Annotated in this window: 47 protein-coding genes and 1 pseudogene (1 of these 48 running past the window's edge); 26 read left to right on the top strand and 22 right to left on the bottom strand. The window is 73.2% G+C overall.

Features of this window, described 5'->3' with window-relative positions; genetic code table 11:
* Window positions 1-794 carry the beginning of an aminopeptidase N gene (pepN, locus tag SNE206_RS27885; protein WP_407916260.1) on the bottom strand. It extends 1,789 nt beyond the left edge of the window, so only the first 794 of its 2,583 coding nucleotides appear in the window; it begins with the start codon at window positions 792-794; the stop codon falls past the left edge of the window.
* A 334-nt stretch (window positions 795-1,128) separates the two neighbouring features.
* On the opposite strand from pepN, the gene SNE206_RS27880 reads away from it, so the two are divergent.
* The 6 genes from SNE206_RS27880 to SNE206_RS27855 all read left to right on the top strand — a co-directional run bounded on the left by SNE206_RS27880 (window position 1,129) and on the right by SNE206_RS27855 (window position 9,612).
* Entirely contained in the window at window positions 1,129-2,325 is a 1,197-nt protein-coding gene (locus SNE206_RS27880; protein WP_407916276.1) for an ROK family protein, read from the top strand.
* Between the two features lie 178 nt (window positions 2,326-2,503).
* Window positions 2,504-3,598 carry a sugar ABC transporter substrate-binding protein gene (locus SNE206_RS27875; RefSeq protein WP_407916259.1) on the top strand — a complete coding sequence of 365 codons (1,095 nt, stop codon included), beginning with the start codon at window positions 2,504-2,506 and terminating at the stop codon, window positions 3,596-3,598.
* 170 nt (window positions 3,599-3,768) lie between these two features.
* Window positions 3,769-4,557 carry an ATP-binding cassette domain-containing protein gene (locus tag SNE206_RS27870; RefSeq protein WP_407916258.1) on the top strand — a complete coding sequence of 263 codons (789 nt, stop codon included), beginning with the start codon at window positions 3,769-3,771 and terminating at the stop codon, window positions 4,555-4,557.
* A complete protein-coding gene (locus SNE206_RS27865) occupies window positions 4,554-5,831 on the top strand; it encodes a sugar ABC transporter permease (RefSeq protein ID WP_407916257.1) in 1,278 nt (425 codons plus the stop codon). The genes SNE206_RS27870 and SNE206_RS27865 overlap by 4 nt, the downstream gene beginning before the upstream one ends.
* Window positions 5,832-6,049: 218 nt before the next feature.
* On the top strand, window positions 6,050-7,960 hold the full coding sequence (dxs, locus tag SNE206_RS27860) for a 1-deoxy-D-xylulose-5-phosphate synthase (RefSeq protein ID WP_407916256.1): 1,911 nt from the start codon (window positions 6,050-6,052) through the stop codon (window positions 7,958-7,960).
* A 140-nt stretch (window positions 7,961-8,100) separates the two neighbouring features.
* The gene (locus SNE206_RS27855; protein WP_407916255.1) at window positions 8,101-9,612 is read left to right on the top strand and encodes an ArnT family glycosyltransferase; all 1,512 of its coding nucleotides are present in this window, start codon (window positions 8,101-8,103) and stop codon (window positions 9,610-9,612) included.
* A 267-nt stretch (window positions 9,613-9,879) separates the two neighbouring features.
* On the opposite strand, the gene SNE206_RS27850 is transcribed toward SNE206_RS27855, so the two are convergent.
* The 5 genes from SNE206_RS27850 to SNE206_RS27830 all read right to left on the bottom strand — a co-directional run bounded on the left by SNE206_RS27850 (window position 9,880) and on the right by SNE206_RS27830 (window position 16,815).
* Window positions 9,880-12,006, bottom strand: a complete 2,127-nt coding sequence (locus tag SNE206_RS27850; protein ID WP_407916254.1) for a 3-hydroxyacyl-CoA dehydrogenase NAD-binding domain-containing protein — start codon at window positions 12,004-12,006, stop codon at window positions 9,880-9,882.
* A gap of 2 nt (window positions 12,007-12,008) precedes the next feature.
* Window positions 12,009-13,226: a thiolase family protein gene (locus tag SNE206_RS27845; protein ID WP_407916253.1), complete on the bottom strand. Its 1,218-nt coding sequence runs from the start codon at window positions 13,224-13,226 to the stop codon at window positions 12,009-12,011.
* Between the two features lie 218 nt (window positions 13,227-13,444).
* On the bottom strand, window positions 13,445-14,734 hold the full coding sequence (locus SNE206_RS27840) for an HRDC domain-containing protein (RefSeq protein WP_407916252.1): 1,290 nt from the start codon (window positions 14,732-14,734) through the stop codon (window positions 13,445-13,447).
* 209 nt (window positions 14,735-14,943) lie between these two features.
* Window positions 14,944-15,678, bottom strand: a complete 735-nt coding sequence (locus SNE206_RS27835) for a LuxR C-terminal-related transcriptional regulator (RefSeq protein ID WP_407916251.1) — start codon at window positions 15,676-15,678, stop codon at window positions 14,944-14,946.
* Between the two features lie 486 nt (window positions 15,679-16,164).
* Complete coding sequence (locus SNE206_RS27830; RefSeq protein ID WP_407916250.1) at window positions 16,165-16,815, bottom strand: DUF3000 domain-containing protein; 651 nt, start codon at window positions 16,813-16,815, stop codon at window positions 16,165-16,167.
* Between the two features lie 232 nt (window positions 16,816-17,047).
* Here SNE206_RS27830 and hemE point away from each other — a divergent pair, with 232 nt between their 5' ends.
* Entirely contained in the window at window positions 17,048-18,061 is a 1,014-nt protein-coding gene (gene hemE / locus SNE206_RS27825; RefSeq protein WP_407916275.1) for a uroporphyrinogen decarboxylase, read from the top strand.
* Between the two features lie 58 nt (window positions 18,062-18,119).
* Here the strand turns inward: hemE and SNE206_RS27820 are convergent, their stop codons facing one another.
* On the bottom strand, window positions 18,120-19,184 hold the full coding sequence (locus tag SNE206_RS27820; RefSeq protein ID WP_407916249.1) for a DUF4349 domain-containing protein: 1,065 nt from the start codon (window positions 19,182-19,184) through the stop codon (window positions 18,120-18,122).
* A gap of 230 nt (window positions 19,185-19,414) precedes the next feature.
* On the opposite strand from SNE206_RS27820, the gene hemG reads away from it, so the two are divergent.
* Together hemG and hemQ are read left to right on the top strand one after the other, a co-directional pair.
* Complete coding sequence (hemG, locus tag SNE206_RS27815) at window positions 19,415-20,821, top strand: protoporphyrinogen oxidase (protein ID WP_407916248.1); 1,407 nt, start codon at window positions 19,415-19,417, stop codon at window positions 20,819-20,821.
* A complete protein-coding gene (hemQ, locus tag SNE206_RS27810; protein ID WP_407916247.1) occupies window positions 20,818-21,531 on the top strand; it encodes a hydrogen peroxide-dependent heme synthase in 714 nt (237 codons plus the stop codon). The genes hemG and hemQ overlap by 4 nt, the downstream gene beginning before the upstream one ends.
* Window positions 21,532-21,633: 102 nt before the next feature.
* On the opposite strand, the gene SNE206_RS27805 is transcribed toward hemQ, so the two are convergent.
* From SNE206_RS27805 to SNE206_RS27795, 3 genes and pseudogenes are all read right to left on the bottom strand, one after another.
* Entirely contained in the window at window positions 21,634-22,407 is a 774-nt protein-coding gene (locus tag SNE206_RS27805) for a TIGR04222 domain-containing membrane protein (protein ID WP_407916246.1), read from the bottom strand.
* A gap of 79 nt (window positions 22,408-22,486) precedes the next feature.
* Window positions 22,487-23,512: a TIGR04222 domain-containing membrane protein gene (locus SNE206_RS27800; RefSeq protein ID WP_407916245.1), complete on the bottom strand. Its 1,026-nt coding sequence runs from the start codon at window positions 23,510-23,512 to the stop codon at window positions 22,487-22,489.
* 2 nt (window positions 23,513-23,514) lie between these two features.
* Window positions 23,515-24,901 (bottom strand): annotated as a pseudogene (locus SNE206_RS27795) (DUF692 domain-containing protein).
* A 176-nt stretch (window positions 24,902-25,077) separates the two neighbouring features.
* On the opposite strand from SNE206_RS27795, the gene SNE206_RS27790 reads away from it, so the two are divergent.
* Entirely contained in the window at window positions 25,078-26,013 is a 936-nt protein-coding gene (locus SNE206_RS27790; RefSeq protein WP_407916244.1) for a GNAT family N-acetyltransferase, read from the top strand.
* A 104-nt stretch (window positions 26,014-26,117) separates the two neighbouring features.
* Here the strand turns inward: SNE206_RS27790 and SNE206_RS27785 are convergent, their stop codons facing one another.
* The 5 genes from SNE206_RS27785 to SNE206_RS27765 form a co-directional block, all read right to left on the bottom strand.
* Window positions 26,118-28,295: a restriction endonuclease gene (locus SNE206_RS27785; RefSeq protein WP_407916243.1), complete on the bottom strand. Its 2,178-nt coding sequence runs from the start codon at window positions 28,293-28,295 to the stop codon at window positions 26,118-26,120.
* Between the two features lie 91 nt (window positions 28,296-28,386).
* Window positions 28,387-28,812, bottom strand: coding sequence for a peptide-methionine (R)-S-oxide reductase MsrB (msrB, locus tag SNE206_RS27780; protein ID WP_407916242.1), 426 nt, complete (start codon window positions 28,810-28,812; stop codon window positions 28,387-28,389).
* A gap of 13 nt (window positions 28,813-28,825) precedes the next feature.
* Window positions 28,826-30,211: a UDP-N-acetylmuramate--L-alanine ligase gene (murC, locus tag SNE206_RS27775; protein WP_407916274.1), complete on the bottom strand. Its 1,386-nt coding sequence runs from the start codon at window positions 30,209-30,211 to the stop codon at window positions 28,826-28,828.
* A 178-nt stretch (window positions 30,212-30,389) separates the two neighbouring features.
* Window positions 30,390-30,848: an indole-3-glycerol phosphate synthase gene (locus tag SNE206_RS27770; protein WP_405011215.1), complete on the bottom strand. Its 459-nt coding sequence runs from the start codon at window positions 30,846-30,848 to the stop codon at window positions 30,390-30,392.
* A 117-nt stretch (window positions 30,849-30,965) separates the two neighbouring features.
* Window positions 30,966-31,724 (bottom strand): dihydrofolate reductase family protein, encoded by a 759-nt coding sequence (locus SNE206_RS27765; protein ID WP_407916241.1) that lies wholly within the window; start codon window positions 31,722-31,724, stop codon window positions 30,966-30,968.
* Window positions 31,725-31,734: 10 nt separating this feature from the next.
* Here SNE206_RS27765 and zapE point away from each other — a divergent pair, with 10 nt between their 5' ends.
* From zapE to SNE206_RS27740, 5 genes are all read left to right on the top strand, one after another.
* Window positions 31,735-32,838 carry a cell division protein ZapE gene (gene zapE / locus SNE206_RS27760; RefSeq protein WP_407916240.1) on the top strand — a complete coding sequence of 368 codons (1,104 nt, stop codon included), beginning with the start codon at window positions 31,735-31,737 and terminating at the stop codon, window positions 32,836-32,838.
* Window positions 32,839-32,980: 142 nt separating this feature from the next.
* Complete coding sequence (gene uvrB / locus SNE206_RS27755; RefSeq protein ID WP_407916239.1) at window positions 32,981-35,074, top strand: excinuclease ABC subunit UvrB; 2,094 nt, start codon at window positions 32,981-32,983, stop codon at window positions 35,072-35,074.
* A gap of 211 nt (window positions 35,075-35,285) precedes the next feature.
* A complete protein-coding gene (locus SNE206_RS27750) occupies window positions 35,286-35,867 on the top strand; it encodes a TerD family protein (RefSeq protein WP_407916238.1) in 582 nt (193 codons plus the stop codon).
* A 462-nt stretch (window positions 35,868-36,329) separates the two neighbouring features.
* Window positions 36,330-37,304 (top strand): TerC family protein, encoded by a 975-nt coding sequence (locus SNE206_RS27745; RefSeq protein WP_407916237.1) that lies wholly within the window; start codon window positions 36,330-36,332, stop codon window positions 37,302-37,304.
* 173 nt (window positions 37,305-37,477) lie between these two features.
* Complete coding sequence (locus SNE206_RS27740; RefSeq protein ID WP_407916236.1) at window positions 37,478-37,882, top strand: hypothetical protein; 405 nt, start codon at window positions 37,478-37,480, stop codon at window positions 37,880-37,882.
* 308 nt (window positions 37,883-38,190) lie between these two features.
* Here SNE206_RS27740 and SNE206_RS27735 read toward each other — a convergent pair whose 3' ends face one another.
* From SNE206_RS27735 to SNE206_RS27715, 5 genes are all read right to left on the bottom strand, one after another.
* Window positions 38,191-38,958 carry a hypothetical protein gene (locus SNE206_RS27735; RefSeq protein ID WP_407916235.1) on the bottom strand — a complete coding sequence of 256 codons (768 nt, stop codon included), beginning with the start codon at window positions 38,956-38,958 and terminating at the stop codon, window positions 38,191-38,193.
* A gap of 379 nt (window positions 38,959-39,337) precedes the next feature.
* Window positions 39,338-39,787 (bottom strand): FxLYD domain-containing protein, encoded by a 450-nt coding sequence (locus SNE206_RS27730; protein ID WP_407916234.1) that lies wholly within the window; start codon window positions 39,785-39,787, stop codon window positions 39,338-39,340.
* Between the two features lie 252 nt (window positions 39,788-40,039).
* Window positions 40,040-40,576 carry a flavoprotein gene (locus SNE206_RS27725; protein WP_407916233.1) on the bottom strand — a complete coding sequence of 179 codons (537 nt, stop codon included), beginning with the start codon at window positions 40,574-40,576 and terminating at the stop codon, window positions 40,040-40,042.
* A gap of 135 nt (window positions 40,577-40,711) precedes the next feature.
* Complete coding sequence (locus tag SNE206_RS27720; RefSeq protein WP_407916232.1) at window positions 40,712-41,365, bottom strand: MBL fold metallo-hydrolase; 654 nt, start codon at window positions 41,363-41,365, stop codon at window positions 40,712-40,714.
* 66 nt (window positions 41,366-41,431) lie between these two features.
* The gene (locus SNE206_RS27715) at window positions 41,432-42,313 is read right to left on the bottom strand and encodes a maleylpyruvate isomerase family mycothiol-dependent enzyme (RefSeq protein ID WP_407916231.1); all 882 of its coding nucleotides are present in this window, start codon (window positions 42,311-42,313) and stop codon (window positions 41,432-41,434) included.
* Between the two features lie 343 nt (window positions 42,314-42,656).
* On the opposite strand from SNE206_RS27715, the gene uvrA reads away from it, so the two are divergent.
* From uvrA to SNE206_RS27660, 11 genes are all read left to right on the top strand, one after another.
* Window positions 42,657-45,638, top strand: coding sequence for an excinuclease ABC subunit UvrA (gene uvrA, locus SNE206_RS27710; protein WP_407916230.1), 2,982 nt, complete (start codon window positions 42,657-42,659; stop codon window positions 45,636-45,638).
* Between the two features lie 127 nt (window positions 45,639-45,765).
* Entirely contained in the window at window positions 45,766-46,269 is a 504-nt protein-coding gene (locus SNE206_RS27705) for a Rieske (2Fe-2S) protein (RefSeq protein ID WP_407916229.1), read from the top strand.
* A 66-nt stretch (window positions 46,270-46,335) separates the two neighbouring features.
* Window positions 46,336-48,372: an excinuclease ABC subunit UvrC gene (uvrC, locus tag SNE206_RS27700; RefSeq protein ID WP_407916228.1), complete on the top strand. Its 2,037-nt coding sequence runs from the start codon at window positions 46,336-46,338 to the stop codon at window positions 48,370-48,372.
* Between the two features lie 124 nt (window positions 48,373-48,496).
* On the top strand, window positions 48,497-49,375 hold the full coding sequence (rapZ, locus tag SNE206_RS27695; protein WP_405015376.1) for an RNase adapter RapZ: 879 nt from the start codon (window positions 48,497-48,499) through the stop codon (window positions 49,373-49,375).
* 125 nt (window positions 49,376-49,500) lie between these two features.
* Window positions 49,501-50,523, top strand: coding sequence for a uridine diphosphate-N-acetylglucosamine-binding protein YvcK (gene yvcK / locus SNE206_RS27690; RefSeq protein ID WP_407916273.1), 1,023 nt, complete (start codon window positions 49,501-49,503; stop codon window positions 50,521-50,523).
* Window positions 50,514-51,494: a DNA-binding protein WhiA gene (gene whiA, locus SNE206_RS27685; protein ID WP_405011203.1), complete on the top strand. Its 981-nt coding sequence runs from the start codon at window positions 50,514-50,516 to the stop codon at window positions 51,492-51,494. Before yvcK ends, whiA begins: the two co-directional genes overlap by 10 nt.
* Window positions 51,495-51,814: 320 nt before the next feature.
* Window positions 51,815-52,819 (top strand): type I glyceraldehyde-3-phosphate dehydrogenase, encoded by a 1,005-nt coding sequence (gene gap, locus SNE206_RS27680; protein WP_405011202.1) that lies wholly within the window; start codon window positions 51,815-51,817, stop codon window positions 52,817-52,819.
* Between the two features lie 159 nt (window positions 52,820-52,978).
* Window positions 52,979-54,184, top strand: a complete 1,206-nt coding sequence (locus SNE206_RS27675) for a phosphoglycerate kinase (RefSeq protein WP_407916227.1) — start codon at window positions 52,979-52,981, stop codon at window positions 54,182-54,184.
* A 4-nt stretch (window positions 54,185-54,188) separates the two neighbouring features.
* On the top strand, window positions 54,189-54,974 hold the full coding sequence (gene tpiA / locus SNE206_RS27670; protein WP_407916226.1) for a triose-phosphate isomerase: 786 nt from the start codon (window positions 54,189-54,191) through the stop codon (window positions 54,972-54,974).
* Between the two features lie 88 nt (window positions 54,975-55,062).
* On the top strand, window positions 55,063-55,299 hold the full coding sequence (secG, locus tag SNE206_RS27665; RefSeq protein ID WP_407916225.1) for a preprotein translocase subunit SecG: 237 nt from the start codon (window positions 55,063-55,065) through the stop codon (window positions 55,297-55,299).
* A 193-nt stretch (window positions 55,300-55,492) separates the two neighbouring features.
* On the top strand, window positions 55,493-55,780 hold the full coding sequence (locus SNE206_RS27660) for an RNA polymerase-binding protein RbpA (RefSeq protein WP_257019256.1): 288 nt from the start codon (window positions 55,493-55,495) through the stop codon (window positions 55,778-55,780).
* 129 nt (window positions 55,781-55,909) lie between these two features.
* Here SNE206_RS27660 and pgl read toward each other — a convergent pair whose 3' ends face one another.
* The gene (gene pgl, locus SNE206_RS27655; RefSeq protein ID WP_407916224.1) at window positions 55,910-56,677 is read right to left on the bottom strand and encodes a 6-phosphogluconolactonase; all 768 of its coding nucleotides are present in this window, start codon (window positions 56,675-56,677) and stop codon (window positions 55,910-55,912) included.
* On the bottom strand, window positions 56,674-57,671 hold a 998-nt coding region (opcA, locus tag SNE206_RS27650; protein ID WP_407916223.1), incomplete at its 5' end, for a glucose-6-phosphate dehydrogenase assembly protein OpcA. The genes pgl and opcA, both read right to left, overlap by 4 nt.

The following is a 57,671-nucleotide window of genomic DNA, read 5'->3' as shown; positions in this document are numbered from 1 at the left end:
GCGTTGAACTCCGGCACGAACAGCTGGTCGTACTTGGCGAACGGGTAGGCGAAGTCGAACTTCTCCTGGAAGTAGTCGAAACCCTGCTTCGTCACGGCGAAGATCGCGTCGGCGTCCAGGAACTCACGCAGCGACGGACGGCAGTAGACGCCGAGCGGCACGCGCTGCGCACCGGCGGCGTACTCGTCGAAGACGCCGACGTACGGGCCGGCGACCAGCGCGGTGATGTAGGTGGACATCCGCGGGGTGGGCTCGAACGCCCAGACGCGGGTGTCGCCCTCGCCGGCCGGTTCGGGGGTGGGCGAGTTGGAGACGACGACCCAGCCGGCGGGGGCGGTCACGGTGAACCGGAACGCCGCCTTGAGGTCGGGCTGCTCGAAGTTCGCGAAGACGCGGCGGGCGTCCGGCACCTCGAACTGCGTGTACAGGTAGGTCTCGCCGTCGACCGGGTCGACGAAGCGGTGCAGGCCCTCACCGGTGTTGGTGTAGGCGCAGTCGGCGACCACTCTGAGTTCGTTGTCGGCCTGGAGACCGGGCAGGGTGATCCGGCTGTCGGCGAAGTGGGCGAGGTCGAGCGACTCGCCGTTCAGCACGATCTCCGCGACGCTCGGCGCGACCAGGTCGACGAAGGTCGAGGCGCCCGGGGTGGTGGCGGAGAAACGGACCACGGTGGTGGACCGGAAGGTCCCGCCGTCGCGGGCGGAGCCCAGGTCGAGCTCGATGTCGTACGACTCCACATGCAGGAGCGCGGCCCGGGTGCGGGCCTCCTCACGGGTCAAGTTGGTGCCAGGCACTCGCAGGACTCCTTCGTCAGGCTTGGGTAGGGGCATCCTCCCACGCGCGTGACCCGCGCGGACCTGCGATTTCCGGGTCGCCGGGCGGTGCGGCCGCATGCCTACGACACTCGACGTAGGGCTGTGGCTGAGGTTTCGCAACGATCTGTCTTCGCCCTTGACTCTGTCTTGCGGGCCTGGCTGAGCTTAGAGTTCATAAGTTGAAGATGAACGCCCGGTTGAGGATCCGACACCGCAGGGTGACGGACCGCCGGTCACAACGAGCTCCGCCGCAAGGGCGCGGCAGGGGCGGGAGCGGTCGGGTTCCCGTGCCCTGGGAGGGTGAATCATGCCGATGGACACGCCGGGATCGCAGTCGTCGCTGCACCGGGCGAACCTCGAACGGGTGTTGCGGGCCGTCAGGATGGCCGGCTCGCTGACCCAGGCCGAGATCGCCAGGTCCACCGGACTGTCGGCGGCGACGGTGTCCAACATCGTCCGCGAGCTGAAGGAGACCGGCACCGTCGTGGTGGCCGACACCTCCTCGGGCGGCAGACGGGCCCGCAGCGTCTCGCTCAGCGGCGACGCCGGGATCGTGGTGGGCGTCGACTTCGGCCACACCCACCTGCGGGTCGCCGTCGGCAACCTGGCGCACCGGGTGCTGGCCGAGGAGAGCGAGCCGATCGACACCGACGTCTCCGCGCAGCAGGGCTTCGACCGGGCCGAGGCCCTGGTGGAGCGGCTGCTGTCGCAGGCGGGGTTCCGCTCGGACAAGGTGATCGGGGTGGGGCTGGGCGTGCCCGGGCCGATCGACGTGGAGACCGGGGCGCTCGGCTCGACGGCGATCCTGCCGGGCTGGACGGGCGTCAACCCGGGCCGGGAGCTCTCGCAGCGCCTGAGCATGCAGGTGTACGTCGACAACGACGCCAACCTGGGTGCGCTCGGCGAGCTGGTGTGGGGCGCCGGGCGGGGGCTGAGCGACCTCGCGTACATCAAGGTGGCCAGCGGTGTGGGCTCCGGCCTGGTCATCAACGGGCAGATCTACCGGGGCCCCGGGGGCACGGCCGGCGAGATCGGGCACATCACGCTCGACGAGGCCGGTCCGGTCTGCCGCTGCGGCAACCGCGGGTGCCTGGAGACGTTCGTGGGCTCCCGCTACCTGCTCAACCTCTTGAACGCTAGCCATCCCGGTGAGCTGACCCTGACCAAGGTCGTGCAGCTGGCGCAGCAGGGCGATCTGGGCTGTCGCCGGGTGATCGCGGACGCGGGCCGGCAGATCGGCAGTGGTGTGGCGACCCTGTGCAACCTGCTCAACCCGCGCCGGGTGATCCTCGGCGGGGAGCTCGCCGAGGCCGGTGAGCTGGTGCTTTCCCCGATCCGGGACTCGGTGGCGCGGTACGCGATCCCGAGTGCGGCGCGTCAGTTGTCGATCGTGCCGGGCACGCTCGGTGGCCGTGCGGAGGTGCTGGGCGCGCTGGCCCTGGTGATGAGCGAAATGGGCGAATCGGGTGCTATCCGGCATACCGGACTGGCGTCCGCATCCACGGCCTGAGCTGGGCGGACGGGGGTGGCCGAGGTCGTTTGATCTCGGCTTCGCCTTCAGGAAGATAACGAAAAGGTTCGGATCAGCGCAGTTGCGGTTTTACTTATTGACGGCAAACGGGCGGGCCGGGTTGACTCCCACCAACCTCGCCGCAATGTTGCGGCTCTGTCAGGGAGGCACCCCCACCATGAACGCAATGATGCGTCGCGCTGTCATCGGTACCGCCGCTGTTTCGATGGCCCTCTCCATGGCCGCCTGTGGCAAGGCCGGCGACGACAAGAAGGACAGCGCTTCGGCCGGCGACACCAAGTCGATCGGTCTGCTCCTTCCGGAGAACGCGTCCTCCGTCCGCTACGAGTCCTTCGACAAGCCGTTCATCGAGGCCAAGGTCAAGGAGCTGTGCGGCGACTGCAACGTCAAGTACAGCAACGCCGAGGGCTCGGCCGCGAAGCAGAAGCAGCAGTTCGACACCCTGATCACCCAGGGCGTCAAGGTCATCATCCTGGACGCGTTCGACGCCGCCTCGACCCAGTCCTGGGTCAAGGAAGCGGCCGAGAAGGGCGTCAAGGTCATCGCGTACGACCGCCTCGCCACCGGCCCGGTCTCCGCGTACGTCTCCTTCGACAACGAGAAGGTCGGCGAGCTCCAGGGCCAGGCCCTGCTCGACGCCCTGGGTGCCAAGGCCGCCGAGTCGAACATCGTCATGATCAACGGTGACGAGGCCGACCCGAACGCCGGCAAGTTCAAGTCGGGCGCCCACAAGGTCCTCGACGGCAAGGTCAAGGGCGTCGTCTACGAGCAGTCGGGTGAGTGGAAGCCCACCGTCGCCGGCCAGAAGATCGGCGCCGCGATCACCCAGCTCGGCAAGGACGGCTTCCAGGCCGTCTACTCCGCCAACGACGGCATGGCCGCCGCGATCATCACCCAGCTGAAGTCCGCGGGCATCAACGTCCCGGTCGGTGGCCAGGACGCCGGTCTCGACGCCATCCAGCGCCTCGTCACCGGTGAGCAGTCGTACACCATCTACAAGGCGTACAAGCCGCTCGCCGACTCGGCCGCCGAGCTCGCCGTCGCCCTGCTGCAGGGCAAGGACGTCAAGGCCATCGCCTCGTCGACCATCGACAGCGACACCGACAAGGCCATCCCGGCCAAGCTGCTCGACCCCAAGGTCGTCACCAAGGCCAACATCCAGGACACCGTGATCGCCGACAAGCTCTACACCGTCGCCGACATCTGCACCGGCAGCTACGCCGCCGCGTGCGCCACCGCGGGCCTGAAGTAACACCGACGGGCGGCCGCTCCCTGCACCACCGGGGTGCGGCCGCCCCCTCGGCGCCGCGTGACCGCAACCGCTGCGCCGACACAATCCTTTCTCGCACTACCCTCCCGTGCCCCCGCCGGTGCACGGCAGGCCGTGCCATGCCCTCGTGAGGGCGGCGCGGAATGAAGGAGATGGTTCACGTGACAGGCGCACCCGTACTGGCGTTGCGCGGTGTCTCCAAGCGCTTCGGTGCCGTTCAGGCGCTCACCGATGTGCACCTGGAGGTCCACGCCGGCGAGGTGGTCGCCCTGGTCGGCGACAACGGAGCGGGCAAGTCGACGCTGGTGAAGACCATCGCCGGCGTCCACCCGATCGACGAGGGCGCCATCGAGTGGGAGGGTGCCAAGGTCGCGATCAACCGGCCGCACGACGCCCAGGCCCTCGGTGTCGCCACCGTCTACCAGGACCTCGCGCTCTGCGACAACCTCGACGTGGTCGGCAACCTCTTCCTCGGCCGCGAGCTGCGCCGCTTCGGCGCGCTCGACGAGGTCGCGATGGAGAAGCGCGCCAAGGAGCTGCTCGACACGCTGTCGATCCGCATCCCCAGCGTCCGCATCCCGATCGCCGCGCTCTCCGGCGGTCAGCGCCAGGTCGTCGCCATCGCGCGCGCCCTGGTCGGCGACCCCAAGATCGTCATCCTCGACGAGCCCACCGCCGCCCTCGGCGTCGAGCAGACCGCCCAGGTCCTCGACCTGGTCGAGCGCCTGCGCGACCGCGGCCTCGGCGTCATCCTGATCAGCCACAACATGGCCGACGTCAAGGCTGTCGCGGACACCGTCGCGGTGCTCCGCCTGGGCCGCAACAACGGCGTCTTCGAGGTGGCCAGCACCTCGCACGAGGAGATCATCTCCGCCATCACCGGCGCCACCGAGAACGCCGTCACCCGGCGTCAGGCACGTATCGCGGAGGACGCGAAGTGACCACCGACCAGACCACGACCGACGCCACGGCGGCCGAGACCCCGCTGGCGCCCGCGGTCGACCCGCGCCTCCTCGTCCGCGAGGCCGGCTTCGCCGGCTACATCGCGGAGTTCCGCCGCAAGATGAAGAGCGGCGACCTGGGCTCCGTCCCCGTCGTGCTCGGCCTGATCCTCATCGGCGCCATCTTCCAGGGCATCACCGGCGACTTCCTCAACGCCGACAACATCACCAACATCACCAAGTGGATCGCCGGCCCGGGCCTCATCGCCGTCGGCATCGTCTTCGTGCTGCTGCTCGGTGAGATCGACCTCTCCCTGGGCTCCGTCGCGGGTGTCTCCGCGGCGATCGCCTCCGTGCTGTCGGTGCGTTCGGGCCTCAACGAGTGGCTCGCCGTGCTGATCGCGATGGCGGTCGGCATCGGCATGGGCGCCCTGCACGGCTTCTTCTTCGCGAAGATCGGCGTCCCGGCCTTCGTCGTCACCCTGGCCGGCATGCTCGCCTGGATGGGCCTGCAGAACTCGGTGCTCGGCGACAAGGGCACCGTCAACGTGATCAACGACGGCGTGATCGCCAAGATGGACACGTACTTCCTGGGCGACGGCGACGTCTTCTTCACCTGGGCGTTCGCGATCCTCGGCATCGCCCTCTTCGCCGCCGGCCAGCTGATCGACAGCCGCCGCCGCTCCGCCGCGGGCCTCCCCGCCCGCCCGATCGGCGAGATCGCCCTGCGCACCGGCGTCATCGCGGTCATCGCGCTGGTCGCGGCCTACATGCTCAACCAGGACCGCGGTCTCCCGATGCCGCTGGTCGTCTTCTTCGGCATCGTCGTCATCACGGACTTCGTGCTCCGCCGCACCTCCTACGGCCGCCAGATCTTCGCGGTCGGCGGCAGCGTCGAGGCGGCCCGCCGCTCCGGCATCAACGTCGCCTGGGTGCGTATCTCGGTCTTCATGATCTCGGCCGGCATGGCCTCCCTCGGCGGTCTGTTCATCGCCTCCCAGCAGGGTTCCGCCGACAAGCTCCTCGGCGGCGGCAGCGTGCTCATGAACTCCATCGCGGCGGCCGTCATCGGCGGCACCAGCCTCTTCGGCGGCCGTGGCAAGACCTGGTCGGCGCTGCTCGGCATCCTGGTCATCCAGTCGATCATCACCGGCCTCGACCTGGTGCACGTCAACCAGGCGATCCAGTACATGATCACCGGCGCGGTGCTCCTCGGCGCCGTCGTGCTCGACTCCGTCTCCCGCCGGACCCAGAAGTCCTCCGGGCGCGGCTGACGACACGCCCGGCACGGTGTGAGGCCCGGCACCCGAACCGATCGGGTGCCGGGCCTCGTCATGTCCTTCGAAGCCCCCTGCGGCGCAGGGTGTCCGTCTGTCGGACATTAGACTCGACCAGCCGGGGTACTCCGACCGATCGGAGCGCCCCGCAGACAAGGGCGGCGAAGCCCGGCGGGCCCGTCACGGGCCCGGGAACCGAGAACGAGGAGGAACGGGTGGCCCTGCTGACCCGCATTAGGGGACCGCGCGATCTCGACCGGCTCACCCCGGCGCAGCTGGCCGACCTGGCCGAGGAGATCCGCGGCTTCCTGGTCGAAGAGGTCTCGAAGACGGGCGGCCACCTCGGCCCCAACCTCGGTGTGGTCGAACTCACGATCGCCATGCACCGGGTCTTCGACTCCCCGCGCGACCGGATCCTCTTCGACACCGGCCACCAGAGCTACGTGCACAAGCTGCTCACCGGCCGCCAGGACTTCTCCCGGCTCAAGATGAAGGGCGGCCTCTCCGGCTACCCGAGCCGTGCCGAGTCCGAGCACGACGTCATCGAGAACTCGCACGCCTCCACGGTGCTCGGCTACGCCGACGGCCTCGCCAAGGCCAACAAGATCCAGGGCCACAAGGACCGCCCGGTCGTCGCCGTGATCGGCGACGGCGCCCTCACCGGCGGCATGGCCTGGGAGGCGCTCAACAACATCGCCGACGGCAAGGACCTGCCGGTCGTCATCGTCGTCAACGACAACGAGCGCTCGTACTCCCCGACCATCGGCGGCCTCGCGAACCACCTCTCGACCCTGCGCACCACCCAGGGCTACGAGCGGTTCCTCTCCTGGGGCAAGGACGCGCTCCAGCGCACCCCCGTGGTCGGCCAGTCGCTCTTCGACACCCTGCACGGCGCCAAGAAGGGCCTCAAGGACTTCATCGCGCCGCAGGGCATGTTCGAGGACCTCGGCCTCAAGTACATCGGCCCGATCGACGGCCATGACATGGTGGCGCTGGAGTCGGCGTTCACCAAGGCCCGCGGCTTCGGCGGCCCGGTGATCGTGCACTGCATCACCGAGAAGGGCCGCGGCTACCACGCCGCGGAGAACAACGACGAGGACCGCTTCCACGCGGTGGGCGTCATCCACCCCGACACCGGCCTGCCGGTGAAGACCTCCGGCAAGGACTGGACGTCCGTCTTCGGCGAGGAGATGGTCGCGCTCGGCCGCGAGCGCAAGGACATCGTGGCGATCACCGCCGCCATGCTCCACCCGGTCGGCCTCGCGCCGTTCGCCAAGGCCTTCCCCGACCGCACCTTCGACGTCGGCATCGCCGAGCAGCACGCCGCCGTCTCCGCCGCGGGCCTGGCCACCAACGGCCTGCACCCCGTCGTCGCGGTCTACGCGACGTTCCTCAACCGCGCCTTCGACCAGGTGCTGATGGACGTCGCCCTGCACCGCCTCGGCGTCACCTTCGTGCTCGACCGGGCCGGCGTCACCGGCACCGACGGCGCCTCCCACAACGGCATGTGGGACATGTCGATCCTGCAGGTCGTGCCCGGCCTGCGGCTCGCCGCCCCGCGCGACGCCGACCAGGTCCGCGCGCAGCTCCGCGAGGCCGTCGAGGTCGGCGACGCCCCCACCGTCGTCCGCTACTCCAAGGGCTCCGTCGGCCCGGCCGTCCCCGCCCTCGGCCGCGTCGGCGGCATGGACGTGCTCCGCGAGAACACCTCGCACGAGCACGGGGACCGCCGCGCCGACGTGCTGATCGTCTCGGTCGGCGCCATGGCCCCGCTCTGCCTGGAGGCCGCCGAACTGCTCGACGCCCAGGGCATCACCTCCACCGTCGTCGACCCGCGCTGGGTCAAGCCGGTCGACAAGGCCCTGCCCGGCCTCGCCGCCGAGCACCGCGTCGTCGTCACCGTCGAGGACAACGGCCGCGCCGGCGGCGTCGGCTCCGCGATCGCCCAGGCACTGCGCGACGCCGACGTCGACCTCCCGCTGCGCGACTTCGGCATCCCGCAGGAGTTCCTCGACCACGCCAAGCGCGAGGAGATCCTCGCCGAGATCGGCCTCACCGCCCCGGACGTCGCCCGCCAGGTGACCGCCCTGGTGGCGCGCCTCGACGCGCAGCCCGTCCAGGCCTGACCGGCCCGCCGGCGGCGTACCCCGCGGCCCCGGACGCACCCGTGCGACCGGGGCCGCGGCATGCCCGGAACCAGGGCGCCCCCGTACGGATATCGGGACCACCGGTACTGCTGTCGCGGACGCCGGGTAGGTTGTGACCCGTGCCCACCGAGACCGCCAGCCGCCCGCCCGTGACCGCCCGCGTCCGCGCGCAGGTCCGCACGGGCTACTGGACCAGGCTCGTCCCGGTGCTGGCGCTCCTCGCGACGCTCACCCACATCCCGTCGTTCCTGCGCCCGGTGTGGAGCCCCGACGAGGGCTACCTCGCCACCCAGGCCCGCATGCTCGCCGACGGCGGCGTGCTCTACGACACGGTGGTCGACCGCAAGCCCCCGCTGCTGCCCTGGCTCTACCAGGCCTGCTTCGCGCTCTTCGGCTCGGGCTCGCTCTGGCCGCTGCGCAGCCTCGCGATCGTCGCGCACCTCGTCACCGCGGTGCTGCTCGCCTCGATCGCGCGCGGCCGCTGGGGCAACCGGGCGGGCGGCGCCGCCGGCGCGCTCTACCTGCTGCTCTCCATCGGCCTCGCGCCGGAGGACACCCAGGCCGCGACCTTCGAGGTCTTCATGCTGCCCGCCATGGTGGCCGCCTTCCGCTACGCGGAGCGGCGCCGCTGGCTGGCGGCGGGCATCGCGGTGGCGCTCTGCTCGCTCACCAAGCAGACCGGCGGCGCGGTGATGCTGCCGGTGCTGTGGATGCTCCTCCAGGACGCCCGGCGGCGCGGCGTGCGCTGGCCGCCCGTGCTGGGCAGCATCGGCTTCGGCTTCGCCCTGCCGATAGCGCTCGTCGCCCTGATCCTGACCAAGCCGAAGGGCTTCCTCTTCTGGGTGGTCACCGGCAGCGGCGACTACGCCTCGCCGGGCAGCGCGTGGCTCCAGATGACCGGCCGCGCGCTCGGCAACTCGGCGATCCTGCTGGCCGCCGGGCTCGGCTTCGTCGTCCCCCTCGGGTACCGGCTGTGGCTGCGCCGCCGCCGCGGGTCCGTACCGGTGGCGGGGGAGGAGCACGGCTCCACCGCCGACCTGTGGGTGTGGCTGCTCTCCTCGGCGGTCGCCGTGAGCGTGGGCTTCCACTTCTTCGGCCACTACTACCTGCAGCTGATGCCGCCGCTGGTGCTGCTCGGCGTGGGCGCCGTCTCCACCTCGGCGGTGCGCTGGCGGCCGGTGCTCACGTACTCGGCGGTGGCGTGCACGGTCTTCTGGGCGCTGGCGGTGTTCTGGCCCGGCCAGAAGCTCACCGAGACCACCGAGGTCGCCACCGCGGTCGCCGCGCAGACCACGCCCAAGGACACCGTGCTGGTGTGGGGCATGCACCCGGAGCTGTACTGGCTGGCCGACCGGCGGCCCGCCAGCCGCTACCTGACGGCCGGGTTCCTGACCAACTTCAGCGGCGGCAAGGACGGCCAGAAGGTCGGCGAGGACTACAGCGTCAGCGAGGCCTGGCAGACGTTCGACGCGGAGCTCGCCGCCAAGGGGCTGCCCGAGATCGTCGTCGACGACTCCGGCACCGCGCCGTACCAGCCGCTGCTGATCCCCCGGATCGAGAGCATGCTCGACTCGCACTACGAGGTGGTCGGCGTGACCGGCGACACCGTGATCTACCGCCTGAAGAAGTAGCGCCCCCCGGCCTCTCCCCCCGGCCGGCCCCGCAGGGCCGCTGCACGGCCGCCTCCCCGCCCGCCCGGCCCCGTCCGGCCGCCCACGGCCCGCCGCCCGCCCCGGACGGCGGTACGGGCCTCCTGGCACCACCCGTTGCCCGGCCACCCGCTGCCCGGCCCGCGCGGTTGCCCCCGGTGCCGCCGCGGACGGCCGAAGGCCCCCCGCCGTGCGGCGGGGGGCCTTCGTGGGTCCTGCGGTGGTCGTGCGGCAGTGCCGGGCCGGGTGTCAGGCCGGCACGGAGGCCACGCCCGGGGCGAGGAACGGCTTGCCGTTCACCCGCTGGGAGACGCCCTCGCGGTCCAGGTACGGCGTGATGCCGCCCAGGTGGAAGGGCCAGCCCGCGCCGGTGATCATGCACAGGTCGATGTCCTGCGCCTCGCCGACGACGCCCTCGTCCAGCATCAGGCCGATCTCCTGCGCGACGGCGGCGAGGGTGCGCTCGCGCACCTGCTCCTCCGTCAGCACGGTGTCGCCGAAGGTCAGCAGCTCCAGCACGGTCGGGTCGAGGACCTGCTTGCCGTCCTCCCAGACGTAGAAGCCGCGCTTGCCCGCCGTGACGACCTTGCCGAGGTTGCCGGAGACGGCGAACCGCTCCGGGAAGGCCCCGTGCAGGGTCTCCGAGACGTGCAGGGCGATGGCCGGGCCGACCAGCTCCAGCAGGGCGATCGGCGACATCGGCAGGCCGAGCGGGAGCACGGCCTTCTCGACGGTCTCGAACGGCGTGCCCTCGTCGATGACGGTCTGGATCTCGCCCATGAAGCGGGTGAGGATCCGGTTCACCACGAACGCCGGGGCGTCCTTGCTGAGGACGGCCGTCTTCCGGAGCTTGCGGGCCACACCGAAGGCGGTGGCCAGCGAGGCGTCGTCGGTCTTCTCCGCGCGGACGATCTCCAGCAGCGGGAGGATCGCGACCGGGTTGAAGAAGTGGAAGCCGACGACCCGCTCCGGGTGCTCCAGCTTCGAGGCCATCTCGGTGACCGACAGCGAGGAGGTGTTGGTCGCCAGGATCGTGGTCGGCGAGACCACGGCCTCCAGCTCGGCGAAGACGTTCTGCTTGACGCCCATCTCCTCGAAGACGGCCTCGATGACGAAGTCCGCGTCGCCGAAGGCGACGGCCTTGTCGAGGTGGCCGGTGACGAGGCCCTTGAGCTTGTTCGACTTGTCCTTGCCGATGCGGCCCTTGGCGAGGAGCTTGTCGATCTCGCCGTGGACGTAGCCGACGCCCTTGTCGATGCGCGCCTGGTCGATGTCGGTCAGCACGACCGGCACCTCCAGCCGGCGGGCGAACAGCAGCGCCAGCTGGGAGGCCATCAGGCCCGCGCCGACGACGCCGACCTTGGAGACCGGGCGGGCCAGCGACTTGTCCGGCGCGCCGAAGGGGCGCTTGGCACGGCGCTGCACCAGGTTGAAGGCGTACAGGCCGGCCCGCAGCTCGCCGCTCATGATGAGGTCGGCCAGGGCCGCGTCCTCGGCGTCGAAGCCGGCCTGCAGGTCCTGGTCCTTGACCTGCTGGATGATGTCGAGCGCCTTGTAGGCGGCCGGTGCGGCGCCGTGCACCTTGGCGTCGGCGACCAGGCGGCCCCAGGCGACGGCGTCGTCCCAGGCCTTGCCGCGGTCGATCTCCTCGCGCTGCACGGCGATCTGGCCCTTGAGGACCGCGGCCGTCCAGTGCAGGGACTGCTCCAGGAAGTCGGCCGGCTCGAAGATCGCGTCCGCGATGCCGAGCTCGAACACCTCGGCGCCCTTGAGCTGCTTGTTCTGGCTCATCGAGTTCTCGACGATGACCTTGACGGCCTTCGCCGGGCCGATGAGGTTCGGCAGGATGGTGCAGCCGCCCCAGCCGGGGACGAGGCCGAGGAACACCTCGGGCAGCGAGAACGCCGGGACGCCCGAGCTGACCGTGCGGTAGGTGCAGTGCAGGCCGACCTCGACGCCGCCGCCCATCGCCGCACCGTTGTAGTAGGCGAAGGAGGGGACGGCGAGCGCGGCGATCCGCTTGAAGACGTCGTGGCCGCCCTTGCCGATGGCCAGCGCGTCGCTGTGCTCCTTGAGCACCTCGACGCCCTTGAGGTCGGCGCCGACCGCGAAGATGAACGGCTTGCCGGTGATCGCCACGGCGGCGATCTTCCCCTCGGCGGCCTCGGCCTCGACCTGGTCGAGCGCCTCGGAGAGCTTCGCCAGCGAGCCCGGGCCGAAGGTGGTCGGCTTGGTGTGGTCGAAGCCGTTGTCCAGGGTGATCAGCGCCAGCCGGCCGGCCTGCTGCGGCAGGTCGAGGTGGCGTACGTGCGCGGTGGTGACGACCTCGCCGGGGAACAGCTCGGCCGCGCGCTTCAGCAGCTCAGTGGTGCTCATGCTCACTTACCACCCTCGAAGTGCGGGTTCTCCCAGATGACCGTGCCGCCCATGCCGAAGCCGATGCACATGGTGGTCAGGCCGTAGCGGACGTCGGGGCGCTGCTCGAAGCGGCGGGCCAGCTGCGTCATCAGGCGCACGCCCGAGGAGGCCAGCGGGTGGCCGAACGCGATCGCACCGCCGTACGGGTTGACGCGCTCGTCGTCGTCGGCGATGCCGTAGTGGTCGAGGAGCGAGAGCACCTGGACGGCGAAGGCCTCGTTGATCTCGAAGGCGCCGATGTCGTCGATCGTCAGGCCGGCCTTGGCCAGGGCCTTCTCGGTCGCGGGGACGGGGCCGATGCCCATGACCTCGGGCTCGACGCCGGCGAAGGCGTAGGAGACCAGGCGCATCTTGATCGGCAGGCCGAGCTCCTCGGCGACGTCCTCGGCGGCGAGCAGCGAGGCGGTGGCGCCGTCGTTGAGGCCGGCCGCGTTGCCCGCGGTGATGTTGCCGTGCGGGCGGAACGGGGTCTTGAGCTTCGCCAGCGACTCCATGGTGGTGCCCGGGCGCATCGGCTCGTCCGTGGTCGCCAGGCCCCAGCCGGTCTCGCCGATCTCGGGGTTGGTGTTGCGGATCGCGACCGGCACCAGGTCGGGCTGGATGTCGCCGTTGGCGTACGCCTTGGCGGCCTTCTCCTGCGAGCGCACCGCGTACGCGTCGCAGCGCTCCTTGGTGATGTGCGGGAGGCGGTCGTGCAGGTTCTCCGCGGTCATGCCCATGAAGAGGGCCGACTCGTCGACCAGCTTCTCGGAGACGAAACGCGGGTTCGGGTCGACGCCCTCGCCCATGGGGTGGCGGCCCATGTGCTCGACGCCGCCGGCCACGACGATGTCGTAGGCGCCGAAGGCGATGCCGCCCGCGGTGGCGGTGACGGCGGTCATCGCGCCGGCACACATGCGGTCGATGGCGTAGCCCGGGACGGACTTCGGCAGGCCTGCCAGCAGACCGGCGGTGCGGCCGATGGTGAGGCCCTGGTCGCCGATCTGCGTGGTGGCCGCGATGGCGACCTCGTCGATCCGCTCGACGGGCAGGTTCGGGTTGCGGCGCACCAGCTCACGGATGCACTTGACGACCAGGTCGTCCGCGCGGGTCTCGTGGTAGATGCCCTTCGGGCCGGCCTTGCCGAACGGGGTGCGGACGCCGTCGACGAAGACGACGTCCCTCGCGGTACGAGGCACGGGGGCTCTCCTCCCAGGGGACATGACGTTGAGTGCAGTCCGCACAGCTCACGGGTGGAGCGGCGCTGCTTCACGGCCATGCTACCCGTCGGTAACTACCTTGCCCAGGGGCGACACCCCCCGGACACCGTGTGTCGCGCGACACGTCCGGCGCGGGCCGGGCGGAAATGCCGAGGGGCGCGGTCGCCCGCGCCCCTCGGCGTCCGTGCCGCGGACGGTCAGTTCTCGGCGCCTGCGGCCTCGGCGGCCTCGGCGGCGGCAGCCGCAGCGGCGGCGGCGTCCGCGGCGGCGTACGCCCCGGCGAGGGCCGGGGCCACCAGCTCGGTCTGCCAGGCGCGGGCGCCGAGCGCCCGCAGTGCGGCCGCGATCGACGCGGCGCCCTGCCCGGCCGGCGGCTCCCACGTGACCCGGCGCACGAGGTCCGGCGTGATCAGGTTCTCCGCCGGCAGGTTCTTCTCCTCGGCCAGCGCCGTGACCGCGGCGCGGGCGGAGGTGAGCCGGGCGGCCGCGACCGGGTCCTTCTCGGCCCAGGCGCGCGGCGGCGGCGGGCCGTCGTGCGGTGCGGTGGCGGTCGGCAGCTGGGCCTCGGGCAGCTCGCGGGCCCGCTGGAGGGCTGCCAGCCACTGGTCGAGCTGACGCCGGTTCACCCGCGGGCCGAAGCCCTGCACGGCGACCAGCGCGGCGGCGTTCAGCGGCATGGCGAGCGCGGCGTTGACGATCGCGGCGTCGGCCAGCACCCGGCCGGGGGAGACGTCGCGTTCGCGGGCGATCCTGTCCCGGGCCTGCCACAGCTCGCGCACGGCGGCGAGCTGCCGGCGCCGGCGCACCTTGTGCAGCTGCGAGGTGCGCCGCCACGGGTCGACCCGCGGCGCGGGCGGCGGGGCCGCGGCGAGGGCCGCGAACTCCTGCAGGGCCCAGCCGAGCTTGCCCTGGGAGTCCAGCTCCTCCTCGAGCGCGTCGCGCAGCTCGACCAGCACCTCGACGTCCAGGGCCGCGTAGCGCAGCCAGGGCTCGGGCAGCGGGCGGGTCGACCAGTCGACCGCGGAGTGCTCCTTGGCGAGCGACAGGCCGAGAACGTTCTCGGTCATCGGGCCCAGGCCCACCCGGGGGAAGCCGGCCAGCCGGCCCGCGAGCTCGGTGTCGAAGAGCCGGCGCGGACGCATGCCCACCTCGGCGAGGCAGGGCAGGTCCTGGGTGGCGGCGTGCACGACCCACTCGGCGTCGGCGAGCGCCTCGCCGAGGCCCGCGAGGTCCGGGCAGGCGATCGGGTCGATCAGCGCGGTGCCGGCCCCGGCGCGCCGCAGCTGGATGAGGTACGCCCGCTGGCCGTAGCGGTAGCCGGAGGCGCGCTCGGCGTCGACGGCGACCGGCCCGCTGCCTGCGGCGAAGGCTGCGACCGTCGCCGCGAGCGCCTGCTCGTCGGCCACGACGGGTGGCAGCCCCTCCCGCGGTTCGAGGAGCGGGACCGGGGCTGTCTCTTCAGGGATGGCTGCTACGGCGTCGGTCACCCCCCAAGGGTACGACGGCGTCCGCGGCCGGGAGTGTTGTCGGACTGGTCAGACTGTGTTCCGACATATGCCGCCGGGCCGTGGCCCGCCGGACGCCCGCCCGCGGTGGTGCCGGTGAGCAGGGTGGCCGCCCGTACGGCGGCCCGCCGCGGCACGGCGGAGGCCCGGAGGAAACGTTCCTCCGGGCCTCCGCCGATACGGTGCAGGGATCAGTGGATGATGCCCGTGCGCAGCGCCACCGCGACCATGCCGGCCCGGTCGCCGGTGCCCAGCTTGCGGGCGATCCGGGCCAGGTGGCTCTTGACGGTCAGGGCGGACAGGCCCATGGCCACGCCGATGGCCTTGTTGGACTGGCCCTCCGCCACCAGCCGCAACACCTCGACCTCGCGGCCGGAGAGCTCCCGGTACGCCGTGGGCTGGGCCCCCGGCGCTCCGGGTGCACCGGGTGCCCCGGGCGCGCCGTGGGCGCCGTGGGCGCCGGGGGTGCCGGGCACGCCCGGCATGCCGGGACGGCGCATCCGGCCGGCCAGGTGTGCCGCGCCCAGCGGCATGCCCGGTCGGCCCGGCATCGCCAGGTTGGTGCGCGTTCCGGTGACGACGTAGCCCTTGACGCCGCCCGCGAGGGCGGAGCGCACGGCGCCGATGTCGTCGGCGGCGGAGAGGGCGAGACCGTTGGGCCAGCCCGCGGCCCTGGTCTCGGCCAGGATGGTCAGCCCGGAACCGTCCGGGAGGTGCACGTCGGCGATGCAGATGTCGCGGGGCGTGGCGACCCGCGGCCGGGCCTCGGCGATCGAGGAGACCTCGATGACGTCGCGGACACCGAGGGCCCACAGATGCCGGGTGACGGTGTTTCGGACGCGCGGGTCCGCGATGACCACCATGGCGGTGGGCTTCGTCGGACGGTACGCGGCCACGTGTGCGGGGTGCTCGAGAAGGACCGACACCAGGCCTCCTGTGGGGAGTGGCGGACGGAACCCCGATGGGGCGGTCGGAGTGTTCCGCGTTCGGAAAGGGTCACTGACACCTTCGGCATCATCCGTGCCCGGCTTTAGCGAAAGATCACGATCTGGTGAGTAACAATACGGACAAACCGCGCAGTCGACTGATGCGACATGCTCGGGAATCGCTCAGGCTCGATCGATACCGAAACGAGATGATCAACTCTGTGGCGGTAATTGACGCAGAGCGGGACGGAAGCCACACTCCGTCAGTCCTGCGGGTGGCGGTGCGCCGTGACGGTCCGCACGTCCCCCGGACGTGCGGCGGCCCGCGCGGGGCCCGGGCCGGCGGCCCGGGCGGCGGTGCGGCGGGGTGACGGCGCGGCGGTGCGCCGGGGCGCCGCAGGACGGCGCGGGAGGGGGTGCGGGAGGCGCGGGCCGGGACGGGGCGTCAGGACGGGCGGGGGCGGGGGAGCGCCCCGGGGTCCGCCGTCAGTGCGGTCGCGGTCGGCGGCGGGCCGGCATCGGCACGACGCCGCCCAGCGGCGGGCCGTCCGGCAGTGCGGCCGCGCCGGCCGTGACCGGGGGCAGGCCGGCGCAGATGCCCAGCAGGTCGCCCCAGGCGGCGAGGTGCCGGTCGAAGCGGCGGTCCGCGGGCGTCCAGGACGCCCGCACCTCGATCTCCGTCGACGCCGGCCGGTCCGCCAGGGCGCCGAAGTAGTGCGAGGCGCAGCGCGACACGGTGCCGCCCGGCTCGGCGTACCCGGCCCCGTGCGCCTGCAGCGCGTCCATCAGCCAGGCCCAGCCGACCTCGCCGAGCATCGGGTCGCCCGCCATCTCCGGTTCCAGCTCGGCCCGGGTCATGGTGACCACCCGGAAGTCGCCGTGCCAGGCCTCCTGGCCCGCGGGGTCGTGCAGCAGCACCAGCCGGCCGTCGGCCAGCTCCTCGCCGTCCACCTCCACGGTGGCCGTCAGGGCGTACGCGAACGGGGCCAGCCGGCGGGGGGCCGGGGCGGGGGAGAGCTGCACCTCGGGGCGGAGCCGGGCGCCGGCCATCGCCTCCAGCGCGCGGCGGAACTCGATCGGCGCCGCTTCCTTGTCCGTTCCGCCACCTTGTGCGGGGTGCCCGCCGACCGCTGCCATGGAGGGAAGCCTAGGTCGCCCGCGGCCCCAATCCGAGCAACTTCCGTCGGTGCGGCGTGCCGTAGGGCCCCGGGAGGCGGATCTCGGACGAACCTACGAGCCGCCCGCGACGGCCGCACCCGGCGCGCGTGCGAAGATTCGACGCGTGAGTGAGACTCCCGCGGCGACCCCCGCAGCCCAGCCCGGCCCGCAGCCCCACGAGCGGCGCAGTGCCGCGCACGACTCCGCGTTCCTGCGCGCGGCCCGCCGTGAGCCGGTGCCGCACACCCCGGTCTGGTTCATGCGGCAGGCCGGCCGCTCGCTGCCCGAGTACCTCAAGGTGCGCGAGGGGATCCCCATGCTGGAGTCCTGCATGCGCCCCGAGCTGGTGAAGGAGATCACCCTCCAGCCCGTGCGCCGGCACAAGGTGGACGCGGCGATCTTCTTCAGCGACATCGTGGTGCCGCTGCGGGCGGTCGGCATCGACGTCGACATCAAGCCGGGCGTCGGCCCGGTCATCGCCGACCCCATCCGCACCGTCGAGGACCTCGACCGGCTGCGCCCGCTGGAGCCGGACGACATGCCGTACATCACCGAGGCGGTCGGCCTGCTCGTCGACGAGCTCGGCAGCACCCCGCTGATCGGCTTCGCCGGCGCGCCGTTCACGCTGGCCAGCTACCTGGTCGAGGGCGGGCCGTCGAAGAGCCACGAGAAGACCAAGGCCATGATGTACGGCGCCCCCGAGCTGTGGGCGGGCCTGGTCGACCGGCTGGCGGACATCACCGCCGCCTTCCTGAAGATCCAGATCGAGGCCGGCGCCTCCGCCGTCCAGCTCTTCGACTCCTGGGTCGGCGCGCTCGCCCCCGACGACTACCGCCGCTCGGTGCTGCCCGCGAGCACCCGGGTCTTCGACGCGGTCGCCTCCTACGGCGTCCCGCGGATCCACTTCGGCGTCGGCACCGGCGAACTCCTCGGCCTCATGGGCCAGGCCGGCGCGGACGTGGTCGGCGTCGACTGGCGCGTGCCGCTCGACATCGCCGCCGACCGGGTCGGCCCCGGCAAGGCGCTGCAGGGCAACCTCGACCCCGCCGTGCTCTACGCCCCGACCCGGGTCGTCGAGACCAAGGCCCGCGAGGTGCTCCACGCCGCCCAGGCGCTCGGCGGCAGCGGCCACATCTTCAACCTCGGCCACGGCGTCATGCCCTCGATGGACCCGGACGCCCTGAGCCGCCTGGTCGCCTTCGTGCACGAGACGAGCGCCCTCTGACACCGTGGCGGGGGCCGGCGCACCGGCCCCCGCCCCGGCGGTCACCCCCCGGCGGACGTCACTCGCCCGCCGCCGGACCGTCCGACTGCTGCGGCGCCTCCGGCATCCGCTGACCCGGCACGGAGCCGGGGCCGCCCTGCGGCCGCGGTCCCGGCGCGGGCGCCGGCCAGACCGGCCCGGGCGGCTTCGGCGGCGCGGCCTTCCGGCGGCGCAGCACCGACCGGCGCACCAGCCACGCCACCGGCGCGAGCAGCAGCAGGAACGGCGACAGCGCGGCCAGGGTGATCAGCAGCCCCCGCAGGATCGCCCACAGCACCCGCCAGCCGTCCCGGAAGGCGTCGGCCACCGTCGTCCACAGGCCGTCCGGCTCCTCCTCCTCGCCGGCCGTCACCGACGGCCGGCGCAGCTCCACGGTGATCGTCGACAGCGAGGTCTGCGCGGCGAGCTCCTGCTGCTGCCGCTTGAGCGACTCCAGGTCGGCCTCCCGCCGGGTCAGCTCGCTCTCCAGCGACACCACCTCGGAGAGCGTCTTCGCACCGGAGAGCAGGGCGCGCACCCGGTCGACCGAGGCCTGCTGCGTCTTCAGCCGGCTCTCCGTGTCGACCACCTGCTGCGTCATGTCGTCGGCCTGGCTCGACCGCGACACCACCGTGCCGAGACCCGCCAGCTGCTCGATCGCCTGCTGGAAGCGGGCCGACGGCACCTTCAGCTCGATCCGGCCGCTCGACGGGCCGCCCTGGCCGCCGTTCAGCGACTCGCCGCCGACGAAGCCCCCGCCGCCGGTCGCCACCCCGCGGACGGCGTCCGCCACCCGGTCGAGGTCGGCCGTCTTCACCTCCAGCACGATCCGCCCGGTGTACGCGATGTACCGGCGGTCGGCGGCGTTCGCGGTGGGGCCGGCCGACGGGGCTGCCGGGGCGTCCGCCTTCTCCGCCCCGCCCCCGCCCGCGCCCGCCGGGGCGGTGCCCGGCGGTGCCGCCTTCGCGGCGCCGCCGCCGTCGGCCGCCGGTGCCACGGCCGCGTCCGCCGACGTGCTGCCCCCGCCGTCCGCGCCGCATCCGCTGAGCAGCAGTGCCGCCGCCACGGCTGCGCCTGCGAGCAGCCGTCTCCCTCTCGCCCTCATCCCGGTCCTCCCCTGTCGCGTCCGGTTCTTCGCCTATTGGACGCGGAAGCCGCCGATCAGGACCCGTTGCGTTCATCCCGAAAAGATCACGTCTCGGCCTCGCTCCGATGTACACCGGCTCGCGCACCCGACGGAGCCGACGGCCCGCTCCCGTGAGCGGGCCCGCACGGCGGCGGTCGGCGGCCCGACCCGGCGGGGCGCGGGAGGTAAGGAGTGCGAGACTGCCAGGCATGGCAGAACCTCATGTCGTGGTGATCGGCGGCGGCATCGCCGGACTCGCCGCAGCGGTGTTCCTGAGCGGCGGGCCGCGCCGGGTCACGCTGCTGGAGGCGTCCGGCCGGGTCGGCGGCAAGCTGATGACGGGTGAGGTCGGCGGCGTCCGCGTCGACCTCGGGGCGGAGTCGATGCTCGCCCGCCGGCCCGAGGCCGTGGCGCTCGCCGAGGAGGTCGGCCTCGCCGACGCCCTGGAGCCGCCCACCACCGCGAAGGCCTCGATCTGGACCCGCGGCGCGCTGCGCCCGCTGCCCGGCGGACAGCTCATGGGCGTGCCCGGCGACCTCGACGCCCTCGCGGCCTCCACCGTGCTCTCCGACGCGGGCCTCGACCGCGCCCGCCACGAGCGGCCCGCCGCGACGGGACCGGACGTCGCCATCGGCGCGTACGTCGCCGCGCGACTCGGCCGCGAGGTCGTCGACCGGCTGGTCGAGCCGCTGCTCGGCGGCGTCTACGCCGGCCACGCCGACGAGATCTCGCTGCGCGCCGCCGTCCCCCAGCTGCTGCCCCTCGTGCAGTCCGGCGAGCCGCTCGTCGACGGCGTGCGCGCGCTCGTCGGCCGGCCGCGGGCCGGTGCGGGCCCGGTCTTCCAGGGCATCCGCGGCGGGCTCGGCTCGCTGCCCGCGGCCGCCGCGGCCCACCTCCGCCGGACCGGCGCCGACGTGCGCACCGGCACCCCGGTCGACGGGCTGCGGCGCACCCCGGGCGGCTGGCGCGTCGTCACCGGCGGCGAGGTGCTGCACGCCGACGCCGTCGTCCTCGCCGTCCCGGCCGCGCAGGCCGCCGCCCTGCTGCAGGCCGACGCGCCCCGCGCCGCCGCCGAGCTCGCCGCCGTCGAGTACGCCGGGATGGCGCTCGTCACCATGGCGTTCCGCCGCGCGGACCTCGACCGGCTGCCGCAGGGCAGCGGTTTCCTGGTGCCGCCGGTGGACGGCCGCGCGATCAAGGCCTCGACCTTCTCCAGCAACAAGTGGGGGTGGCTGGAGCAGTCCGCGCCCGACACCTTCGTGCTCCGCACCTCGCTCGGGCGGCACCGGGAGGAGGCCGCGCTCGACCTGGCCGACGAGGAGCTCGTCGGCCGCTCGCTCGCCGACCTCGCGGACGCGGCGGGCCTGCGGGCCGCGCCGTACGCCACCGCCGTGACCCGCTGGCGGCAGGGGCTGCCGCAGTACCCGGTCGGCCACCTCGACCGGGTGGAGCGGATCCGCCGGCACGTCGCCGAGGCCGGCGCCCTGGCCGTGTGCGGCGCGGCGTACGACGGCGTGGGCATCCCGGCCTGCATCGCGAGCGCCCGGCGCGCCGTCGGCGAGGTGCTGACCCCGGCGGCCGGAGCATCCGTCGCGGAGGGGAGAATGGCCCCATGACTGAGAGCACCGAGCAGCAGCCCGTGAAGAAGAAGGCCCGCGACCTCAACCAGGTCATCCGCTACACCATGTGGTCGGTGTTCAGGCTCAGGGGCGAGCTGCCCGAGGACCGGACCGCGCTCGCCGCCGAGGTCGACGGCCTCTTCGCGCAGCTCGACGCGAAGGACGTCACCGTGCGCGGCACCTACGACGTCTCCGGCCTGCGCGCCGACGCCGACGTCATGGTCTGGTGGCACGCCGAGAGCTCCGACGACCTGCAGGAGGCGTACAACCGCTTCCGCCGCACCGGCCTCGGCCGGGTGCTGGAGCCGGTCTGGTCGAACATGGCGCTGCACCGCCCGGCCGAGTTCAACAAGTCGCACATCCCGGCGTTCCTCGCCGACGAGCAGCCCCGCGACTACGTGTGCGTCTACCCGTTCGTGCGCTCCTACGAGTGGTACCTGCTGCCCGACGAGGAGCGCCGCGCCATGCTCGCCGAGCACGGCAAGATGGCCCGCGGCTACCCGGACGTCCGCGCCAACACGGTCGCGTCCTTCGCCCTCGGCGACTACGAGTGGCTGCTCGCCTTCGAGGCCGACGAGCTGCACCGCATCGTCGACCTGATGCGCGACCTGCGTCCCTCGCGGGCCCGGCTGCACGTCCGCGAGGAGGTGCCGTTCTACACCGGCCGCCGCAAGCCCGTCGCCGAGCTCCTCGCCAGCCTGGCCTGACACCGCCAGGTCGCCCGCCCGGTCGGGCGCCGCACCGCGGCGCCACCGGGCCCCGGGCGGCCCCGGCTTCCGGCTCCCCGGCTTCCGGCCCGGGCCCCGGCCTCAGGTCCGCAGGGCGGCCCGCAGCCGCTCGTCCGCCAGGGCCGCCGGACCCGCCATCGCGACGGCCCGCAGCAGTGCCTGCTCCTGGTCGCGGCCACGGTCCGCCTGCCGCGGCAGGCGGGCCGTCCGCAGCACCTCCATGCCGGCGGGCGCCGCGAAACGCGTGCAGGCGTGCACGTCCACCCGGGCCATCAGCAGGGTGCCGCAGGTGAGGACCAGCGGCAGCGAGAACCACGCGACGGCCGCCCGGGCGTCGTCCGTGCCGGGCGCGCTCAGCGCCAGCGCCGCCGTGAGCAGCACCAGGCACAGCAGCAGCGAGCGGCGCACCTGCCGCACCGCCCGCCAGGTGCCGACGCGGACGGGCTCCGGCGTGGCGAGCCCGGCCCGCGCGAGGCGCTCACCCACCTCCAGCACCGTGGGGTGCGCGGCGAGTTCGGCCCGCAGCGGGCCCGTCCGGCACTGGCCGTCGGGCCCGATCGCCTCGATCAGCGCCCGCTCCAGCCGGGTGCGCCCGCGCGGGTCGACGACGGTCGTCCAGCCGGTGTGCGCCAGGTGCAGCCGGCCGCGGCCGGCCATCAGGACGAGCACCAGCTCCACCACCCGGGCGGGGCCGCCCGCGAGGTACGCCGTCTCGTACAGGCCGATGCCCACCGCGGCGGACGGCTGCGCGGGACCGGAGACCTCCAGCACGTCGGCCCGTGTCGCCACCTGGACCAGCCGCAGGCAGGAGTACGCGGCAGCCGCGCAGGCCGGGATCAGGAAGAGCACCCACATGGGCTTGTTCTAGCCCCGCGGCATGCGGCCGGGGAACACGTCCCCGGCCCGCGATACCGAACTGTGACCGGCCGCGCCCTCACGAACCGCAGCCGCCGCCCCCGCCGCAGCTGGACCCGCAGGAGCTCCCCGAGGAGCAGGAGCTGCCGGACGAGCACGAACTGCCCGACGAGCCGCACGAGCCGGAGGAGGACCCGCACGAGTTCGACGACGAGCCGCAGCTGCTCGACGAGCCGCCGTCCGACCCCGACGACCCGCACCACGTCACCGAGCCGCTGCAGGACGAACCGGAGTCACCGGACGAGCCGGGCGTGCCGACGGCCTGCTGGCGGGCCAGCAGCGAGGCGCGCAGGTCCTCGTCCGGCAGCAGGTCGACGCCTTCGAGGGCCAGTGCGCCGAGCAGCAGCAGCCCGGCGGGCGCGCCGACGACGTCGTGCGGGTACCAGGGCGCGCCCTCGCGCATCAGGGAGAGCTGGCGGCGTCCGGCCGGGGTGATCCGGCTCCGGTCCGGCTTGGTGCCGACCATCACGATCACCCCGAGGATCAGCACGGCGACGAACGGGAAGACCGGCGGGGCCCCGGAGTAGCCCTCGCCGAGGCTGTGCCCGGCCCAGGACGCCACCGCCACGACGCCGAGGACGAGCGTCGCGAGGAGCGCCAGCCCGAAGAGGCGGCGCAGCCGCACGACCGTGCGCTGCCGGTCCGGGCGGCGCATCAGTCCGCGGTCCGCGAGCGCGTTGCCGATCTGCTGGACGGCGGCGCTGCGCGCCACCTCCCGGCGGACCGCGGTGCCGTCACGGCGGCGGCCGGGGCCGACCGCGTCGATCAGGGCGGCCTCCACGGCGTCCGCGGGCCGCGGGTCGGTCACCGTCACCGTGCCGTCGCGCGAGATGATCACGCGGCCCTGCTGCTGCATCCGTATCAGGGCCGCGTCCGCGGCCCGGGCCGGGCCGCCGGCGAGGAACGCCGTGTCCAGCAGGCCGAGCCCGCGGCCGGACAGTCCCCGCGGCTGCGGCACGCGCCGCAGCCTGCGGGACGCGGCCAGCAGCGCCACCCCGGTCGGTACGACCAGGACGAGGGCCACCCCGAATTCACCGCTCCACATCGTCATCTCCCCCGTGTCCCCCGTCCTTCGGTCGAACGCTCCGTCGTGTGCTCCGTCGCGTGCTTCGTGTGCGGGTCTCCCGCTGCCGCCCGGCCGCGCCGGAACAGCCGTCCGTGCACCGCCCGCACCGTCCGGGCGGCCCGGGTGCCGTGGCCCGGGGCCGCCCCCGGGTCCAGCCAGTGCGCCAGCTCCGCCCGCCACGGCGCGGACGGCTCCGCCGCCAGCGCCCACCGGGCGAACTCCTGCGCGTCCGCGCGGTAGCCGCCGCGCTGCGGTCCCCCGGCGGCGTACCGCGCGAACAGCGGGCGGTACGCCGGGCCCAGGATGCGGGCGGGCTCCGGTGCGACCCGGGCCACGGTCTCCCGCCGCTTGTCGAGGAGCCCGCGCGCCTGGACGGCGACCTGCCCCGGGTCGAAGCCCTCCGGCACCGGGCCGCCGGCCACCAGCGCGGCCGCCAGCTCGGTCTGGCGCCGCGCCAGCCGGGCGCGGGCCACGGCCAGTTCGGCGTCGTCGCCGCGCACCAGGTACTCGTCCTGCTCAGACATGCTGCAGCACCCCCCGGCCGGGCCGGGCCCGCTCCAGCACGCCGCGGATCGCCGCGAGTTCGCCCGCCAGCTCGGACGGCGGCGGGTAGGCGTCGTCCCGTTCCAGCAGCACACCGGGCGGCACGGCCCGGCCGCAGAGCTCCGCGAGGACGTCCAGCACGGGCCCGGTGACCGGGTGGGCGTGCGTGTCGTGCCACACCCCGTCCCGCTCGACGCCGCCCGCCACGTGCACGTACGCGAGGGCCTCCAGCGGCAGCCGGGCCAGCTCGGCGGTGACGTCCAGGCCGAGGTTGACGCGGTTGGTGTGCAGGTTGGCCACGTCCACGAGGAGCCGCACGCCGGTGCGCTCCACGAGCTCGGCCAGGAACTCGCCCTCGGTCAGCTCGTCGTCGGGCCAGGCCAGGTGCGCCGCGATGTTCTCCAGCGCGAGCGGCACGGGCAGTTCGGCCTGGGCGATCCGGACGTTCTCCGCGACCACCCGCAGCGCGTCCCACGAACGCGGCACCGGCAGCAGGTGCCCGGCCTCCATGCCCCCCGCCCGCACGAACGCCAGGTGCTCGGTCACCAGCGGCGCACCCACCGCCGCGGCCACCTCCGCGAGCCGCGCCAGCCGCGGCAGCTCCGGCGGCTCCGCGCCGCCGATGCCGAGCGACACCCCGTGCGGCACCACGGTCACCCCCCGTTCCCGCAGCACCTCCAGCGAGCGCGGCAGATGGCCCGGACAGACGTTCTCCGCCACCACCTCGACCCAGTCGATCCCGGGCAGCTGCTCCACCGCGGTGTCGATCTCCGCGCGCCAGCCGATCCCGACCCCGAGCCGGGGCTGCACCGACGATTCCTCCATGGGTCCTCCCCCTTTCCCTCGCTGCTGAGGGTGTACCGGCCGGGCATGACTGCCAACCGTTAACTGCCGAACTCAGAGCTGAACTTGAGCTTTCTGCCCGGTCCGGTGCCGAAGCCGGTGCCGCGACGGGATATTCAGCGGCGCCGCGTCGGCCGAGTGGTTAACGTGACGCGTCTATGACGCCCACGATCCGTTCCTTCCGGCCCGCCGATGCGGAGGCCGCGACCGCGGCCCTCCGGGACGGCCGCCCGTATCTTGTCACCACCCCCGAAGCCGTCGCGTGGCAGGTCGTCGCCCAGCCCCACCTGCGCATGCTCGTCGCCGAGACCGGCGGGCGGATCGCCGGCACCGCGCGCTACGGCGCCTACCCGGACAGCGACAGCCCGGGCCACGGCTTCGCCCGCCTCCACGTCGTGCCCGGCGCGCGCGGCCGCGGCACCGGCTCCGCCCTGCTGCGCGCCGTCGAGGCGGAGCTCGCCGCGGACGGCGTCCGCCACCTGCACTGCTGGGCCGACGACGAGCCCGCGGCCCACGCCTTCGCGGCCGCCCGCGGCTACACGCGCGGCCGCGTCGGGTACTTCGCCCGGCGGGACCTCGCGGCACCGCTGCCCGCCGTCCCCGCCGTCCCGCCCGGCACGGCCCTGTGCACCGCGGCGGACTTCCTCGACGATCCGCGCCCGCTCTACCTGGTCGACGTCGAGGGCACCCAGGACGAGCCGGGCGACGTCGCCCTCGCCGACCAGGCGTACGACTCGTGGCTCGCCGAGATCTGGCAGCGCCCCGACTTCGACCGCACCCTCACCAGCGTCGTCGTCGCCGACGGGGGACCGGTGGCGTTCTCCGCCGCGCAGACCGACGGCCGGGGGCGCTACTGGTCGTCGTTCACCACCACCCGGGCCGCGTACCGCGGCCGCGGCCTGGCCCGCCTCGCGAAGGCCGACTCCCTGCACCGCGCGCGGGCCGCCGGGTTCACCGAGGCGTTCACGCACAACGACGGCGGCAACGCGCCGATGCTGGCGGTCAACGCCTGGCTCGGCTACGAGCGCTGCGCCGCCGAGTGGAAGTACACGCGGGACCTGCCCGGCCGACCGGCCCCGGCAGGACCCGCGTAGGGCCCGCGCAGGGGCGGGGCCGGGTGGGCCGGGCAGGACCGGGGCCGGGTGGGCCGGGCAGGACCGGGGCCGGGTGGGCCGGGCAGGGTCGGGGACGGGGGCGTTCACGCCACGGCGACGCCGTGGGCCCGGGCCAGGCCCGCCAGGCCGTCCGCCCAGCCCTGGCCGACCGCGCGGACCTTCCACACCGCGGGCCCGCCGCCCGGCCGGTGCCGGTACACCTCGGCGACCAGCATCGCCGAGACCGCCGGGTCGGACGGAGGCCGGAACGACCAGCCCGTGCCGTCCGCGGCGTGCAGCAGGAGCTCGGCGTCGGCCAGCGCGGCGCAGGTCAGCGCGGTGTCGCTGTCCATGTTCACCGACACGGCGACCCGGTGGACGTCCGGCGGCAGGTCGTGCAGCCGGAGCACGGCCGTCTCGGTGCACCGCTCGCCGGTCCGGTCCTTCGCGTCCAGGGTGACGGCGCCCGCGGCGGCGGTGCGCTGGTGGTAGAAGACGAAGTCCTCGTCGCCGCGCACCACCCCGTCGGAGGTCAGCAGCAGCACGGTGAGGTCGGCGTCCGCCCCCGTGCTGGAGAAGCGGACGGTCAGGCGGCCGAGGGCGGCCTCCGGCAGCTGCGCGTTCTGCCCGGGGGCGAGGACGGCGGGCCGGGGGCTGCCGCCGCGGCCGTTCGCGCGCCGGGTGCCGCCGTCGCCGAGCCGGCCGGCGAGGCCGTGCTCCCGGAGCAGGGCGACCAGCATGGGCCCGTCCACCAGGGTCAGCGGCCGGCCCTCCACCCAGCGGCGCGAGCCCGGTCCGAAGCCCGAGGTGGTGACGAGGATGCCGCGGTTGGCCCCCTGCCGCTGCATGGTCGCGTCGAGGTCGCGGACGGCTGCGGGCGGCACGGTGTGCCGGTACCGCTTCGCCTGGATGACGATCTGGCCGCCGGTGATCGGGTCCGGATCCTCGGCGAGCACGTCCACGCCCTCGTCGCCGCTGCGGGCGGTGGTGCGGGTGCGCAGGCCGCGGCGGCGGAACAGCTCGGCGATGAGCTCCTCGAAGGCGATCGGGTCCATGGCGTAGAGGTCGGGGCCGGGGCCGTCCGACGCCTCGACGACCCCGGCGGCCGGTGCGGGCACCGGCGCGGGCACCGGCGCCGGGCCGGTGCCGGGGAGGACCGCCTCGGCCTTCTCCGGCCGGGCCGAGAGCCGGCCGCGCAGCCCGTCGACCAGGCAGTCGACAGCGTCGACCCGGTCCAGGGCGACGGCCTGGAACTCCTCCCGGGTGGCGGTGACCGAGGCCAGGCAGCGGTGCTCCTCGCGCCCGGTGGCCGGGTCGACCGCGGAGACGTGCCCGTCGACGGTCACGGCGTGCAGCAGGCCGTACTCGTCCGCCCGGAAGACCTCCGCCAGCACGCGGAGCGTGCACTGGGCCAGCAGGGTGCGGTAGAGCGCCTTGCGGGCGGCGGCCGGGCGGGCCACCTCCGTCTCCCGGTCGTCGGCCTTGACGTAGCGGTGCCGGGCCGCGGCGGGCACGGTGGTGTACGGCGGCAGCCGCCAGCCGACGGTGAGGTGCCGCGCGTCGGCGTCCCAGACGACCTCGCCGCGGACGGGGACGCCCTCCGGCCAGTCGTCGCGCCAGTGCAGTGCCGCCTCGAAGAGCTCGACGGCGGCCTCCGCGGACCCGGCCCGCACCTCGGCGCCGAGGCCGGCCACGCGTTCGGCCTGCCGGGCGGCGAGGCCGCGGGTCTCGGCGGCCCAGGCCTCGTACTGCGCGCGGTAGGCGGCGAGCTCCCGCTGCCGGTGCTGTTCGGCGGCCTGCGCCGCGTACCAGTCGTGCTCGAAGCGGGCGCGGGCGTGGGCCGCCTGCTCGTCCCGGTGCCGGCGGGCGGCGGGGTCGAAGGCGTCGGGCCCGGTCGGCGGTGCCACCAGGTAGTCCTGCTGGAGCGGCATCGGCACCGGGCCGCCGAGCGGGCCGGGGTCGAACGGCGGGACGTCGGCGCGCAGGTCGGAGAGCCGGAAGGCCGGGCCCGCGAGCCCGGCGGAGAGGACGCCGCCCAGGGCGGCGACCCGGGCGTCGAGCTCGGCGGTGCGGCGGGCGGCGTCCGCCTCGCGCTGCTGCTGGTAGGCCCGCAGTGCCTCGCGTTCGCCGCGGGCGGCGGCCCGCTGGGCGTCGCGCCGGGCCCGTTCCTGCTGCCGCTGCTGTTCGGCGGCGGCGCGGCGCTGGGCCTCCTCCCGGAGGTGCTGCCGGCGCTGCGCCTCCGCCAGCATGGCCAGTACTCCGGAGCTGCGACGCCCTGCCACCGTGGTCCTCTCGTGCCGTACCGAACTGATGATCAGTCTGGCACGGTGCGGGGCGGTGGTGGCAGGGCGTGCAGGAGCGTGCCGCCGGGGCTCAGGTGCCTTCGGCGGGCCGCAGCGTCAGCGAGATGCTGTTGATGCAGTACCGCTGGTCGGTCGGGGTGTCGTAGCCCTCGCCCTCGAAGACGTGACCGAGGTGGCTGCCGCAGCGGGCGCACCGGACCTCCACCCGGCGCATGCCGAGCGAGACGTCCTGGATGTACTCGACACGGTCCTCGGCGAGCGGCGCGTAGTACGAGGGCCAGCCGCAGTGGCTCTCGAACTTGGTGGTGCTGCTGAACAGCTCCGCGCCGCAGGCCCGGCAGCCGTACACGCCGACCGTCTTCGTGTCGGTGTACTCGCCGACGAAGGCGGGCTCGGTGCCCGCCTCACGCAGGACGTGGTACTCGGCGGGGCTCAGCTGGTCGCGCCATTCGGCGTCGGTCTTCCGGACCTCGTGGTTGCGGATCTCGTGGCTCACGTCGGGCCTCCCATCAGGCTTCGGATGCAACGTCCGCGAGGCTGCCGAGAATTTCCGGGCCGAGGTCGGTGACGTCGCCGGCGCCCATGGTGAGCACCAGGTCGCCCGGCCCGGCCAGGGCGGCGAGGCGTGCGGGCGCGGCGGCGAAGTCGTGCTCGGCGGTGACGTCGGCACCCGCGCGGCGGGCGGCGTCGATGATGAGCTCGCTGGTGACGCCGGGCACCGGGTCCTCGCGGGCCGGGTAGATGTCGAGCACGACGGAGGCGTCGGCGAGCGCCAGCGCCGCGCCCATCTCCTCCGCGAGCTGCTGGGTGCGGCTGAAGAGGTGCGGCTGGAAGACCACCAGGACGCGCCCGGGGCCCGCCGCCTCCCGGATCGCCTCCAGGTCGGCGACCATCTCGGTGGGGTGGTGCGCGTAGGAGTCGATCACCTGGACGCCCCCGGCCTCGCCCTTGAGCTGCAGCCGGCGGCGGACGCCGGTGTAGCTGCCGAGCGCCTTGGCGAGGTCGCCGGCGGGCACGCCCAGGGCCACGCCCGCGGCGAGCGCGGAGACGGCGTTGTGCGCGTAGTGGCGGCCGGGCACGGAGACGGTGAAGGTCAGCTCCTCGCCGCCGATCGCCACGGTGACCTCGCTGGTCATGCCGCGGGCGGAGACCTCCAGCACCCGGACGTCCGCGTCCTCGGCCGCGCCCACGGTGACGATCGTGAGCCCGGCCCGCCCGGCGACCCGGGAGGTGAGCTCGCGGGCGCCGTCGTGGTCGGCGGAGACGACGAGCGTGCCGCCCGGCACGATGCGGCCGACGAAGGTCTCGAAGGACGCGTGGATCTCCTCGATCGAGGCGTAGTTGGCGTGGTGGTCGAGCTCCACGTTGAGCACGATCGCCACCTCGGGCGCGTACTTGTGGAAGCTGCGGTCGCTCTCGTCGGCCTCGGCGACGAAGATGTCGCCGGCGCCGTGGTGGGCGTTGGAGCCGGGCGCGTCGAGGTCGCCGCCGATGGCGTACGACGGGTCGAGGCCGAGCTCGCCGAGGCTCACCGCGAGCATGCTGGTGGTGGTGGTCTTGCCGTGCGTGCCGGCGACGGCGAGCGCGCGGCGCCCGCCCATGAGCGCGGCCAGGGCGTCGGAGCGGTGCACCACCGGGATGCCGCGCTCGCGGGCGGCCGCGAGCTCGGGGTTGTCGGCCCGGATGGCGCTGGAGACGACGACGCTGCTGGTGCCGGCGGGGAGGTTCTCGGCGGCGTGGCCGACGGAGACCTCGGCGCCCAGCGCGCGCAGCGCGCGCACCGTGTCGGACTCCCTGGCGTCGCTGCCCGAGACCTTCGCGCCGCGGACCGCGAGGATCTTCGCCAGACCGGACATGCCGGCGCCGCCGATGCCGATGAAGTGCGGGGCGTGCAGGTCGTGCGCGGCGTCGTTCAAGGGATGCTCCGTACAGCCGGGGACTGGGAGGACGAGAACCGTCCTCGCGGTGGTTCCGCAAGGACGATTCTGCCCTACCGGAGACGGGCCCCTCCTGCCCGGCGGCGGGCGGGGAGGCGGGCGCTCCCCCTGCCCGGCGGCGGGCAGGAGGTGCGGCTCAGGAGTCGCTGGCGAACAGCTTGAGCACGGGTACGCCGACCGTGTGCCGGGCGCGGGAGGCCCAGTCGCGGTGGAAGAACTCCTCGACGAAGTGCGGCGAGGTCAGCACGAGCACCTCGTCGGCGGCGTGCTCCTCGACGACGGCGCGCAGGTTGTCGAGCGGGTTGTCCTCGACGACGCGGCCGGTGGCCTCGGCGCCGGCCGTGCGCAGGTGGCGCAGGCTGTGCTCCAGCGATTCCCCGGCGACGGTGGGGCCGCCGGGTTCCTCGTGCTCGTGCACCGCTCTGTCGAGATGGCCGAGGGCCACGTCGTCGAGGGCCCGGAGCAGTTCGTCCTGTCTGCCGCGCGGCTGCATCAGGACGACGAACGACACCTTCTCCTCACCGTGGAGCGTGGTCACGAGCTCCACGTCGGCGTCGGAGAGTGCCTTCTCGATCATCAGTACGGTCTTGAACACGTGAGTCCCTTCGACGTTGCAGGCCCCCGGGTCCGCCTGACCACATCCTGCCCGGCGGAAGCTTTCCTCACGCTGCACACGCACCACATGCGCCACACGGGGTCACCGACGGTACTGCTACCCGGCGGACGCCGGGCGCACGTACCGGGTGAAGAGGAAACCTTTCTCCTCGATCAACGAGACCAGCCGCATGTGCTGCGCACCGGGGATTCCCGCGCCCCGCACGATGCCCGGACCGTCGCCCCCCGTCAGCAGCGGCGCCACCGACAGGCACAGCTCGTCCAGCAGGCCCGCCCCGGCCAGACCGCCCAGCAGCCGCGGACCGCCCTCGGTCAGCAGCCGCGTCCAGCCCCGGGCCACCAGGGCCGCGACCGCCTCCCGCAGGTCCACCGACCGCTCGCCCGCGACCACCACGTCGGCGACCTCCGCCACCGCCCGCCGGGCCGCGGCGGGGGAGTCCTCGGTGGTGATCACCACCGTGCGCACCAGCGGCCCGGTGAACAGCGGGGCCGACAGGTCCAGCTCCAGCCCCCGGCTGACGATCGCGATCGCCGAGGCGGCCTCCTGGCCCGCCGCCCGCCGCGCCCCGGCGAACTCCGTACGCGCCCGGGCCGGCCGGTAGCCCTCGGCCCGCACGGTCTCCGCGCCCACCAGCACCGCGTCCGCGAGCGCCCGCAGCACCCCGAAGATGCGCTTGTCGGCCTCGCCCGACAGCCCCTCCGACAGGCCCTCCAGCCGGGCCGAGCCGTCCAGCGCGGCCACCATGTTCGCGCGCAGCCACGGCTGCCCGGCCGTGACCTGCTCCGGGTAGGCGTAGACGGCGGCCAGCGACTCCAGCGACGCCGGGTCGCCGACCGGCACTGTGAGCGGATTCATCAACAACTGCATGGATCCGAGTCTTCCACGGGGCGTACCCTCTACTACCGTGCCCGCAGCCCCGCAGTCCGACCTCACCACCCCAGGTGCCGCCACCGTGACAGCGCTCACCGACCGCCGCCCGGTCGTCCCGGCCGAGCGCCTGGTGGCCGAGATGATCCCGCCGCCACGGTTCGCCGGGGTCAGCTTCGGCAGTTACCTGCCGGACACGTCGCAGCCCAGCCAGTACGAGGCCGTGCAGGTGCTGGAGCAGTTCGCCGCCTCGCTCAACGGCGGCACCGGGGCCCCCAGGCGCGCGTGGTTCCGCCGCTCCGCCCCGGCCCCCGCCGGCCCGGCCGGCGTCTACCTCGACGGCGGCTACGGCGTCGGCAAGACCCACCTGCTGGCCTCCCTCTGGCACGCCACCCCCGGCCCCAAGGCCTTCGGCACCTTCGTCGAGCTGACCAACCTCGTCGGCGCGCTCACCTTCAAGGGCGCCGTCGAGACGCTCTCCTCGCACCGCCTGCTCTGCATCGACGAGTTCGAACTCGACGACCCGGGCGACACCGTGCTCGTCTCCACCCTCCTCGGCCGCCTCGTCGAGAACGGCGTGAAGCTCGCCGCCACCTCCAACACCCTGCCCGACAAGCTCGGCGAGGGCCGCTTCGCCGCCGCCGACTTCCTGCGCGAGATCCAGGGGCTGTCCGCCCACTTCCGCCCGGTGCGGATCGACGGCCAGGACTACCGGCACCGCGGCCTGCCCGCCGCCCCGCCGCCGTACACCGACGCGGAGGTCACCGAGCGGGCGGCCGCCGCCCCCGGCGCCTCCCTCGACGACTTCGACACCCTCCTCGCGCACCTCACGGCCGTCCACCCCAGCCGCTACGGCGCCCTGCTCGACGACGTCCACGCGGTCTTCCTGCGCGGCGTGCGCCCGGTCGACGACCAGTCCACCGCGCTGCGCCTGGTCGTCCTCGCCGACCGCATGTACGACCGCGAACTGCCCGTCACCGCCTCCGGCGTCCCCTTCGACCAGGTCTTCCCCGAGGAGATGCTGCGCGGCGGCTACCGCAAGAAGTACCTGCGGGCCGTCTCCCGGCTGGTCGCCCTCGCCCGGGACAGCTCCAAGCCCTGAGCGGCGCGCCCGCCGACCTGCTGAGCCGCTGAGCCGCGCCGGCCCCGCCCCGGGCGGCGGCGCGCCCGTCCCGTTCGCGCGCGTCCGGCCCCGGCTGCCCGTACGGCCCTGCACTGTCGGTGCGGGGCCGTACGGTGGAACGGTGCGCCCCATCACGAGTATCGAGCGGTCCACGACGCCCTTCGAGGTCGTCAGCCCCTACCAGCCCAACGGCGACCAGCCGGCGGCCATCGCCGAGCTGGAGCGCCGCATCCGTGCCGGCGAGAACGACGTCGTCCTGCTCGGCGCCACCGGCACCGGCAAGTCGGCGACCACCGCCTGGATGATCGAGAAGCTCCAGCGGCCCACCCTGGTGATGGCGCCCAACAAGACGCTCGCCGCCCAGCTCGCCAACGAGTTCCGCGAGCTCCTGCCCAACAACGCCGTCGAGTACTTCGTCTCGTACTACGACTACTACCAGCCCGAGGCGTACGTCCCGCAGACGGACACCTACATCGAGAAGGACTCCTCGATCAACGAGGAGGTCGAGCGGCTCCGCCACTCCGCCACCAACTCGCTGCTCACCCGCCGCGACGTCGTCGTCGTCGCCTCGGTCTCCTGCATCTACGGCCTCGGCACCCCGCAGGAGTACGTCGACCGGATGGTCCCCCTCAAGGTCGGCGAGGAGATCGACCGGGACGCACTGCTCCGCCGTTTCGTCGACATCCAGTACACCCGCAACGACCTGGCCTTCTCCCGGGGCACCTTCCGGGTGCGCGGCGACACGATCGAGATCTTCCCGGTCTACGAGGAGCTCGCCGTCCGGATCGAGATGTTCGGCGACGAGATCGAGGCGCTGTACACGCTGCACCCGCTCACCGGCGAGATCATCAGCCAGGACGACCTGATCTACGTCTTCCCCGCCTCCCACTACGTGGCCGGCCCGGAGCGGATGGCACGCGCCGTCAACGACATCGAGAAGGAGCTCGGGGACCGCCTCGCCGTCCTGGAGAAGCAGGGCAAGCTGCTGGAGGCCCAGCGGCTCCGCATGCGCACCACGTACGACATCGAGATGCTCCGCCAGATCGGCACCTGCTCGGGCGTCGAGAACTACTCGATGCACTTCGACGGCCGCGCGCCCGGCACCGCCCCCAACACGCTCATCGACTACTTCCCCGAGGACTTCCTCCTCGTCATCGACGAGTCGCACGTCACCGTGCCGCAGATCGGCGCGATGTACGAGGGCGACGCCTCCCGCAAGCGCACCCTCGTCGACCACGGCTTCCGGCTGCCGTCCGCGATGGACAACCGCCCGCTCAAGTGGGAGGAGTTCCTGGGGCGCGTCGGCCAGACGGTGTACCTCTCCGCGACCCCCGGCAAGTACGAGCTCTCGCGCGGCGACGGCGCGGTCGAGCAGATCATCCGCCCCACCGGCCTCATCGACCCCGAGGTCGTCGTCAAGCCGACCGAGGGCCAGATCGACGACCTGGTGCACGAGGTCCGCACCCGCGTCGAGAAGAACGAGCGCGTGCTCGTCACCACCCTCACCAAGAAGATGTCCGAGGACCTCACCGACTACATGCTCGGCCTCGACATCCGCGTCCGGTACCTGCACAGCGACATCGACACGCTGCGCCGCGTCGAGCTGCTGCGCGAGCTGCGGGCCGGCGAGTACGACGTGCTGGTCGGCATCAACCTGCTCCGCGAGGGCCTCGACCTGCCGGAGGTCTCCCTCGTCGCCATCCTGGACGCCGACAAGGAGGGCTTCCTGCGCTCCGGCACCTCGCTGATCCAGACGATCGGCCGCGCCGCCCGCAACGTCTCCGGCCAGGTGCACATGTACGCCGACCGGATCACCCCGGCGATGGAGCTCGCGATCTCCGAGACCAACCGCCGCCGAGCCGTCCAGCAGGCGTACAACGAGAAGCACGGCATCGACCCGCAGCCGCTGCGCAAGAAGATCGGAGACATCCTCGCCACCATGGCCCGCGAGGACGTCGACACCGACCAGCTGCTCTCCACCGGCTACCGCGGCGCGGCCGGCAAGGGACGGGCGCCCGTCCCGGCGCTGGGCGCCGACCGCAAGCCCGCCAAGAGCCTGCCGGCCGCCGAGCTCGCCCAGCTCATCCAGGACCTCACCGACCGCATGCACGCCGCGGCCGCGGAGCTGCAGTTCGAGGTCGCCGCCCGGCTGCGCGACGAGGTCGGCGAACTGAAGAAGGAGCTGCGGCAGATGCGCGAGGCCGGCATGGCCTGACCCCGCCGGGGCAGGCGGGCGGAGCACCCGGCAGCGCCGGTGCCTGCAGGCCCTAGGCTGGCCTGCAGGCACCGGCGCCTGCCCGCACTCGGCGGCGCGGGGGCCGGCCGCAGAAGAGGGGGCCTCAGCCGGGGGACGGCAACGGGGTGTTCCGTCGTCGTGCCGGGGCCGGGCGAGCGCCCGCCCGGCGGAGGAGTGGGAGGGAAGCACCGTGTCGGTGAATCTGGCGAAGGGGCAGAGCGTCAGCCTGCAGAAGAGCACGGGGGAGTCGCTGACCGTCGTGCGGATGGGCCTGGGCTGGAAGGCCGCCACCCGCCGCGGCCTCTTCGGCACCCGGACGCGCCAGGTCGACCTCGACGCCTCGGCGCTGCTCTACGCCGAGCACACCCCGTCGGACGTGGTGTTCTTCCGGCACCTGGAGAGCAACGACGGCTCCGTCCGGCACACCGGCGACAACCTCACCGGCGGCTCCGGCGCGGGGGACGACGACGAGGCGATCCTCGTCGACCTCCAGCACGTGCCCGTGCACATCACGCAGATCGTGTTCACCGTCAGCTCCTACACCGGACAGACCTTCGCCGAGGTGCAGGACGCCCACTGCCGCCTGGTCGACGAGACCACCGGGCAGGAGCTCGCCCGCTACCAGCTGGCCGCGGGAGGCCGGCACACCGGGCAGATCATGGCCAAGGTCTTCCGCGAGGAGGCCGGCGGGTGGGCCATGCAGGCGATCGGTGCACCCGCGCGCGCCCGGACGTTCCAGGACATGCTCCCGGCGATCGAGCCCTTCCTCTGACGTCCTTCCTCTGACGTCCTTCCTCTGACGTCCTTCCTCCGAGTGCGTCCTCCGAGCGCGTCCGCGGCCGAGGACTCCTCCGCCGAGGAATTCCGCCGCCCGGGACTCCTCCGCCCGGCGGGCCGTTCGGGCCGTGTGCCGACGGTCTCCGCCCGCCCGGAGACCCCCGCAGCCCTCCGCCGTGCCCCCGGAGCCCGCTGAGCAGGCACGCTCGAGCCGGCCGGGCGCCGGTCCGCGGCGGAGCCCCGGGTCGGCCTTTACCTTCTTTACCCTTTCTTGGGACTTCTGTTAGCCTCGGTGCAGCGGAGGGGAGTACTCCCCAAGCGGTGACCCCGTCAGCACGGACGCCCGCCCATCGGGTGTCCCGGGGTGCCCGCCCGCGTGCCGCTTCGGCGAGCCGCAGGGCGGAGGAGACCTCCGGCAGTGACGATGCCTGTTCGCCTACCTGCCGGAGGAGCAGCTGTGGACGTTTCCCTTGGACTATGGATCGGCACCATCGGGGTGCTGATCGCCCTGATCGTGGCCGACTTCTTCATCGGCGGCCGCAAACCCCATGAGGTCTCCATCAAGGAGGCCGGGATCTGGACCGTGGTCTGGGTCGTGCTCGCGGTCCTCTTCGGCGGCTTCCTCTGGTGGCACTCCGGGGCCACGCCGGCCGGCGAGTTCTACGCGGGCTACATCACCGAGAAGTCGCTCAGCGTCGACAACCTGTTCGTCTTCATCCTGATCATGGGCAAGTTCGCGGTGCCGCGGATCTACCAGCAGCGCGTCCTGATGTTCGGCGTGATCATCGCCCTGGTGCTGCGCGCCGTCTTCATCGCCGGTGGTGCGGCCCTCGTCAGCACCTTCTCGTGGGTGTTCTACATCTTCGGCGCGTTCCTGATCTGGACGGCCTGGAAGCTGATCCAGGACGCCCGCTCCGACGAGGACGAGGAGTTCGAGGAGAACCGCCTCCTCAAGTCCATCGAGCGGCACTTCCCCGCCACGGACGTCTACCACGGCACCAAGCTCTTCATCCGGGAGAACGGCCGTCGCCTGATGACGCCGATGCTCATCGTGATGATCGCCATCGGCACCACCGACGTGCTCTTCGCCCTGGACTCCATCCCGGCGATCTTCGGCCTCACCCAGGACCCGTACATCGTCTTCACCGCCAACGCCTTCGCCCTCATGGGCCTGCGCCAGCTGTACTTCCTGATCGGCGGCCTGCTGAAGAAGCTGATCTACCTCTCGTACGGCCTCTCGGTGATCCTCGGCTTCATCGGCGTGAAGCTCGTCCTGCACGCCCTGCACGAGAGCGGCGTGCACGTGCCGGAGATCGGCATCCCGCTCTCGCTCGGCTTCATCGTCGTGGTGCTCGCCGTGACCACCGTCGCCAGCCTCATGGTCTCCCGCAAGCAGGAGCAGGAGGACCAGCCGGAGAAGATCGACGTCTGATCCACCCCGATCCCGCACGGCGGGGTGCAACCGTGGGGACGGGAGAGCACTCCGCCGTGCGTCTGCGGCGCCGCGCGGGCCCGCCCGCCGTGTTCGCGCCCCGATCCGGTGGCCGTGGCTCCTGCCGACCCGGCGGCCTCCCCGCACGGCCGGCCGTGGATAGGCTCCCGCACATGACGACCTTCAGCTTCCCGCTCGCCGACATCCTGTCCGTCACCACCGAGAAGCTCCTGTCCCGCCGTCGCACGGACGGTGTCGCCGACCTCCTCGACTGGATGACCGGTGACCGTCTGGAGCCGTCGCAGGTGCCCCGTGCCACGGACGAGTGCAAGGCCGAACTCGTTGCGCAGCACCCGTTCCTTGCCGACCTGGAGCCTTCGGACGTCCGCAGCGAGGCGGAGCTGGCCGCCTGGCTCGTCGAAGCGGAGCGTGTTCACGGGGAGTACCTGGAGGTCGTCGCCATGGTCGGCTGGGGGCGTCAGGAGTCGGCCGAGGACGTGCTCGGCCGACTCCGCCGCAGGCGCGAAGGGTCGACCCGGTTCCGGCCGGGCAGCGGCGGCAGCGCACGCCTGGGGTGAGCGGCCGGGCACGATCGCGTGACCCCGTGCTCGCCCGGCTCACGGGCGGGGCCGTGGTGTTCCGACCGGTCCCGCCCGCGCCGGGGCGGGCGCACGGGCCGCACCGGCGGCCGGCTACGACACGGACGGGCCGGGTCGGCGGCGTGCCCTCGTAGGCCGAGGCGAGCCGGATTCCGGCTTCGGTCCATATGGTCCGTGTTACGTACCGACTGTCCCCAGGCTTGGGGCGGGTCCGTCACCTGACGCCCACCGGGTGGACGGCAGCGTGTAAGGGTGCAGGCGAGGGCCGTGCGGACGGCAGGGTGTCGTCACGGGCATTTCTCCTCAAACTTGACGACCCCCAGCGACACTGGCTGACCGTTCAGCGCCGTACCCGGAGCCGGGTCCTGCGTGCACACCTGCCAGTTCGACTCCAGCAGCACCATCCGGCCCTCTTGTAGATCCTTCACCGACCAGCTCGTCGACCGGTCGAGGGCATCCCGGGCAGCAGCCGCGGACTTGCCCTTGAAGTCCGGCAGTGTCGACCCGGCCTTCGGCGTGGAAGCTCCCTGATCCGTGGCGGGGCACTGCTCGTCGAGCTTCACCGCACCCATGTCGATCTTCGCGCCGGTGTCCTGCTGGCCGGAGGCCGGGCTCTGGGTGCACACCTTCCAGTTTCGGTCGTCGAGTTGCATGCGGCTGCGGCCGAGCGCGTCGTGACTGGTGAGCAGGTAGAAGTCGGCGGCCTGTGCCTTGTCCTGCGCGGACTGCAGGCCCATGCCGACGAAGTTCGGCAGTTCGGCGGTCTTGGCCTTCACGGTGGCGGGCGTCGATGTGGCAGCCGCCGGGGACGAGGCCGAGGGCGGTGCTGCCGCGGGCACGGTCGATGCTGGGCTGTGTGCTCCGGCCGGGGTGATGGCGGGCTGCTGGCCGGCGCCGCCCGCGAGTGCGGCAGCGACCAGGACGACGGCGACACCCGCACCGATGGCGGAGAGTGCCTTGTGGGCCTTGACCCAGTCGATGAACGACGGCTGCTTTGACGGTGGCGGAGTGCCCCACTGCGGCGGCTGGGGGGTGGTGGAGTACTGCTGGCTCACGTGTAGCTCCCTGCAGGTGCGGTGGTTCGGACACGCTGGCAGGGCTCGTGTGCACCACGTGGTGGAGTTGCGGAAGTGTTATGTCTTCCGAGGTGCAGGGTGGGTCGACCTTGCCCCAAGGGCCAGGCCGACCCGGTCGATGTGCCTGGTGAGGCGCTGGCGGCTCTCCGCCGGGGTCGAGGCGTGGCACTTGGCGCGCGTAGTCACCCTGACGCGGTCATCCCCCCGGACTTCGACGGGCCCGCCGTGGGTCTTGCCGACCAGGCGGCGGGCGGGAGCGGCCGAGCCGGTCTGCAGTGCGGAGCTGCCAGCAGGCCGCCCAGGCGTGTCGATGCCCCGCTCCCCCTCGGGAGGGCGGGGCACATCGTCACGCGGGGCCTCAGGGGGCGGCGTACCGGGTGACGTCGATGACCTTGCACGACATCTTGCCCTTGATGTCGGAGGCGCCCTGGGCCTTCTGGACGGACTTCTGGCCAGGGGCGAGGCCGTTCGTGGCGGCCATGCCCTCGCCGACCCGCGTGCCGGATGCATCGAGGAACTCCACCTGCACGATGTAGTTCGACGACTTGCTGCTGTGGTTGGTGATGGTGACCTCGGCAGACGGCCAGTGAAGGGTGCCGTCCACCTCACACTTGGTGATCTCGGCGTCCTTGGCCTTGTCACCGTCGCCGGCCGTGGCGGGTGTGGCGGCGTCGCCTGCGGCCGGAGCGGATCCGGCAGGGACCGCGGCGGCGGTGCTCTTCTGGGTCGGGGCGGTCGCTACGGGTTCGCAGGCGACCACACCGGCGAGCAGGCAGACGGCGGTGACGGCGAGCGTGACGGGGCGCATTGGGTCCTCTGGGATCGGGTGGTGAGGGCCCGAACGTATCCGCGTACCGAGGGGTAGGCCGTGGGGTTGTCGTTCCGTGACCGGCCCGGCATCAGAAGGTGACGATGCGTCAGTTTGTTGATTGGGCCCGCTGTTCGAAGGTGGCGCGGATGTCCGGGCGGCTCGTCGGTGCCGCATTCCTGCTGGGGGCCTCGGCGGCCGTGGACACCTCGTGCGCGGTCACGGGCGGGCCTCCTGCGAGGCCGGCCGGTGTCATCCGCGGCCGGTGACGGCCTGCAGTGCGGCTGCCCACGGGTAGACGGCGGGGTTGCCCCGGCCGGGTTCGTCCGGCACGTGGAAGCCCTCGCCGAGGAGCACCCGGACACCGGCGCCGCGCAGCGTCTCCACCGACCGGTCGAACTGCGGATGTGCGGTCAGCGCGGTGCTCGTGCAGGGCATGACCGACAGCGGAACGCCCTTGCCGATCGCCTCGGCCGCGTACCCGATCACCCATGAGGTGGTGATGCCGAGCGCCAGCGAGTTGACCGAGTTCAGGGTGGCCGGTGCGAACAGGACCGCGTCCGCCGGCGGCAGCACGTCCGGATCCCCGGGCCGCCGGTAGCGGGACTTCACCGGGTGCCCCGTCAGCTCCTCCAGCCCGGCGAGGTCGTCGCGCAGCCAGTCCGCCGCGGTCGGCGTCAGGCCGAGGACCACGTCCCACCCGAGGGACCGCCCGAGCCGTACGGCCTTCGCGGCGTCGAGGACCGGCGGGGCGGCGGAGCCGAGCAGGTAGAGCACGGGTGCGGGCATGCCGCCATGCAACCTCCCGCGCCCCGGTGGGGGCAAGCCGCCGGAACCGGTCACCGGGTGAGTCCGGTCAGGCCCTGCCGTGGTGCACCGGCACGTGGGCGGGGCCGCCCTGCGCAGGCGGCCCCGCCGGGTGTTTCACCAGCCGCGTTCGCGCCACTCGTCGAGGTGCGGGCGCTCGGCGCCGAGAGTGGTGTCGGCTCCGTGGCCGGGGTAGACCCAGGTCTCGTCGGGCAGGACGTCGAAGATCTTCTCGTTGACGTCCCGGAAGAGGCTCGCGAAGGCCTCCGGGTCCTTCCGGGTGTTGCCGACGCCCCCCGGGAAGAGGCAGTCGCCGGTGAACACGTGCGGGTGCCCCTGCGGGTCGTCGTAGACCAGCACGATCGCGCCCGGGGTGTGCCCGACCAGCGTCCGGACGGTCAGCTCGACCTGGCCGACGTGCAGCACCTCGCCGTCCCCCAGCAGCAGCTCGGTGGGCACGTCGATGCCCTCGGCGTCGACCCGGCCCGCCGCGGTGCGGGCTCCCGTGGCGGCCACGACCTCGGCGAGCGCCGCCCAGTGGTCGTGGTGGCGGTGGGTGGTCACGACGGTGGCCAGCCGGTCGCCGACGGTCTCCAGCAGGGTCGGCGCATCGGCGGCCGCGTCGATCAGCAGCTGCTCGTCGGTGGCCCGGCAGCGCAGCAGGTAGGCGTTGTTGTCGAACGGGCCGACCGCCACCTTGGTGACGATCAGGTGGGCGAGTTCCCGGACGTCCGGCGGGCCGCCGACCTTCACCGTTCCGTGGTACGTCATCGCACTGCTCCTCGATCGTCCTGTCCGGGTCCGGGCCGAAAGCCCGTCACCTGCATCATCGCGTGTTCAGCCCAGCGGGGGAAGCGACGGCAGGGCGGTGCGCGGGTCCGGCACGAGCGCGCCTGCGCGGTGCACCTGGAGGCCGTCGCCGTCCGAGCGGCCGGAGAGCCAGGCGGTGAGCGCCCGCACCGGGCCCTCGACCGTCAGGGCGTCCGCCCCGGGGCCGCCGGTCCGGGTGCGGGTGCCGGTGTCCTCGGCGACCAGCAGCAGGGCGGGCAGGCCGTCGGCGCCGTCCAGGTGGGCGGCGAGCCGGGCGAGTTCGGCCGCGGCGAACTCCTCCGGCCAGTGCGCGGGGGTGTAGCCGGCGTCCAGGTCGACGTGGTGGTACTCGAGCTCCATCAGCCGCTTCCACGGGAGGTCGTACGCCGGGAAGAGGTAGCCGGTGCGGTGGCGGAGCGTGGCCGTCCAGGCCTCGTCCGGGAGGGTCGCGGCGGCGGCGGCGAAGCGTCCGGCGGTGCGGTCCAGGTCGGCGAGCTGTTCGGCGGGCGGGCGGGGGGCACCGTCCTCGATGCCCCGGTCGCGGGCTTCGAGACTGGCGTACTGCGGGATGTCGGTGCCGGTGCGGGCGCTCTCCAGCAGGTTGACGAGGGAGTCGGCGTTGCGGGCCAGGTGCGCGAGGATGTGGCCGCGGGTCCAGCCGGGCAGGGCGGAGGGGCCCGTCACGGCGGCCGGATCGAGGGCCGCGACGGTCCGCAGGAGGTGGCCGGTGGCCTCGGCCACGGCGGCCAGCCGGGCGGCGGCCGTGGCGCCGGCCTCCTCGGGCCGGAGCCCGGCGGTGCCGGCACCGGCACCGGCACCGGCACCGGCACCGGCACCGGCACCGGCACCGGTCCCGGTGTCGGCGCCCGTGCGGGTGTCGGTGCTCGTGGGGGTGTGGGTGTCGTGCATGGCAGTCTCCCGGATGCTTCCCGTGGTGCCGGCCGGCGTTGCCCGGGGGCCCGTCGGTCGTTGACACGGTGACGCTACCCGTCGCGGGCGCCGCGGAACGGCGGGAATCCCCGTCCCGATGATCAACGTGGCGAGGCCTCATCACTCGTTCGGGTGGTCTCCACTGGACAAGCTCGATATTCGAACGCGTGCGCTATAGGCTGGCGAGCCCGAGCCGGAAGAAAACGCCCATCTCGCTCGTTGGCTTCCCTGGGGTGCCGTTGCGGCTGCAGCCGCCGGGCCAGGGTGGCCCCGCAGCCCCGTCCCCACCAGCCACCTCCCCCGGAGAAAGGCGCCAGAAGCAGTGGCCGACCGCCTGATCGTCCGTGGTGCTCGCGAGCACAACCTCAAGAACGTCTCGCTCGACCTGCCCCGCGACTCCCTCATCGTCTTCACCGGCCTCTCCGGGTCCGGCAAGTCCTCCCTGGCCTTCGACACGATCTTCGCGGAGGGTCAGCGCCGGTACGTCGAGTCGCTCTCGTCGTACGCCCGGCAGTTCCTGGGGCAGATGGACAAGCCCGACGTCGACTTCATCGAGGGCCTCTCCCCGGCCGTCTCGATCGACCAGAAGTCCACGAGCCGCAACCCCCGCTCCACCGTCGGCACCATCACCGAGGTCTACGACTACCTCCGTCTGCTGTTCGCCCGGATCGGCAAGCCGCACTGTCCGCACTGCAGCCGCCCGATCGCCCGGCAGTCCCCGCAGGCCATCGTCGACCGGGTGCTGGAGCTCGCGGAGGGCACCCGCTTCCAGGTGCTCAGCCCGGTGGTCCGCGAGCGCAAGGGGGAGTTCGCCGACCTCTTCGCCGACCTGCAGTCCAAGGGCTACGCCCGGGCCCGCGTCGACGGCGCCACCGTCCAGCTGACCGAGCCGCCGACGCTCAAGAAGCAGGAGAAGCACACCATCGAGGTGGTGATCGACCGCCTCACCGTCAAGGAGAGCGCCAAGCGCCGTCTCACCGACTCGGTCGAGACCGCCCTGAAGCTCGCGGGCGGCATGGTCGTGCTCGACTTCGTCGACCTCGCGGAGGACGACCCCGAGCGCGAGCGGATGTTCTCCGAGCACCTCTACTGCCCGTACGACGACGTCTCCTTCGAGGAGCTGGAGCCGCGCTCCTTCTCCTTCAACTCGCCGTTCGGCGCCTGTCCGGACTGCTCCGGCCTCGGCAACCGGATGGAGGTCGACGCGGAGCTCGTCATCCCCGACGAGGAGAAGTCACTCGAAGAGGGTGCGATCCACCCGTGGTCGCAGGGTCACACCAAGGAGTACTTCCAGCGCCTGATCGACGCGCTGGCCGGCGAGCTGGGCTTCCGCACCGACATCCCGTGGGCCGGCCTGCCCGTGCGGGCCCGCAAGGCGCTGCTGTACGGGCACAAGACCCAGGTCGAGGTGAAGTACCGCAACCGGTACGGCCGCGACCGCTCGTACACCACCTCCTTCGAGGGCGCCGTGCCGTTCGTGCAGCGCCGCCACTCGGAGGCCGAGAGCGACTCCAGCCGTGAGCGCTTCGAGGGGTACATGCGCGAGGTGCACTGCCCCGCGTGCCGCGGCACCCGGCTCAAGCCGGTGGTGCTCGCCGTGACCGTCCAGGACAAGTCGATCGCCGACGTCGCGGCGATGTCGATCAGCGACTGCGCCGAGTTCCTCGGCGCGATGAAGCTCACCGACCGCGACAAGAAGATCGCCGAGCGGGTGCTCAAGGAGGTCAACGAGCGGCTGCGCTTCCTCGTCGACGTCGGCCTGGACTACCTCTCGCTCAACCGCGCGGCCGGCACCCTCTCGGGCGGCGAGGCCCAGCGCATCCGGCTGGCCACCCAGATCGGCTCCGGCCTGGTGGGCGTGCTGTACGTGCTGGACGAGCCCTCCATCGGCCTGCACCAGCGCGACAACCACCGCCTGATCGAGACCCTCGTCCGGCTGCGCGACATCGGCAACACCCTGATCGTCGTCGAGCACGACGAGGACACCATCAAGACCGCCGACTGGGTCGTCGACATCGGCCCGGGCGCGGGCGAGCACGGTGGCAAGGTCGTGCACTCCGGCTCGTTGAAGGAACTGCTCGTCAACGACGAGTCGCTGACCGGCCAGTACCTCTCGGGCAAGCGGTTCATCCCGACCCCGTCCGTCCGCCGGCCGCGCGACCGCAAGCGCCAGATCGTCGTGCACGGCGCCCGGGAGCACAACCTCCAGGACGTCACGGTCGGCTTCCCGCTCGGCACCTTCACTGCCGTCACCGGCGTCTCCGGTTCGGGCAAGTCGACGCTGGTCAACGACATCCTCTACACCCACCTCGCGCGCGAGCTGAACGGCGCCCGCAGCGTGCCCGGGCGGCACACCCGGATCACCGGCACCGACCTCGTCGACAAGGTGGTGCACGTCGACCAGTCGCCGATCGGCCGCACCCCGCGCTCCAACCCGGCGACCTACACCGGCGTGTTCGACCACGTCCGCAAGCTCTTCGCCGAGACGCAGGAGGCGAAGGTCCGCGGCTACCTGCCCGGCCGGTTCTCCTTCAACGTCAAGGGCGGCCGCTGCGAGAACTGCTCCGGCGACGGCACCATCAAGATCGAGATGAACTTCCTGCCGGACGTCTACGTCCCCTGCGAGGTGTGCCACGGCGCGCGCTACAACCGGGAGACGCTGGAGGTCCACTTCAAGGGCAAGTCCATCGCCGAGGTGCTCGACATGCCGATCGAGGAGGCGCTCGACTTCTTCGAGGCCGTCCCCGCGATCGCCCGTCACCTGCGCACCCTCAAGGAGGTCGGCCTCGGCTACGTCCGCCTCGGCCAGCCCGCCACCACGCTCTCCGGCGGCGAGGCCCAGCGCGTCAAGCTCTCCTCCGAGCTCCAGAAGCGCTCCACCGGCCGCACCGTGTACGTGCTCGACGAGCCCACCACCGGCCTGCACTTCGAGGACATCTCCAAGCTCATCCGGGTCCTGGAAGGCCTGGTCGACAAGGGCAACACGGTGATCGTCATCGAGCACAACCTCGATGTCGTCAAGACCGCCGACTGGGTCGTCGACATGGGCCCCGAGGGCGGCAGCGGCGGCGGCCTGGTGGTCGCCGAGGGCACGCCCGAGGAGATCGCGGCGACGACGTCCAGCCACACCGGCAAGTTCCTGCGCGACATCCTCGGCGGCGTCTCCGACGCGGCCGTGCCCGCCGCCCGCAGCGCGGGCAGCCGGGCCACCGCGACGAAGACCGCCGCGACGAAGACCGCTGCGACCCGGGCGGCCACGGCCAAGACGCCCACCCCGAGGAAGCGGGCCGCCGCGAAGAAGTGACCGGCGCCCGTCCTCCGGACGGGAACTGATGCGGCGTCGGCCGCCCCGGTGGTACCGGGGCGGCCCGCTCATCCCCGCGACGTAGACTGCGGCCGGTCCGCCCGTCACCCGCGTCCCAGGAGCCGTCATGACCGAGTCCGCCGCCGCCGCACCCGCCGCCGCTTCCGGCCCCGCCCAGGGTCCGGCCGCCAGCCGCCGGACCCTGCTCTGCGGCGCCGCCGCCGTGCTCGCCGCGGGCGGGGCCGTCGCGGTCACCGGCTGCTCGTCCTCCTCCGGCAACGGCAGCGGCAGCGCCGGCGGCGGCGCGGGCACCGCGGCCGCCACCACCCCCGCCGCCCCGGTCGACCTGGGCGCGGCCGCCGACGTCCCGGTCGGCGGCGGCAAGGTCTACCGCGAGCGGCGGATCGTCGTCACCCAGCCCGTCGCGGGCGAGTACAAGGCGTTCAGCGCCAAGTGCACCCACGCCGGCTGCATCGTCGACGAGGTCAAGGACAAGCAGATCGACTGCCCCTGCCACGGCAGCCGCTTCTCGATCACCGACGGCGCCGTGGAGGCCGGACCGGCGCCCACCCCGCTGCCCGCCTACACGGTCGTCGTCGCGGGCGGCAACCTCCAGGTCACCCCGGTCTGACGGGTCGGCCGCGGCGGCCCGCGAAACCGGCCACGGACCGTCACCGGCAGTCGGTACGGTAGGGGCATGGCAGACCCGTCCACCTACCGTCCGGCGCCCGGTGCGATTCCGCTCTCACCCGGGGTCTACCGGTTCCGCGACGCGCACGGCCGGGTCATCTACGTCGGCAAGGCCAAGAGCCTCCGCCCGCGGCTGTCCTCCTACTTCCAGGACATCGCGGGCCTCCACCCCCGGACCGCGACCATGGTCACCACCGCGGCCTCGGTGGAGTGGACCGTCGTCGGCACCGAGGTCGAGGCGCTCCAGCTGGAGTACTCCTGGATCAAGGAGTACGACCCGCGCTTCAACGTCAAGTACCGCGACGACAAGAGCTATCCCGAGCTCGCCGTCACGCTCGACGAGGAGTTCCCCCGCGTGCAGGTGATGCGGGGGGCGCACAAGAAGGGCGTGCGCTACTTCGGCCCGTACGGCCACGCCTGGGCGATCCGCGAGACCGTCGACCTGCTGCTGCGGGTCTTCCCCGTGCGCACCTGCTCCAACGGCGTCTTCAAGCGGGCGGCCCAGGTCGGCCGCCCCTGCCTCCTCGGCTACATCGGCAAGTGCGCCGCGCCCTGCGTCGGCAAGGTCACCGCCGACGAGCACCGCGCGCTCGCCGAGGAGTTCTGCGACTTCATGGCCGGCCGCACCGGCGGCCACCTGCGCCGCCTGGAGCTCCAGATGCAGGAGGCCGCCGTCGCCATGGAGTACGAGAAGGCGGCCCGCCTGCGCGACGACATCGGCGCCCTCACCCGCGCCATGGAGAAGAACGCCGTCGTCCTCGCCGACGGCACCGACGCCGACCTGCTGGCCCTCGCCGAGGACGAGCTGGAGGCCGCCGTCCAGATCTTCCACGTCCGCGGCGGCCGGGTCCGCGGCCAGCGCGGCTGGGTCACCGACCGCGTCGAGGACGTCGACACCGCGGGCCTCGTCGAGCACGCCCTGCAGCAGCTGTACGGCCCGGGCAGCGAGGCCGTGCCCCGCGAGGTGCTCGTGCCCGCCCTGCCGGAGCCCGCCGGGCCCGTCCACACGTGGCTGTCCGGCCTCCGCGGCGCCCAGGTCGACCTGCGCGTGCCGCAGCGCGGCGACAAGAAGGACCTGATGGAGACCGTCCGGCGGAACGCCCAGCAGGCGCTCGCGCTGCACAAGACCAGGCGCGCCTCCGACCTCACCACCCGCAGCCGCGCCCTCCAGGAGATCGCGGACGCCCTCGAACTCGACTCCGTGCCGCTGCGCATCGAGTGCTTCGACGTCTCGCACCTGCAGGGCGAGGACGTCGTCGCCTCCATGGTCGTCTTCGAGGACGGCCTGGCCCGCAAGAGCGAGTACCGGCGCTTCCAGATCAAGGGCTTCGCCGGCCAGGACGACGTCCGCTCGATGCACGAGGTGATCGGCCGCCGCTTCCGCCGCTACCTGCAGGAGCGCGAGCAGACCGGCGAGTGGGCGGTGCCCGAGGAGGTCGCCGCCGGCGACGAGGCGGACGGCGGTGCGGCGGCCGGCCCGGTCGACCCGGAGACCGGGCGTCCCCGCCGCTTCGCCTACCCCCCGCAGCTGCTCGTCGTCGACGGCGGTCGGCCGCAGGTCGCCGCGGCCCGCCGCGCACTCGACGAGCTCGGCATCGACGACGTCGCCCTCTGCGGCCTCGCCAAGCGCCTGGAGGAGGTCTGGCTGCCCGGCCAGGACGACCCCGTCGTGCTGCCCCGCAGCAGCGAGGGCCTCTACCTGCTGCAGCGCGTCCGCGACGAGGCGCACCGCTTCGCGATCACCTACCAGCGGGCCAAGCGGTCCAGGCGACTCACCTCGGGGGAGCTGGACTCGGTGCCCGGGCTGGGCGAGACTCGCCGCCAGGCCCTGCTCAAGCACTTCGGTTCGCTGAAGCGCCTGCGCGCCGCCACCGTCGACGAGCTGTGCGAGGTGCCGGGGGTCGGCCGCCGCACCGCGGAGACTGTTGCCGCGGCGTTGGCCTCGCGGACACCCGCCGCACCCGCGGTGAACACCGCCACCGGCGAGATCATTGACGACAGCGCCGACCCGGCCGGGCCCGGCGAACCCCGGGAGACGCCATGACGGCCGACGCCGCCCGTCATCACCGGTGCCCGTGCCGCGCCCACCGGGGCGGGGCCGGGAAGCACACCGGTGCCCGGAGCGTTCTTCCGAAGCGAACCACCGAGAGCGGGGAACCGAAGTGACTGTGTCCGACGTGGGCGAGAAGGCACCGGAGCTGGTGATCATCTCGGGGATGTCCGGCGCCGGCCGGAGCACCGCCGCGAAGTGCCTGGAGGACCTGGGCTGGTTCGTGGTCGACAACCTGCCGCCCGCGCTGATCCCCACCATGGTCGACCTCGGGGCCCGCTCCCACGGCGCGGTGCCCCGGATCGGCGCGGTCGTCGACGTCCGCGGCCGCTCCTTCTTCGACGACCTCCTGACCTCCCTGGAGGAGCTGGAGAAGCGCGGGGTGCACCTCCGGGTGGTCTTCCTCGACTCCTCGGACGAGGCCCTGGTGCGCCGCTTCGAGTCGGTGCGCCGCCCGCACCCGCTGCAGGGCGACGGCCGCATCGTCGACGGCATCGCCCAGGAGCGCGAGCTGCTGCGCGACCTGCGCGGCGAGGCCGACCTGGTGATCGACACCTCGAACCTCAACGTGCACCAGCTGCGCGCCAAGCTCGACGCCCAGTTCGCCGACCACGACGAGCCGGAGCTGCGGGCCACGGTGATGTCGTTCGGCTTCAAGTACGGCCTGCCGGTCGATGCCGACCTCGTGGTCGACTGCCGCTTCCTGCCGAACCCGCACTGGGTGCCGGAGCTGCGTGCGCGGACGGGCACCGACGGTGAGGTGGCGGACTACGTCTTCAAGCAGCCGGGCGCCCAGGAGTTCCTCGACGGGTACGCCGAGCTGCTGCGGATCGTGACCGAAGGGTATCGCCGCGAGGGCAAGCGGTACATGACTCTTGCCGTAGGCTGCACCGGTGGCAAGCACCGGAGCGTCGCCATGTCCGAGCGGCTGACGAAGCGTCTGATCGCGGACGGCGTGGAAACGGTGCTCGTCCACCGCGACATGGGCAGGGAGTGACACCCCGGGGCTGACCGGGCCGACCCGCCCGGCAGCTCGACGGGGCACCAGTACAGGAACGTGGGGTCGGTGTGACGGGATACTCGCCAGCACGGCAGTTGCAGCAGAGGTCCGGCGAGCGAGCCCTGGCCGGGAACAGTCCGGCCGCCCACAAGACGCGCCCCGGCGCACCCCGGATCACCGCGCTCGGCGGCGGGCAGGGCCTCTCCGCCTCGCTGTCGGCGCTGCGCCGGCTCACCAACGAGCTGACCGCCGTCGTCACCGTCGCCGACGACGGCGGGTCCAGCGGGCGGCTGCGCGCCGAGCTCGGCGTGCTGCCCCCGGGCGACCTGCGGAAGGCCCTGGCGGCCCTCTGCGGCGACGACGACTGGGGCCGCACCTGGTCGGAGGTGCTCCAGCAGCGCTTCACCGGCGACGGCGACCTCGGCGGCCACGCGGTCGGCAACCTGCTGATCGTGGCCCTGTGGGAGAAGCTCCGCGACCCGGTGGAGGCGCTCAACTGGGTCGGCCGGCTGCTGAACGTCCAGGGCCGGGTGCTGCCGATGTCCGCCGTCCCGCTCGACATCGAGGCGGAGGTCCGCGGCCACGACCCGGACCGCCCGCACGAGGTGACCGCCGTCCGGGGGCAGGCGAGCGTCGCCGTGACCCCGGGCACCGTGGAGTCCGTCCGGCTGCTGCCCGAGCAGCCGCCCGCCGTCCCGGAGGCCGTCGCCGCCGTCCTGGAGGCCGACTGGGTGGTCCTGGGGCCCGGCTCCTGGTTCACCAGCGTGCTGCCGCACCTGCTGGTGCCCGAGCTCGCGAAGGCGCTCACCGAGACCCGCGCGCGCCGTCTCCTCACGCTCAACCTGGCGCCCCAGCCGGGGGAGACCGAGGGCTTCACCCCGCAGCGCCACCTCGACGTGATCGCCGACCACGCCCCCGACCTGGCCGTCGATGCCATCCTGGTCGACGAGCGGGCGGTCACCGGCGGCGCCTTCGGCCTGGCCGACCTCGCGGGTCTGGAGAAGGCCGCGGAGCGGATGGGCGCCGCACTGGTGCTCGGCCGGGTCGCCCGGGCGGACGGTTCGCCGCGACACGACCCGGAGCTCCTGGCTGCGGCGTACGACCGGATTTTCCGGACACATGGAAGGATCGGCCCATGGCGATGACTCCTGCGGTGAAGGACGAAATCTCCCGGCTCCCGGTCACCCGGGCCTGCTGCCGGAAGGCGGAGGTCTCGGCGATCCTGCGGTTCGCGGGCGGTCTGCACATCGTGAGCGGCCGGATCGTGATCGAGGCCGAGCTGGACACGGGCATCGCGGCCCGACGGCTGCGCAAGGACCTGCTGGAGATCTTCGGGCACTCCTCGGACCTCGTGGTGATGGCTCCCGGCGGGCTGCGGCGCGGCAGCCGGTACGTGGTGCGCGTGGTCAAGGACGGCGAGCTGCTGGCGCGGCAGACCGGGCTCGTGGACGGCCGTGGGCGGCCGATCCGGGGCCTGCCGCCGGCGGTGGTCTCCGGGGCGACCTGCGACGCCGAGGCGGCGTGGCGCGGCGCCTTCCTGGCGCACGGCTCGCTGACCGAGCCCGGCCGGTCCTCCTCCCTGGAGGTCACCTGCCCCGGTTCGGAGGCGGCGCTCGCCCTGGTGGGCGCGGCCCGCAGGCTCGGCATCCCGGCGAAGGCGCGCGAGGTCCGCGGCGTCGACCGCGTGGTCATCCGTGACGGTGACGCGATCGGCGCACTGTTGACGCGGCTGGGTGCGCACGAGTCCGTGCTGGCCTGGGAGGAGCGCCGGATGCGGCGCGAGGTCAGGGCGACGGCCAACCGGCTCGCCAACTTCGACGACGCCAACCTGCGCCGTTCCGCGCGGGCGGCCGTGGCGGCCGGGGCGCGGGTGCAGCGCGCCCTGGAGATCCTCGGCGACGAGGTGCCCGAGCACCTGGCGGCCGCCGGCCAGCTCCGGATGCAGCACAAGCAGGCCTCGCTGGAGGAGCTGGGCGCGCTCGCCGACCCGCCGCTGACGAAGGACGCGGTGGCCGGCCGGATCCGCCGCCTGCTGGCGATGGCCGACAAGCGGGCCTCCGAGCTCGGCCTGCCGAGCACGGAGGCCAACCTGACCGACGAGATGGCGCTCAGCTGAGCCTCGCGTCCCACCCGTCGGACGGCCGGCGTCCCGCAGAGCGGGCGCCGGTCGTTCCGTGTCCGAACGTGCGTGCGGGGCGGGGGTGGTCCGCGGCCCGCCGGGAGCGGCGCCGGGCGGCGGCCCCCGCAGGGGCCAACTGCCCGCTCCGCGCCGGGTGGAGCGGCCGCGGGCCGGTGCGCGGCCCGGCCTGCGGCGGGTCCGCCGGAGAGGCGATGTGCCCACCCGACCCGGGGAGGGGTAGGGTCATGGGTGGTCGGGGACATCCCATTTCCACCCCGTCGGCATAGCTCCGGCGTACCTAACGAGGAGATCGGTTCGTGACGATCCGGGTAGGCATCAACGGATTCGGCCGCATCGGCCGCAACTTCTTCCGTGCGGTTCGGGCCCAGGGCGCGGACATCGAGATCGTCGGTGTCAACGACCTGACCGACACCAAGACCCTGGCGCACCTGCTCAAGTACGACTCCATCCTGGGCACCCTGCAGGCCGAGGTCTCGCACACCGCCGACAGCATCACGGTCGACGGCAAGACCTTCAAGGTGATCGCCGAGCGCGACCCCGCCAGCCTCCCCTGGGGCGAGCTGGGCGTGGACATCGTGATCGAGTCCACCGGCATCTTCACCAAGGCCGACCAGGCCAAGAAGCACGTCACGGCCGGTGCCAAGAAGGTCATCATCTCGGCGCCCGCCACCGACGAGGACGTCACCATCGTGATGGGCGTCAACGACGACAAGTACGACGCCGCGAACCACACGGTGATCTCCAACGCCTCCTGCACCACCAACTGCGTGGCGCCGCTGGCGAAGGTGCTGAACGAGAACTTCGGCATCGTCAAGGGTCTGATGACCACGGTCCACGCGTTCACGAACGACCAGGTCACCCTGGACTTCCCGCACAAGGACCTGCGCCGCGCCCGTGCCGCGTCGCTGAACATCATCCCGACCTCGACCGGTGCCGCCAAGGCCACCGCCCTGGTCCTGCCCGAGCTCAAGGGCAAGCTGGACGGCACCTCGCTGCGCGTCCCGGTCCCGACCGGCTCGATCACCGACCTGGTCGTCACCCTGGAGCGCGAGGTCACCGTCGAGGAGGTCAACGCGGCCTTCCAGAAGGCTGCCGAGGGCGACCTCAAGGGCATCCTGGAGTACACCGAGGACCCGATCGTCTCCTCCGACATCGTGAACTCGCCGTTCTCGACCATCTTCGACTCCCTGATGACCATGGCCCAGGGCAACCAGGTCAAGGTCTTCGGCTGGTACGACAACGAGTGGGGCTACTCGAACCGCCTCGTCAACCTGACCTCCCTCGTCGGTGGCCAGCTCTGACCTCAGCGGGAGCTGACGTGATGTGAGGAGCAGGGCCCGGAAGGCCACAGGCCGTCCGGGCCCTCGCTTCGCGTCCTTCACCCTCACGCGCCGTGTTCCCGGCGGCCCGTCGCCGTGCCGCCGACACGCTCCACCCTTCTCCCCGGGAGACCGAAGACCGTGAAGACGATCGAAGACCTCCAGGTCGCCGGCCAGCGGGTGTTCGTCCGCGCCGACCTGAACGTGCCGCTCTCCGGCGGCGAGATCACCGACGACGGCCGCATCCGCGCCGTCGCCCCGACCATCGCCAAGCTGGTGCAGGCCGGCGCCAGGGTGGTCGTCGCCTCGCACCTGGGCCGCCCCAAGGGCGAGCCCGACCCGCAGTTCTCCCTCGCGCCGGTGGCGGTCCGCCTCGGCGAGATCCTCGGTGTGCCGGTGGCCTTCGCCACCGACACCGTGGGCGAGAGCGCGAAGGCCACCGTCGCCGCCCTGGCCGACGGCGAGGTCACGCTGCTGGAGAACCTGCGCTTCAACGCCGGCGAGACCGCCAAGGACGACGCCGAGCGCGGTGCGTTCGCCGACGAGCTGGCCGCCCTCGCGGACGTGTACGTCGGTGACGGCTTCGGTGCGGTGCACCGCAAGCACGCCTCGGTGTACGACCTGCCGGCCCGCCTGCCGCACGCCGTCGGCGACCTGATCGCCACCGAGGTGGGCGTGCTCAAGCGCCTCACCGACGAGGTGGCCCGGCCGTACGTGGTCGTGCTCGGCGGGTCGAAGGTCTCCGACAAGGTCGGCGTGATCGACAACCTGCTCGGCAAGGCCGACCGCATCCTGATCGGCGGCGGCATGGCGTTCACCTTCCTCGCGGCCCAGGGCCACGAGGTCGGCACCTCGCTGCTGCAGAAGGACCAGATCCCGACCGTGCTGGAGTACCTGGAGCGCGCGAAGGCGAACGGCGTCGAGTTCGTGATCCCGGTGGACGCCGTGGTCTCCGGGGGCTTCCCCGACCTGAAGACCAAGGCCCCGGTCGAGGACCGCCGGGTCGTCGACGCGGACAAGATCCCCGCCGACGCCCTGGGCCTGGACATCGGTCCGAAGTCCGGCGAGCTCTTCGCGTCCAGGATCGCGGACGCGGGCACCGTCTTCTGGAACGGCCCCATGGGCGTCTTCGAGCACCCGGCCTTCGCCGACGGCACCAAGGCCGTCGCGGGCGCGCTGCTCGACTCCGACGCGTTCACCGTGGTCGGCGGCGGCGACTCCGCCGCGGCCGTGCGCATCCTGGGCTTCGACGAGACGGAGTTCGGGCACATCTCGACCGGCGGTGGCGCGAGCCTCGAGTACCTGGAGGGCAAGACCCTCCCCGGTCTCGCCGCCCTGGAAGGCTGAGGCAATGACTGAGCGTCTCCCGCTGATGGCGGGCAACTGGAAGATGAACCTCAACCACCTTGAGGCCATCCAGCACACCCAGAAGCTGGCGTTCGCGCTGGCCGACAAGGACTACGCGGCCGTCGAGGTCGCCGTCCTCGTCCCCTTCACCGACCTCCGCTCGGTGCAGACCCTGGTCGACGGCGACAAGCTGAAGATCAAGTACGGCTCGCAGGACATCTCGCAGTACGACTCCGGTGCCTACACCGGCGAGATCTCGGGCCCGATGCTCTCCCGGCTGAAGTGCACCTTCGCGGTGATCGGCCACTCGGAGCGCCGCCAGTACCACGGCGAGGACGAGCCGGTCGTCAACGCCAAGGTGAAGGCCGCCTACCGCAGCGGGATCACCCCGATCCTGTGCATCGGCGAGCCGCTGGACGTCCGCAAGGCGGGCACCCACGTCGAGCACACCCTCGCCCAGCTGGACGGCGCCCTCGACGGCGTCCCGGCCTCGGACGCCGAGAGCATCGTCGTCGCGTACGAGCCGGTCTGGGCGATCGGCACCGGCGAGGTGGCGACCCCGGAGGACGCTCAGGAGGTCTGCGGTGCGATCCGCGGCCGCCTGGCGGAGCTCTACTCGGCCGAGCTGGCCGACAAGGTCCGTGTCCTGTACGGCGGTTCGGTGAAGTCCTCCAGCGTGGCCGGCCTGATGGCGAAGCCGGACGTGGACGGCGGGCTCATCGGCGGCGCCTCCCTGGACGCCGAGGAGTTCGTCAGGATCGTGCGCTTCCGGGACCAGGCAGTAGGCTAACGCCGCTGCAGCAACGTAGGCTTTGGGGCCGGACCGCTTCCATGCGGTCCGGCCCCGTCGCCGAAGATACGAGAGAGTTGGTCCCGCCGTGGTTCTCGGGTTCTCGATTGCCCTGATCATCTTCAGTCTTCTGATGATCCTCCTGGTGCTGCTGCACAAGGGGAAGGGCGGCGGCCTGTCCGACATGTTCGGTGGTGGTGCGATGTCGACCGGTGGCGGTTCCGCGGTGGCCGAGCGCAACCTCGACCGCATCACGGTCATCATCGGCATCGCCTGGTTCGCCTCCGTCGTGGTGCTGAGCCTGCTGCTCAAGTACCAGAGCTGACGCTCCGTCGGCTCCCGCCTATGCTGGGAGGGTCCTGGTGGCAGAGGCGGTAGTGGCAGAGCTTTAACTCCCGCTTACACTAGGACGACTTCGCCACCGTCCGCACGCCGCGGCCGGCCGGCACCAGCACGCAGGGAGTCAGACCGTGGCAAGTGGCAACGCCATTCGAGGAAGCAGAGTCGGTGCCGGCCCGATGGGCGAGGCGGAGCGCGGCGAGTCCGCCCCCCGCAACCGGATCTCCTTCTGGTGCGCGAACAAGCACGAGACCCGTCCCAGCTTCGCGGCCGAGGCAGCGATCCCGGAGACCTGGGACTGCCCGCGCTGCGGGTTCCCGGCAGGCCAGGACGAGCACAACCCCCCGGCCCCGGCCCGCAACGAGCCGTACAAGACGCACCTCGCGTACGTGCGCGAGCGCCGCACCGACGCCGACGGCGAGGCGATCCTCGCAGAGGCGTTGGCGAAGCTCCGCGGCGAGATCTGAGCAGCCGCCGGGGGCGGCGCGGAGGCCGCCCTCCGCGCACCGTCCCGGCGCAACCTGCGAGCGCACACGGAGAACGGCCCGGTCCCCTGCGAGGGGGCCGGGCCGTTCCGTGTCGTGCGGCGGGGCCGCTCAGCCGTGGAGGTCCGGCAGCTCGGCCGCGGCCGTGCGGTCGAGCAGCCACAGCGTCCGGTCCGTGCCGTACGCGCCGGAGGCCGGCGCCTGCAGTTCGCCCGGGCCGCTGAGGGCCAGGGCGACCGCCCCGGCCTTGTCCTCGCCGGCCGCGAGCAGCCAGACCTCGCGGGCCGCGCGGATCGCGGGCAGGGTGAGCGAGATCCGGGTGGGCGGGGGCTTGGGCGCGCCGCGCACGCCGATCACCGTCCGCTCGGTCTCGTGCACCCCGGGGTGCTCCGGGAAGAGCGAGGCGACGTGGGTGTCCGGGCCGACGCCGAGCAGCAGCACGTCGAACGCGGGCACGCCGAGGCCGGAGCCCGGCTCGGCGTGCTTCGCGAGCTCGTCGGCGTACCGCTCGGCCGCGGCCTCGACGTCGGAGCCGTCCGGGCCGTCCGAGGCCGGCATCACGTGCACCCGGGACGGGTCCAGCGGGACGCGGTCGAGCAGCTCGGCGGCCTGGACGGCGTTGCGCTCCGGGTCGTCCGCGGCGACGAACCGCTCGTCGCCCCACCAGAGGTCGAGCCGGGCCCAGTCGACCGCGTCGCGCGCCGGGGAGGCGGCGATCGCGGCCAGCAGGGCGTTGCCGTTCCGGCCGCCGGTGAGCACCACCGAGGCGGTGCCGCGGGCGGACTGGGCGTCCACGATCCGGGTGATGAGGCGGGCCGCGGTGGCCTGCGCCATCAGCTCCTTGTCGCGGTGGACGACCAGCTGCGGGGCCGCCGTCATGACGCGTTCCGCTTGCGGGCCGCGGCCTTCTTGGCGGGTGCCTTCTCCGTCGCCGCGCCGGCGTCGGCCCCGGCGGCCGCCTCGGAGGACGCGTCGGCGGGCTCCGCGGGCGGCGTGCCGTCCGCGGCGGGCGCACCGAGCTCCGCCACCGGGGTGCGGACGGCGGTCGCGTAGATGTCGTCCGGGTCGAGGCGGCGGAGCTCCTCGGCGATCAGCTCGGCGACCTCGCGGCGCTTGAGCGCGACCATCCGGTCGGGCGCGCCGGGCATCGAGAGGGTGCCCATGAGCCCGTCGGGCCGGTCGAGGACGATGTCGCCGTCCTCGGTGCCGAGGCGGACGGCGGTGATGCCGGGGCCCGCGGTGACGACGCGTTCCACGGGGACGTCGAGGCGGTTGTGCAGCCACAGGCCGAGCAGCTCGACGCTGGGGTTGTACGGCTCGCCCTCGACGGTGGCGTGGGTGACCTTGGTGGGGCGCTGGTCCAGGGCGGCGGCCAGCATGGAGCGCCAGCCGGTGATCCTGGTCCAGGCGAGGTCGGTGTCGCCGGGGGTGTAGGTCGCGGCCCGCTGGGCGAGCTGGTCGACCGGGGACTCCGCGGTCACCGCGTCGGTGATGCGGCGCTGCGCGAGCGCGCCCAGCTTGTCCTTGGCCGGTGCCTGCGGGGCGTTCTCCGGCCACCAGACGACCACCGGGGCGTCCGGCAGCAGCAGCGGCAGGACGACGGACTGGGCGTGCGAGGCGAGTTCGCCGTGCATGCGCAGGACGACGGTCTCGCCGGACCCCGCGTCGGAGCCCACCAGGATCTCCGCGTCGAGGCGGGCCTGGGCGCGGGCCCGCGGCGAGCGCCCGGCCCGCTTGATGACGGCCAGGGTGCGGGAGGGGTGTTCGCGGGAGGCGTCGTTGGCGGCCTTGAGGGCGTCGTAGGCGCTGCCCTCGTCGGTGACGATGACGAGGGTGAGGACCATCCCGGCGGCGCCCGCGCCGGCGGCGCGGC

The organism is Kitasatospora sp. NE20-6 (genome assembly GCF_045862635.1).
This window is presented reverse-complemented; position numbering and strand designations above follow the sequence as displayed.

What these genes read in the sequence shown, in the direction of transcription:
- SNE206_RS27875 (WP_407916259.1), top strand. Translation starts at nt 2,504, where the DNA reads ATGAACGCAATGATGCGTCGCGCTGTCATCGGTACCGCCGCTGTTTCG.
- SNE206_RS27705 (WP_407916229.1), top strand. Translation starts at nt 45,766, where the DNA reads ATGACCGAGTCCGCCGCCGCCGCACCCGCCGCCGCTTCCGGCCCCGCC.
- SNE206_RS27715 (WP_407916231.1), bottom strand. Translation starts at nt 42,313, where the DNA reads ATGCACGACACCCACACCCCCACGAGCACCGACACCCGCACGGGCGCC.
- SNE206_RS27850 (WP_407916254.1), bottom strand. Translation starts at nt 12,006, where the DNA reads ATGAGCACCACTGAGCTGCTGAAGCGCGCGGCCGAGCTGTTCCCCGGC.
- SNE206_RS27720 (WP_407916232.1), bottom strand. Translation starts at nt 41,365, where the DNA reads ATGACGTACCACGGAACGGTGAAGGTCGGCGGCCCGCCGGACGTCCGG.
- zapE (WP_407916240.1), top strand. Translation starts at nt 31,735, where the DNA reads ATGGATCCGAGTCTTCCACGGGGCGTACCCTCTACTACCGTGCCCGCA.
- pgl (WP_407916224.1), bottom strand. Translation starts at nt 56,677, where the DNA reads ATGACGGCGGCCCCGCAGCTGGTCGTCCACCGCGACAAGGAGCTGATG.
- SNE206_RS27880 (WP_407916276.1), top strand. Translation starts at nt 1,129, where the DNA reads ATGGACACGCCGGGATCGCAGTCGTCGCTGCACCGGGCGAACCTCGAA.
- SNE206_RS27730 (WP_407916234.1), bottom strand. Translation starts at nt 39,787, where the DNA reads ATGCGCCCCGTCACGCTCGCCGTCACCGCCGTCTGCCTGCTCGCCGGT.
- SNE206_RS27830 (WP_407916250.1), bottom strand. Translation starts at nt 16,815, where the DNA reads ATGGCAGCGGTCGGCGGGCACCCCGCACAAGGTGGCGGAACGGACAAG.
- SNE206_RS27725 (WP_407916233.1), bottom strand. Translation starts at nt 40,576, where the DNA reads ATGCCCGCACCCGTGCTCTACCTGCTCGGCTCCGCCGCCCCGCCGGTC.
- hemG (WP_407916248.1), top strand. Translation starts at nt 19,415, where the DNA reads ATGGCAGAACCTCATGTCGTGGTGATCGGCGGCGGCATCGCCGGACTC.
- SNE206_RS27740 (WP_407916236.1), top strand. Translation starts at nt 37,478, where the DNA reads ATGACGACCTTCAGCTTCCCGCTCGCCGACATCCTGTCCGTCACCACC.
- uvrC (WP_407916228.1), top strand. Translation starts at nt 46,336, where the DNA reads ATGGCAGACCCGTCCACCTACCGTCCGGCGCCCGGTGCGATTCCGCTC.
- hemQ (WP_407916247.1), top strand. Translation starts at nt 20,818, where the DNA reads ATGACTGAGAGCACCGAGCAGCAGCCCGTGAAGAAGAAGGCCCGCGAC.
- SNE206_RS27660 (WP_257019256.1), top strand. Translation starts at nt 55,493, where the DNA reads ATGGGCGAGGCGGAGCGCGGCGAGTCCGCCCCCCGCAACCGGATCTCC.
- tpiA (WP_407916226.1), top strand. Translation starts at nt 54,189, where the DNA reads ATGACTGAGCGTCTCCCGCTGATGGCGGGCAACTGGAAGATGAACCTC.
- whiA (WP_405011203.1), top strand. Translation starts at nt 50,514, where the DNA reads ATGGCGATGACTCCTGCGGTGAAGGACGAAATCTCCCGGCTCCCGGTC.
- SNE206_RS27765 (WP_407916241.1), bottom strand. Translation starts at nt 31,724, where the DNA reads ATGAATCCGCTCACAGTGCCGGTCGGCGACCCGGCGTCGCTGGAGTCG.
- SNE206_RS27800 (WP_407916245.1), bottom strand. Translation starts at nt 23,512, where the DNA reads ATGTGGAGCGGTGAATTCGGGGTGGCCCTCGTCCTGGTCGTACCGACC.
- SNE206_RS27805 (WP_407916246.1), bottom strand. Translation starts at nt 22,407, where the DNA reads ATGTGGGTGCTCTTCCTGATCCCGGCCTGCGCGGCTGCCGCGTACTCC.
- SNE206_RS27790 (WP_407916244.1), top strand. Translation starts at nt 25,078, where the DNA reads ATGACGCCCACGATCCGTTCCTTCCGGCCCGCCGATGCGGAGGCCGCG.
- SNE206_RS27820 (WP_407916249.1), bottom strand. Translation starts at nt 19,184, where the DNA reads ATGAGGGCGAGAGGGAGACGGCTGCTCGCAGGCGCAGCCGTGGCGGCG.
- SNE206_RS27870 (WP_407916258.1), top strand. Translation starts at nt 3,769, where the DNA reads ATGGTTCACGTGACAGGCGCACCCGTACTGGCGTTGCGCGGTGTCTCC.